Annotated in this window: 48 protein-coding genes and 1 pseudogene; 13 read left to right on the top strand and 36 right to left on the bottom strand. The window is 70.9% G+C overall.

Features of this window, described 5'->3' with window-relative positions; translation table 11 throughout:
• Window positions 1-169 precede the first annotated feature (169 nt).
• The 5 genes from PV682_RS15985 to PV682_RS15965 form a co-directional block, all read right to left on the bottom strand.
• Entirely contained in the window at window positions 170-1,000 is an 831-nt protein-coding gene (locus PV682_RS15985) for a helix-turn-helix domain-containing protein (protein ID WP_319730194.1), read from the bottom strand.
• Window positions 997-1,518 (bottom strand): DUF6879 family protein, encoded by a 522-nt coding sequence (locus tag PV682_RS15980; RefSeq protein WP_319730192.1) that lies wholly within the window; start codon window positions 1,516-1,518, stop codon window positions 997-999. Before PV682_RS15980 ends, PV682_RS15985 begins: the two co-directional genes overlap by 4 nt.
• The gene (locus PV682_RS15975; RefSeq protein WP_319730218.1) at window positions 1,502-1,711 is read right to left on the bottom strand and encodes a hypothetical protein; all 210 of its coding nucleotides are present in this window, start codon (window positions 1,709-1,711) and stop codon (window positions 1,502-1,504) included. The genes PV682_RS15980 and PV682_RS15975 overlap by 17 nt, the downstream gene beginning before the upstream one ends.
• Before the next feature lie 118 nt (window positions 1,712-1,829).
• Window positions 1,830-2,030: a DUF397 domain-containing protein gene (locus tag PV682_RS15970; protein WP_319730191.1), complete on the bottom strand. Its 201-nt coding sequence runs from the start codon at window positions 2,028-2,030 to the stop codon at window positions 1,830-1,832.
• A gap of 7 nt (window positions 2,031-2,037) precedes the next feature.
• Window positions 2,038-2,889 (bottom strand): helix-turn-helix domain-containing protein, encoded by an 852-nt coding sequence (locus tag PV682_RS15965; RefSeq protein ID WP_319730189.1) that lies wholly within the window; start codon window positions 2,887-2,889, stop codon window positions 2,038-2,040.
• Between the two features lie 198 nt (window positions 2,890-3,087).
• Between PV682_RS15965 and PV682_RS15960 the strand changes: the two genes are divergently transcribed.
• Complete coding sequence (locus tag PV682_RS15960) at window positions 3,088-3,519, top strand: ATP-binding protein (RefSeq protein WP_319730187.1); 432 nt, start codon at window positions 3,088-3,090, stop codon at window positions 3,517-3,519.
• A gap of 92 nt (window positions 3,520-3,611) precedes the next feature.
• Here PV682_RS15960 and PV682_RS15955 read toward each other — a convergent pair whose 3' ends face one another.
• The 18 genes from PV682_RS15955 to PV682_RS15870 form a co-directional block, all read right to left on the bottom strand.
• Entirely contained in the window at window positions 3,612-4,283 is a 672-nt protein-coding gene (locus PV682_RS15955) for a response regulator (RefSeq protein WP_055722029.1), read from the bottom strand.
• A 17-nt stretch (window positions 4,284-4,300) separates the two neighbouring features.
• Window positions 4,301-5,677, bottom strand: coding sequence for a sensor histidine kinase (locus PV682_RS15950; RefSeq protein ID WP_407705677.1), 1,377 nt, complete (start codon window positions 5,675-5,677; stop codon window positions 4,301-4,303).
• 121 nt (window positions 5,678-5,798) lie between these two features.
• Window positions 5,799-6,476: a response regulator transcription factor gene (locus PV682_RS15945; protein WP_319730186.1), complete on the bottom strand. Its 678-nt coding sequence runs from the start codon at window positions 6,474-6,476 to the stop codon at window positions 5,799-5,801.
• Entirely contained in the window at window positions 6,473-8,056 is a 1,584-nt protein-coding gene (locus PV682_RS15940; protein ID WP_319730185.1) for a sensor histidine kinase, read from the bottom strand. The genes PV682_RS15945 and PV682_RS15940 overlap by 4 nt, the downstream gene beginning before the upstream one ends.
• 4 nt (window positions 8,057-8,060) lie before the next feature.
• The gene (locus tag PV682_RS15935; RefSeq protein ID WP_319730183.1) at window positions 8,061-9,401 is read right to left on the bottom strand and encodes an acyltransferase family protein; all 1,341 of its coding nucleotides are present in this window, start codon (window positions 9,399-9,401) and stop codon (window positions 8,061-8,063) included.
• Window positions 9,385-10,383 (bottom strand): alpha/beta hydrolase, encoded by a 999-nt coding sequence (locus PV682_RS15930; protein ID WP_319730182.1) that lies wholly within the window; start codon window positions 10,381-10,383, stop codon window positions 9,385-9,387. Before PV682_RS15930 ends, PV682_RS15935 begins: the two co-directional genes overlap by 17 nt.
• Window positions 10,384-10,673: 290 nt before the next feature.
• Complete coding sequence (locus PV682_RS15925; protein WP_319730181.1) at window positions 10,674-11,582, bottom strand: alpha/beta hydrolase; 909 nt, start codon at window positions 11,580-11,582, stop codon at window positions 10,674-10,676.
• A gap of 247 nt (window positions 11,583-11,829) precedes the next feature.
• Entirely contained in the window at window positions 11,830-13,017 is a 1,188-nt protein-coding gene (kynU, locus tag PV682_RS15920; protein WP_319730180.1) for a kynureninase, read from the bottom strand.
• The gene (locus PV682_RS15915; protein ID WP_319730179.1) at window positions 13,010-13,849 is read right to left on the bottom strand and encodes a tryptophan 2,3-dioxygenase family protein; all 840 of its coding nucleotides are present in this window, start codon (window positions 13,847-13,849) and stop codon (window positions 13,010-13,012) included. The genes kynU and PV682_RS15915 overlap by 8 nt, the downstream gene beginning before the upstream one ends.
• Window positions 13,850-14,031: 182 nt before the next feature.
• The gene (locus tag PV682_RS15910) at window positions 14,032-14,445 is read right to left on the bottom strand and encodes a DUF3151 domain-containing protein (protein WP_319730177.1); all 414 of its coding nucleotides are present in this window, start codon (window positions 14,443-14,445) and stop codon (window positions 14,032-14,034) included.
• A 179-nt stretch (window positions 14,446-14,624) separates the two neighbouring features.
• Window positions 14,625-16,610 carry a WD40 repeat domain-containing protein gene (locus tag PV682_RS15905; RefSeq protein ID WP_319730176.1) on the bottom strand — a complete coding sequence of 662 codons (1,986 nt, stop codon included), beginning with the start codon at window positions 16,608-16,610 and terminating at the stop codon, window positions 14,625-14,627.
• Between the two features lie 233 nt (window positions 16,611-16,843).
• Entirely contained in the window at window positions 16,844-17,875 is a 1,032-nt protein-coding gene (fbaA, locus tag PV682_RS15900) for a class II fructose-bisphosphate aldolase (protein WP_319730174.1), read from the bottom strand.
• A 141-nt stretch (window positions 17,876-18,016) separates the two neighbouring features.
• A complete protein-coding gene (gene pyrE / locus PV682_RS15895) occupies window positions 18,017-18,565 on the bottom strand; it encodes an orotate phosphoribosyltransferase (RefSeq protein WP_055725143.1) in 549 nt (182 codons plus the stop codon).
• Between the two features lie 97 nt (window positions 18,566-18,662).
• A complete protein-coding gene (locus PV682_RS15890) occupies window positions 18,663-19,451 on the bottom strand; it encodes an aldose epimerase family protein (protein WP_055725142.1) in 789 nt (262 codons plus the stop codon).
• Between the two features lie 165 nt (window positions 19,452-19,616).
• A complete protein-coding gene (locus tag PV682_RS15885; protein ID WP_319730169.1) occupies window positions 19,617-20,612 on the bottom strand; it encodes an SRPBCC family protein in 996 nt (331 codons plus the stop codon).
• A 236-nt stretch (window positions 20,613-20,848) separates the two neighbouring features.
• Window positions 20,849-22,489: a polyamine aminopropyltransferase gene (locus PV682_RS15880; RefSeq protein ID WP_319730167.1), complete on the bottom strand. Its 1,641-nt coding sequence runs from the start codon at window positions 22,487-22,489 to the stop codon at window positions 20,849-20,851.
• A gap of 220 nt (window positions 22,490-22,709) precedes the next feature.
• Window positions 22,710-23,225, bottom strand: coding sequence for a DUF2617 family protein (locus PV682_RS15875; RefSeq protein WP_319730165.1), 516 nt, complete (start codon window positions 23,223-23,225; stop codon window positions 22,710-22,712).
• 459 nt (window positions 23,226-23,684) lie between these two features.
• Window positions 23,685-24,035 carry a hypothetical protein gene (locus PV682_RS15870; RefSeq protein WP_319730163.1) on the bottom strand — a complete coding sequence of 117 codons (351 nt, stop codon included), beginning with the start codon at window positions 24,033-24,035 and terminating at the stop codon, window positions 23,685-23,687.
• A gap of 150 nt (window positions 24,036-24,185) precedes the next feature.
• Between PV682_RS15870 and PV682_RS15865 the strand changes: the two genes are divergently transcribed.
• Both PV682_RS15865 and PV682_RS15860 read left to right on the top strand, forming a co-directional pair.
• Window positions 24,186-25,382 carry a pyridoxal phosphate-dependent aminotransferase gene (locus tag PV682_RS15865; RefSeq protein ID WP_319730161.1) on the top strand — a complete coding sequence of 399 codons (1,197 nt, stop codon included), beginning with the start codon at window positions 24,186-24,188 and terminating at the stop codon, window positions 25,380-25,382.
• A gap of 89 nt (window positions 25,383-25,471) precedes the next feature.
• On the top strand, window positions 25,472-26,857 hold the full coding sequence (locus PV682_RS15860) for a mannosyltransferase family protein (RefSeq protein WP_407705675.1): 1,386 nt from the start codon (window positions 25,472-25,474) through the stop codon (window positions 26,855-26,857).
• 98 nt (window positions 26,858-26,955) lie between these two features.
• Here PV682_RS15860 and PV682_RS15855 read toward each other — a convergent pair whose 3' ends face one another.
• A complete protein-coding gene (locus tag PV682_RS15855; RefSeq protein ID WP_319730159.1) occupies window positions 26,956-27,486 on the bottom strand; it encodes a YbjN domain-containing protein in 531 nt (176 codons plus the stop codon).
• Window positions 27,487-27,826: 340 nt separating this feature from the next.
• Window positions 27,827-30,424 (bottom strand): ATP-dependent chaperone ClpB, encoded by a 2,598-nt coding sequence (gene clpB / locus PV682_RS15850; protein WP_319730157.1) that lies wholly within the window; start codon window positions 30,422-30,424, stop codon window positions 27,827-27,829.
• 208 nt (window positions 30,425-30,632) lie between these two features.
• On the opposite strand from clpB, the gene PV682_RS15845 reads away from it, so the two are divergent.
• Window positions 30,633-31,046, top strand: a complete 414-nt coding sequence (locus PV682_RS15845) for a pyridoxamine 5'-phosphate oxidase family protein (RefSeq protein WP_319730155.1) — start codon at window positions 30,633-30,635, stop codon at window positions 31,044-31,046.
• A 156-nt stretch (window positions 31,047-31,202) separates the two neighbouring features.
• Here the strand turns inward: PV682_RS15845 and PV682_RS15840 are convergent, their stop codons facing one another.
• Window positions 31,203-31,538, bottom strand: a complete 336-nt coding sequence (locus PV682_RS15840; RefSeq protein WP_319730153.1) for a hypothetical protein — start codon at window positions 31,536-31,538, stop codon at window positions 31,203-31,205.
• A gap of 4 nt (window positions 31,539-31,542) precedes the next feature.
• Window positions 31,543-31,731 carry a hypothetical protein gene (locus PV682_RS15835; protein ID WP_319730151.1) on the bottom strand — a complete coding sequence of 63 codons (189 nt, stop codon included), beginning with the start codon at window positions 31,729-31,731 and terminating at the stop codon, window positions 31,543-31,545.
• 105 nt (window positions 31,732-31,836) lie between these two features.
• Here PV682_RS15835 and PV682_RS15830 point away from each other — a divergent pair, with 105 nt between their 5' ends.
• From PV682_RS15830 to PV682_RS15810, 5 genes and pseudogenes are all read left to right on the top strand, one after another.
• Window positions 31,837-32,850: a helix-turn-helix transcriptional regulator gene (locus PV682_RS15830; RefSeq protein ID WP_319730149.1), complete on the top strand. Its 1,014-nt coding sequence runs from the start codon at window positions 31,837-31,839 to the stop codon at window positions 32,848-32,850.
• Window position 32,851: 1 nt separating this feature from the next.
• The gene (locus PV682_RS15825) at window positions 32,852-33,331 is read left to right on the top strand and encodes a hypothetical protein (RefSeq protein WP_319730147.1); all 480 of its coding nucleotides are present in this window, start codon (window positions 32,852-32,854) and stop codon (window positions 33,329-33,331) included.
• Window positions 33,328-34,314: a helix-turn-helix transcriptional regulator gene (locus PV682_RS15820; protein ID WP_319730144.1), complete on the top strand. Its 987-nt coding sequence runs from the start codon at window positions 33,328-33,330 to the stop codon at window positions 34,312-34,314. Before PV682_RS15825 ends, PV682_RS15820 begins: the two co-directional genes overlap by 4 nt.
• A complete protein-coding gene (locus PV682_RS15815) occupies window positions 34,311-35,306 on the top strand; it encodes a helix-turn-helix transcriptional regulator (protein ID WP_319730140.1) in 996 nt (331 codons plus the stop codon). The genes PV682_RS15820 and PV682_RS15815 overlap by 4 nt, the downstream gene beginning before the upstream one ends.
• A 47-nt stretch (window positions 35,307-35,353) precedes the next feature.
• Window positions 35,354-36,051 (top strand): annotated as a pseudogene (locus tag PV682_RS15810) (helix-turn-helix transcriptional regulator).
• Here the strand turns inward: PV682_RS15810 and PV682_RS15805 are convergent.
• Window positions 36,014-37,054 (bottom strand): helix-turn-helix transcriptional regulator, encoded by a 1,041-nt coding sequence (locus tag PV682_RS15805; RefSeq protein WP_319730138.1) that lies wholly within the window; start codon window positions 37,052-37,054, stop codon window positions 36,014-36,016. The pseudogene PV682_RS15810 and the gene PV682_RS15805 overlap by 38 nt on opposite strands.
• Before the next feature lie 477 nt (window positions 37,055-37,531).
• On the opposite strand from PV682_RS15805, the gene PV682_RS15800 reads away from it, so the two are divergent.
• On the top strand, window positions 37,532-38,149 hold the full coding sequence (locus PV682_RS15800) for a hypothetical protein (RefSeq protein ID WP_319730136.1): 618 nt from the start codon (window positions 37,532-37,534) through the stop codon (window positions 38,147-38,149).
• Between the two features lie 25 nt (window positions 38,150-38,174).
• Here PV682_RS15800 and PV682_RS15795 read toward each other — a convergent pair whose 3' ends face one another.
• The 6 genes from PV682_RS15795 to PV682_RS15770 form a co-directional block, all read right to left on the bottom strand.
• On the bottom strand, window positions 38,175-39,278 hold the full coding sequence (locus tag PV682_RS15795; protein WP_319730133.1) for a sugar ABC transporter substrate-binding protein: 1,104 nt from the start codon (window positions 39,276-39,278) through the stop codon (window positions 38,175-38,177).
• A gap of 273 nt (window positions 39,279-39,551) precedes the next feature.
• Window positions 39,552-39,998 carry a heat shock protein transcriptional repressor HspR gene (locus PV682_RS15790; protein ID WP_055722792.1) on the bottom strand — a complete coding sequence of 149 codons (447 nt, stop codon included), beginning with the start codon at window positions 39,996-39,998 and terminating at the stop codon, window positions 39,552-39,554.
• 5 nt (window positions 39,999-40,003) lie between these two features.
• The gene (gene dnaJ, locus PV682_RS15785; protein ID WP_319730131.1) at window positions 40,004-41,179 is read right to left on the bottom strand and encodes a molecular chaperone DnaJ; all 1,176 of its coding nucleotides are present in this window, start codon (window positions 41,177-41,179) and stop codon (window positions 40,004-40,006) included.
• 33 nt (window positions 41,180-41,212) lie between these two features.
• Window positions 41,213-41,845 (bottom strand): nucleotide exchange factor GrpE, encoded by a 633-nt coding sequence (gene grpE, locus PV682_RS15780; RefSeq protein WP_055722780.1) that lies wholly within the window; start codon window positions 41,843-41,845, stop codon window positions 41,213-41,215.
• On the bottom strand, window positions 41,842-43,680 hold the full coding sequence (gene dnaK, locus PV682_RS15775; protein WP_055722781.1) for a molecular chaperone DnaK: 1,839 nt from the start codon (window positions 43,678-43,680) through the stop codon (window positions 41,842-41,844). The genes grpE and dnaK overlap by 4 nt, the downstream gene beginning before the upstream one ends.
• Window positions 43,681-43,775: 95 nt before the next feature.
• Window positions 43,776-44,990, bottom strand: a complete 1,215-nt coding sequence (locus PV682_RS15770; RefSeq protein ID WP_319730128.1) for an MraY family glycosyltransferase — start codon at window positions 44,988-44,990, stop codon at window positions 43,776-43,778.
• A 227-nt stretch (window positions 44,991-45,217) separates the two neighbouring features.
• Between PV682_RS15770 and PV682_RS15765 the strand changes: the two genes are divergently transcribed.
• On the top strand, window positions 45,218-47,500 hold the full coding sequence (locus PV682_RS15765; protein WP_319730126.1) for a (Fe-S)-binding protein: 2,283 nt from the start codon (window positions 45,218-45,220) through the stop codon (window positions 47,498-47,500).
• A gap of 128 nt (window positions 47,501-47,628) precedes the next feature.
• Window positions 47,629-48,720: a Yip1 family protein gene (locus PV682_RS15760; protein WP_319730123.1), complete on the top strand. Its 1,092-nt coding sequence runs from the start codon at window positions 47,629-47,631 to the stop codon at window positions 48,718-48,720.
• Between the two features lie 85 nt (window positions 48,721-48,805).
• Here PV682_RS15760 and PV682_RS15755 read toward each other — a convergent pair whose 3' ends face one another.
• Window positions 48,806-49,765: a helix-turn-helix domain-containing protein gene (locus tag PV682_RS15755; protein WP_319730121.1), complete on the bottom strand. Its 960-nt coding sequence runs from the start codon at window positions 49,763-49,765 to the stop codon at window positions 48,806-48,808.
• Window positions 49,766-49,864: 99 nt separating this feature from the next.
• On the opposite strand from PV682_RS15755, the gene PV682_RS15750 reads away from it, so the two are divergent.
• A complete protein-coding gene (locus tag PV682_RS15750; protein ID WP_319730119.1) occupies window positions 49,865-50,911 on the top strand; it encodes a saccharopine dehydrogenase family protein in 1,047 nt (348 codons plus the stop codon).
• Between the two features lie 27 nt (window positions 50,912-50,938).
• Here the strand turns inward: PV682_RS15750 and PV682_RS15745 are convergent, their stop codons facing one another.
• Window positions 50,939-51,289, bottom strand: coding sequence for a helix-turn-helix domain-containing protein (locus PV682_RS15745; RefSeq protein ID WP_055722787.1), 351 nt, complete (start codon window positions 51,287-51,289; stop codon window positions 50,939-50,941).
• Window positions 51,290-51,560: the final 271 nt, after the last annotated feature.

Below are 51,560 nucleotides of genomic sequence, written 5' to 3'. Positions count from 1 at the left end.
AGTGCGTAGAGATCGGTTCCGTCCAGCATCGTCGTACACCTTCCAGCTCGACTGGGACACGGCCGTGAGGTGGGCCGCCGCCGTCCGAATGCGTGGGCACCGGGCGGGACCTCAAGATTAGGCAATTCACAGGGGGAGAGCTGACCTTATTTCCGTTCCGGAATAAAGATCACCGGTAGGCTTCCGACCATTCCCGAAGTAGATTTCTCGCCTCGTCGCCGAAGCGTGCTTGGCGTTCGAACTCGGCGAAGACAGCCAGATGTTCGGAAATATCTCGCGCGTCTCGAAAAACCATTCGGCCGGTGAAGTTCTCCACGGTGACGAGCCGCTCATCGTAGATCGTGAAGGTGTTCATGGGACCTCGGGGCATGAGCGTCCCGATGGGGATTACTCCCAGGTTGACATTCGGGAGGCGGGACAGGGAAGTCAGATGGTCGATCTGCACGGTCATGGCCAATGCCGGAACAATCGCCCACCGAGCAGCCTGCTCGGTCAAGAGGAAGGTGAACCGCTTCGAGTTGTTGTATAGGGCTGATTGCCGTTCCAGTTTCTTGGCCACAACCTTCGACACGTCACCCGGCACATGAGTCAGGCTGGCTCGGACAAAGTCAGGTGTGGCCAGGAGCCCCGTGATCATCGCAGGCAAGAAATACCTGAGCTCCGTAGCTTCCGACTCCAGGGCGGCCAGCTCGACCTGCCGCTTCTCTACTCCTCGACGCCGGGAGGATCGTTTTCCCTCCCACTCGGTGTTCGCGATGCGTGCGAGAGCCATGATCTCCGCGATGTCCTCGGGTGAGGCGTCGAGGGCCCGGAGGATGCGCTCGACGTCGACGAGCGTCGGCGTCTTCTTCCCGGTTTCGAACTTGCTGATCTGACTCTGAGACATGTTGCAACGCCGAGCGAGCCGGTCCCCAGTGAGGCCGGCTCGCTTGCGCAGATCTCGGAGCTTTCCCGCGAGGTCGTTCCTCGACGGGCCCAACTCCTCGGGTTCAAGGGTCACTCAAGGTCTTTCACGTACTCGGCGAACGGAACGGCGTTCTCCAAGGCGATTCGCCGCCACTCCAGATAGGGGGTGACGTCACCCTCGAACAACTCTCGGTTGATCCGCGTACCGTCCGGACGGTAGTTCAGATGGACGATCCGAGTTTCGTCGAACATCCACCAGTCGGTGCCCGAGAGAGGGAGTCCGTAGTCGTTCCGCGTCACGTCCAGGACGCGAATGTCCTCGCCCGCCCGAATGTTTCCAGGAATTCCCCAGGAGAACTGGTAGCGCTGGTAGTCCGTGAGCGGCTGGCGTACGACCCGGACTCGCCCGATGGTGCGTCCGGAATCGATGAATCCCCGGACCCGCTCATGCCACTTCTCGTTGTGCCCGTCAGGCTTCGGCTCTCCACGGAGAAATCGGGCGAAGCTTTCCGTCTCGTTGGGCATGGTGTACGTGGGCTGCGCCTCGAACCGCCACACCGAACGCTCGTAGGAGTCGAAAAAGCTCTGCCATTCTTCACCATCCAAGAGCACGTACAGCCTCCCTCAGTACCGATTCTGGAATCTCCACGAGAGCCTCACCGGCGGGCGGCTGGAAAGCGGTTGACACGTTCCCCTGGACGACGATCGAGCCGTCGGCTGTGCGGTACACATTCGGACAGTCGTTGCCGTCGCAGTTGGGTCCACCGGACTTCCCGGTGAGTCGCGTCAGTTCGCTGCACGCCATCACACCCCAAGTCTCGTCGGCTGCGCGCGGGAGCCACTGCCGAGTGACGCTACGCGGACTCAAGACCCCTGGTCCACGCCGACTCCGGAATATTCCGGAGCTGGCATAAACAGTCCGGTCAATCCCGTTGGAGATCACCCGTGTTGAGCGCTGTCACGAAGGCAGAGAAGGAGGCGATGGGGAAGGAGAGAGCAGCGCGGGCCGGGAGTTTCGAGTCCCGTACGGCTGTACGGAGAGGGAGTTCGGCTATTTCGACGCAGGTGTCACCTTCTCCGCCGTCGGAGTATGTGGACTTACGCCAGTGCAGGGCTTGGTTCATGACGTTCTCAGCACTCCTTGGAGAGGCGATGGACGAAGTCGCGCGACGCCACCGGGTCCAGCGCCGCCATCTCCACCCTACGGACCAGCGCACGCAGCCGGTCCAGTTGAGCTTCGGCATCGACGAAGGCGACGCCCGTCGGCGAGTCACGAAGCCCCGTGTCCAGACGTGGCAGCGGGCCTCCGACGTACATCACGGACGCCCCCGAGCCCGCGAAGCCGTCCTGGTCGGTGGGGATGACGCGCACCGTGACGTTGCCTTCGTCAACTCGGTCGAGAATCGCCTGGAGTTGGGATCGCGTAGCCCGTCGGTCGGAGACGCGCAGCCGCAGCGCCATCTCGTGGATGATCGCTTCGTACGGCGTCGGGGTGTCCCCCTCGATGATGGCGCGGCGCCTCATCCGGTACTCGACCTTGGTGTCCACCTCCCGCTCGGGCAGCCCCGGATTCATGTAGGCGAACACCGCCCGGGCGTAGTCCGGGGTCTGGAGAAGGCCGGGGATACGGGTGATGACGATGTCCCGCAGGTACGTCGCGTGGTGCTCGGCCTCCGCCACGTCCAGGTTCACCTGGGGCAGCACCCCTCGGTACGCCTCCCACCAACCGCGCGTCCGATCCGTAGCCATGGCGACAAGGGCGTCGATCAACTCCTCGTCCACACAGGCATAGTTGGCGGCAAGGCGCCGCACCCTCTCCTCGCTCACTCCGACGTTGCCCGCCTCCACCTGGCTCATCTGCGCCGAGGTCGAGTTCAGCAGCTGGGCCACATCACGAGCCTTCAGTCCAGCGGCCTCCCTCAGCCGGCGCAGCTCGGTGCCCAGCCGAACCTGTCGCGCCGTGGGCTGACTCCTCGGTGCCACGCACCCTCCCTGACCTCAACAGCCCTTGCCCCATTACCCACTTTCGGGTGCCAGGTTACGACATCCGCTTGCGGCAACAAAAATTTTTGCTCTACCGTCGGTGACGCGGAACAAGTCCCCCGCACCCGGGGACCGGAAACGCACCGCTCCGTCCTGCCACCCTCCCCCAACTCCCCTCCCACCACGAGGAGTTCACCCATGCCCGAAACCCCCGCCACCCCCAGCCTCCCCCCGGACGACAAGACCTGGGAGTACGCCGTCGACATCCCCAACGACCCCCGCGCCGTATCCATCTGCCGCCGCACCCTCCGCATGACCCTCACCCTCTACGGCCTCATCCACCTCGTCGACACCGCCGAACTCCTCGCCACGGAACTCCTCGCCAACGCCCTGTGCCACACCAGCGGCCCCGCCGCCCTCAGGATCTGCCGGGACGCGGGCACCCTGCGGATCGGCACCTGGGACTCGGACCCTGAACCCCCTGACTTCACCAGGGAGTTCGAGGAGGCGAACGAGGGCGGGCGAGGGCTCGCGCTGGTCCGGTGCTGCTCCGACGTGTGGGGGTGGAAGCCGTCGACGAGGCAGGGCCTGAGGGGGAAGTACGTATGGTGTGAGCTGGGGACGGCGTAGAGGCCCCAACTCGCAAACTCCCTCACTTCACCGCGCCGCGACGCGTGAACAACGAACTCAAGGTGCGCCCCCCACGTTTGCGACTCGCCGCCCTATCCCGGCACCACCAGCCTCGTCTCGTACGCGAACACCGCCGCCTGCGTACGGTCCCGCAGCCCCAGCTTCACCAGGACCCGGCTGACGTGGGTCTTCACCGTCGACTCCGCCACCACCAGGTGCTCCGCCATCTCCGCGTTCGACAGGCCCTGCGCGATCAGCACCAGCACCTCCGTCTCCCGCTCGGTCAGGTCCCCGTACGCCGCCTGGGCGCTCGCCGGGATCCGGGGCCTCTCGTTCTCGGCGAGCCGTGAGAACTCCGTGATCAGCCGCTTCGTCACCGAGGGCGCGAGCAGCGACTCCCCGGACGCCACCACCCGTACGCCCTCCGCCAGTTGCCGCGCCGAGGCGTCCTTCAGCAGGAACCCGGAGGCGCCCGCCCGCAGCGCCTGGTACACGTACTCGTCCAGGTCGAACGTCGTCAGCACCAGCACCTTCGCCGCGCCGTCCGCCGCCACGATCTCCCGCGTCGCCTCGATCCCGTTCAGCTCCGGCATCCGGATGTCCATCAGGACCACGTCCGGCGCGAGTTCGCGCACCTTCGCCACGGCCTCCCGCCCGTCCACCGCCTCCCCGACGACCTCGATGTCGGGCATCGCGTTGAGCAGGACCGAGAATCCCTCCCGCACCATCATCTGGTCGTCGGCCACCAGCACCCTGATCGTCATGTCCCGCCTCCCCTCTCTCACTCCGCGCCCTGGGCCGCGACCGGCAGGAACACCGACACCTCGTAGCCCCCGTCGTCCGTGGCGCCCGTCGTCATCTCACCGTTCAGCATCGTCACCCGCTCCCGCATCCCCGTCAGGCCGTGCCCCTCTCCCGTCTGTGCCTTCGCCAGGGACGGGTGCTGCGCCGGGCCGTTCACCACCCGTATCCCGAGGCCCCCGAGCACGTACCCGAACTCCACTGTCGCCGTCGCCCCCGGCGCGTGCCGCAGGGTGTTGCTGAGGGCCTCCTGCACGATGCGGTACGCCGACAGCTCCACCCCCTGGGGAAGCTCCCGCACCGCTCCTGTCGTCACCTTCTCCACCGCCAGGCCGGCCTCCCGCACGTTCGCCAGCAGGCCGTCCAGATCCGCCAGCGTCGGCTGCGGGGCGTCCGGCACCTCGTACTCCTCGGCGCGGACCACGCCCAGCACCCGGCGCAGTTCGGTGAGCGCCGCGACCGCGTTCTCCCTGATCGTCGCGAACGCCTTCGCCAGCTCCGGCGGGGTGTTCTCCACCCGGTAGGGGGCCGCCTCCGCCTGGATGGCCACCACCGACATGTGGTGCGCCACCACGTCGTGCAGTTCCCTGGCTATCGTCGTCCGTTCCTCCAGCAGCGTCCGCCGGGAGCGCTCGTGCTCGGTCACCGTCTGCTGCGCCGTGACCTCCCGCTCCGCCTGCCGGCGGGTGTGCCAGACGGTGACGGCGAGCAGGACGAACGCGGAGAGCACCAGCATCGGGCCCGTGTCCGTGCCGTACCCCTCGTGGCTCCAGCGGAAGAACGACTCGGCGGTGAAGCCGTAGGCGGCCGTCAGCAGCCACATCCAGGCCGCCGTGCGCGGGCGGGTGCGGACCGCCACCACCGTCAGCACCAGCAGGTGGGAGATGAAGGAACCCGGCTCCCAGGGCCACAGGGTGTACGACGTGCCGACCGTGGCGACCACCGTCGTCGACGCGAACGAGAGCCAGAACGCGCCCACCGGCCGGACCAGCGTCAGCAGCACCGGCGCCAGGACCAGGAGGCCGCACACCATGTTCAGGGCGCCGCCCCGGGCGTCCGTCCACGCGTTCATCATCGCCAGGACGCCGCCCGCCGCGACCAGGCCGTGCCTCGCCCAGGCCGCGTACTCCCGGCGCCGGCCCTTCATCCGGCGGACCAGGCGGCTGTCGTCGCCCAGGCGGGGCAGCGGACGGTAGGCGAAGGCGTCGTCGATCAGGTCCTTGCGCAGCCCGCGCAGGGCGTCCAGGGCCGCCTTGGCCTCCGGACTGCGCGGGGTGTATCCGCCGTCGTCCGAATCGCCGTACGGGCTCTGCGGATCCATGATCCGCGTCCGGGTGGTCTGCGTAGTCTCGGTCACATTCACCACCGTAGGTCGGAGCCCGGATCGTCGTCGTCACCACTGAGAGGGGTTCCGCCGGGTCCATCTCAAGTACTACGGGGTCTCCCCCCATACCCGGCCGGACCCGGCGAAGCACCGCTCAGCGGGCGGCCGGGCGCACGAGCCCCACCTCGTACGCGAACACCGCCGCCTGCGTCCGGTCCCGCAGCCCCAGCTTCACCAGGATCCGGCCCACATGGGTCTTCACCGTCTGCTCGGCCACGCACAGGTGCCGGGCGATCTCCCCGTTCGACAGGCCCTGCGCGATCAGCGCCAGCACCTCCGTCTCCCGCTCGGTGATCTCCTCCAGGCGCACCTTCTCGGGCGCGCGCGGGCCGCTGTCGATGCGGGCGAACTCGGTGATCAGCTTGCGGGTGATGCCGGGCGCGAGCATGGCGTCACCCGCCGCGACGATCCTGACGGCCTCGGCGAGCTGTTCGGCGGAGGCGTCCTTCAGCAGGAACCCGGAGGCACCGGCGCGCAGTGCCTCGTACACGTACTCGTCGAGGTCGAAGGTCGTCAGCACCAGCACCTTCATGCCCGGCAGCAGACCGGTGATGCGGCGCGTCGCCTCGATGCCGTTCAGATCGGGCATCCGGATGTCCATCAGGACGACGTCCGGGGTGAGTTCGGCCGCCTTCTCCACCGCGTCCAGGCCGTCGACCGCCTGGCCGATCACCTCGATCCCGGGCTGCCTGTTCAGCAGGGCCGTGAAGCCCTGCCGGATCATCTGCTGGTCGTCCGCGATGAGTACGCGGATCTTCGTGTCGTTCGTCATCTCTTCTCGTCTCCTGTCACATCGTCGGGAGGAGGCTGCGGCAGGGACGGGTCGTCGCCCCGTCCCTTCGTCCGGAACGCCTCCGGAAGGATCAATCGGACTTTCGGAACCTCGGACATCTCCTGCACCAGCCCCGGCAGGGCCACGTACGCCTCGTCGCTCGCGGGGCCGTCCGCGCGGACGCCGTCACGCGGCAGGAACGCCGAGACGACGAAGCCGCCGTGCAGAGTCGGGTGAGCCATCAGATGGCCGCCCAGCATCGCCGCGCGCTCGCGCATCCCCAGCAGTCCGTGCCCCGCCCCGGGGGACGGCTCGACCTGGCGGCTCGGGGCGGAGTTCGTGACGCTCAGGTGCACGCCGTCCCGCTGCTGCCCGATCTCCACGGTCACGCCGGCTCCCGGCGCGTGCCGCAGCACGTTGCTGAGCGCCTCCTGCACTATTCGGTACGCCGAGAGCTGGACGCCCGGCGGGTACGGCGGCACCGGCGGTTCGCCGGTCATCACCTTGACGACGTCCAGCCCCGCCGCGCGGGTGTTGTCCAGCAGCGCGTCCAGCCGGTCCAGGGTGGGCTGCGGGGCGTCCGGCGCGGTGCCGGTCGCCGCGCCGAGCCCGTACGGCCCGTCGGGGTCCTCGGGGCTCTCCGAACGCAACACCCCCAGCACCCGGCGCAGTTCGGCCAGCGCCTCCAGCGCGTTCTGCCGGATGCCCGCGAGGTTCTCCTTCAGTTCCTCGGGCGGGTCCGCGACCAGGTGCGGGGCCACCTGCGCCTGGATCGAGATCACCGACATGTGGTGCGCGACCACGTCGTGCAGCTCCCGCGCGATACGGCTGCGCTCCTCCAGCAGCGTGCGCCGCGCGCGCTCCTCGGCGGTGATGCCGGCCTGCTCGACGAGTTCGGTCCGGGCCTCGCGGCGGCCTCGCAGGGCGGCGCCGATGAGGACGACGCCCAGGAAGACGGCCATCGCCAGCGCACCGCTCGGCGAGTAGTACATGCCGCCGATCACGCCCTCGACGATCCAGGTGGCCAGCGCGGTCAGGGCGAGCACTTCGGCGGAGACCCGCGCGCGGACCCGCAGGGCGACCAGGAGGAGGACCAGCGCGTGGACGGCCACACCGGGGGCTCCCCAGGGCCAGGGGACGTCGCTGCTCCAGACGGCGTGGTTCGGTCCCTGGATGGTGCCCGTCATCATCCGGTTGCGCGCTCCCAGGGCCGCCACGACCGTGGCCACCAGCGACAGCCACCAGCCGTGCAGCGGCCACCACAGCGCCACGACCAGCGCCACGCCCTGCGCCGCCGCGCACAGCAGGCCGAACTCGACGCCCAGTTGGTAGCGGGTGTCGAACTGGTCGACGTTCGCCAGCGTCGCCACGAGCGCCGCCAGACACACCAGCCCGTGCGGCAGCCACCGCAGCCACACCGACGGCGGCAACGGCATCGCGGCGGTCGGCCACAGATCTCGCCGCAGCGCCGTGAACACCCGCCCCGGCCATGTCTCCCGCAGTGCGCGGCCCCGACGGCTATCGCCCGACGACCGGCGCAGTGCACGCTCCAGGTGCTTCTCCAGCTGTGTCACCCTCATCACCCTATGCACCGCCGACCTTCTTCGAAGTGGTCGATTCCGGGCGCGGAAGCGGATGCTTCCGCCCTGTGGCCAAGCGCGCCAACGGCCGCGCCCCGCCTGGCAGTTCGCCGACGGACAGCGTCGTCCTGTTGACGGCCCCGCCGCCCTGCGCACGCCTGCCCGGCCTCGTCTCCCAGCCGTGGAACGCCGCCCAGCACACCGCGAGCGCCAGCACGAACGCCGGGAGCCACAGGAGCCGGTACGGGACCCAGGCCAGCGTGTCGGGGCGGCTGTGCAGGCCGGGGAGGTGGCCGGCGGGCAGCGCGAGGGCCGTCGTCGCCATCAGGGCCGTCTGGTGCCAGAGGAACACCGTCATCGCCGAGAGGTTGAGCAGCGCCACCGCCGCCCACGCACGGGGTCGGCGCATCGCCCTCCGCAGCCGGCCCCGCAGCAGCAGTGCCGCTCCGCACTGGGCCAGCCCGAAGGTGACCACCGCCAGCGTCGGCGGGTTCAGGTTGGAGATGCCCTCCCCGGGCACCCCCACCATCGACGCCGGGTACCCGCCCCACCGGACCAGCACCGCCGTCACCACCGCCCCGCCGACCAGCAGGATCCACCCGGCGCGCGGGCGCTCCAGCTCGCGCCGCGTCCATGCCGCGCCCAGCGTGTACGGCACCGCCCAGCCCGCCGCCAGGTTGACCCAGCCCAGCCAGGCCGGGCCGCCGAGCCCGAAGCGGACCAGGTCCACGTGGAGCACCACCACCAGCGGCCACAGCGGGTTGAGCCGCGCCAGCAGCGGTGTCGCCACCGTCAGCAGCGCGAAGACCAGGAGGAACCACAGCGGGGACAGTGCCAGCTTCACCAGCGTGTGCACCGTCACGAACGAGGCGCCGCCCAGCAGGAGGCAGACCGCCACCGTCAGCCATACGCCCACGAGCGCGGCCACCGGCAGGAACAGCCGCGCGAGGCGCGCCCGCAGCCAGCCGGCGTAGACGCCGCGCGACGGCTCCCGCCCGGTGCCGGCCCCTGCCCCGGCGGCCCGGCCCCTGTCCCGTGCCCTCTCCCGCACCGCCGCGTAACTCCTCGTCGCCACATGCCCGCCCACCATGAAGAACACCGCGAGCGTCTGGAACGTCCACGACACGGGCGCCAGCCACGGCATCGACGCCAGCGGGCTCGCCGCGCGCAGGGTGTCGCCGTCGGCGACCAGGGCGGTCACCAGCCAGTGGCCGAGGACGACGCCGAGGATGGCCAGCGCGCGCAGGGCGTCCACGGCGCGGTCGCGGTGCGGGGGTGTGGCGGCGTCGATGCGGGCCGCCGTGCGGGCGAGGTGAGTGCCGCGCGGATCACGTGTGGTGGACACGGGTGACCTCCGTCGACTCGCCGAGGACGATCCGGGTCAGGTTGGCCAGCGAGACCGAGCCCGGGGTGAAGTAGTCGCTGTGCCCGCCGTCCCCGGCGGCGAAGACGCGGGCACCGAAGGCCGGGGAGACCGGGTCCGTGCCGAAGCCGATCGTCGTGCCGAAGAGGCGCGCGCTGGTGTGCGGGACGTCCGCGACCCAGTCGTCCGCTCCGCGCGCCGCCCATACGCGGGCGCGGGTGTCCAGGTCGGCGGCCGAGTCCGCGCCGGTGCCGGGGCTGGCGAGGAGGACCATGTCGTCGGCGTCCAGGCCGTCGGCCGCCCGGGCGCACACCACCGTGCCGTAGGAGTGGCACAGGACGCTGACCTCGGCGCCCGGGCCCGTGAGGGCGCGCAGCCCGGCGACGAGGTCGCGCAGGTCCGGCGCCGCCTCCTGCGCCCGGTCCGGCGTCAGGACCGTCGTACTGATCGTGCCCGGCGTCGTGTACCCGAGCCAGGCGATCACCGCCGCCCCCGAACCGGCCGGGCCCTCCCGGGTGAGCCGGCGGTACAGGGCGTCGGCTCCCGCGCGGAAGCGTTCGTACGTGTCCAGCGTGGTGTCGGAGCCGGGGACCAGGACCGCGACGCGGTGCGCGTGTGCCAGGTCGCCGAAGACCTCCGTGGCCCGGCCCTCGCCGCGGCCGTCGAAGGAGAGGAGGCGCCTGTCGAGGGCGGCCAGTCTCCGGTCGGCCTCGGCCCTGTGCCGGTCGCCGTTGCCTTGGGCCATCCTCGACGCCAGTTCGGCGTTGGCCCGGTTCGCCGCGTACGTCTTCTCCAGCGTCGCGGCCGTCAGCGGAAGCGCCGGCGCGGGAACGGGGGCCGGGATGTCGGGTCGGGCCGCCGCGGTAAGGGGGACGACCACCGCCGCGACGACCAGGACGGCGAGCAGGGCCCGGAGCAGGCGCCCCGCCCTTCCGTCCGTCTTCTCCGCGTCACCGAGCCGCATCGCCGCGCCCCTCCCCGTCCAGGCCGCCCGACCGTCGGGCGAACTGGTTGCGAAGTTACGGATCGGCGCTCGTCGTCCGCGTCCCGCCTGAGAGCTCTTCTTCGACGTAGCTCTCAGGTATTACGGGTATGACGCGGGTCCGGGATCGGAGGGTCTTTCTCAGGGAGTCGCAGCGGTCCTCGGACGTCCGCCCGGCAGGCTCGACCGGGGATACCCAGGAGTTGCCCGGGGACTACGACAGAGGTACCGAAAGCACCGGCACGGAAACTCAACGGAAGCCCACAGCCACCTCACCAAGCCAGCTGCGCGATCTCCTCCCCCACCACCGCGCACGCGTCCGCCACCGGGTCGATCAACGGGAAGTGCCCGACGTCCTCCAGGAGCGTCACCCCCACCATCTCCCCCGCCTTCGCCGCCGCGTCCGCGTACGCCTCCGCGACCGCCATCGGCACGACCTCGTCCGCCCGCCCCTGCACCAGCGTCGTCGCGATCCCCGTCGGCAGCAGCAGCGCCGGATCGGCGTACGGCCGCCGCTCGGCGAACTTACCTTCCCCGCCGAGGAGTTGAGTGGAGGCACCGGCGCACACGTCGAGCTTGCGCGCGATCTCGAAGTCGGCGATCGGCGCGAGCGCGACCACTCCCCGCAGGTTCGGCGGAGCGGCCGTGCGCCAGGGCGCGTCCGCCGGGAGGACGTGCCGGGCGGCGGCCCACAGCGCGAGGTGGCCGCCGGCCGAGTGCCCGGTGAGGACGGTACGGCGCGGGTCGGCCGTGGGGAGGACGTCCCGGACGAGGGCGGGGAGCGCGTCGAGCGCGGCGGCGACGTCGTCGAAGGTGTCCGGCCAGCGCCCCGCGACCGGCGGCGCATCCCCGTCGTCCGCCACGGGAGCGTCTGCGCCGTCGGCCCCCAACTCCCCGCGCCGGTACTCGACGTTGGCGACGGCGAATCCGCGCCGGGCCAGGAAGTCCGCGAACGGCGTCAGGTGCCGGCGGTCGTACCGCGCGCGCCAGGCTCCCCCGTGCAGCACGACGACCAGCGGCGCGAGTCCCCCCGTACCCCCTGTAGTCCTCGGGAGGTAGAAGTCGATCACCTGGTCGGGGTGGTCGCCGTAGGCGGCGGTCGCGTCGGGGTCGACGGGCGGATGCGAGAAGGCGGACTGCTCCTCGGCGGCGGTCCGGGCTGCGGCGACGTCGTCCGGCATGCTCCAACCTCTCAGCAACGAAATGGAATTGACGACCAGGTGGGTGAGGACGGCTGCGAATCCGTCCGCTGGCGGGGACGGTATCAGGCCCGTGACGTGCGCGGACACGCGGATGTCACGCTGGGTGAGGGGTAAACGGTTCTGCCCGGATATGACACCCCCCGCGCCTCGTACCGTACGTACCGAAGGGCACACCGCGCGTGGTCGTGCGGTGTGCCCTTCGTGTGAACGGGGTTGTCGTGCGGGACTACTTGAGAGCCAGCCGCAGTTCCCGCGCCGCGCGTTCCACGTCCGCGAACCCGAGGTACAGCGGCGTGAATCCGAACCGCAGGACGTCCGGGTACCGGAAGTCCCCCACGATGCCCCGCGCGATGAGCCGCTTCATGACGTCGCCCGCGTCGTCGCAGCGCAGCGCGATCTGGCTGCCCCGCTCCGCGTGGGCCGACGGCGTCACGCACTCGACCCGGCCCGCGGGGACGTACTCCCCGACGCATTCGAGGAAGAAGTCCGTCAGGGCAAGGGACTTGGCGCGCACCGCCTCGATGGACACGCCCTCCCACACCCCGAGGGCCGCCTCCAGCGCGAGCATGGACAGGATGTCCGGCGTCCCGACCCGGCCCCGTACGACGTCGCGGGCCGGCTCGTACGACGGGCTCATCCCGAACGGCTCGGCGTGCGAGTTCCAGCCGGGCAGCGGGGAGTCGAACTCCCCCTGGAGATCGCGGCGCACATACAGGTACGCGGGTGAACCCGGGCCGCCGTTCAGGTACTTGTAGGTGCAGCCGACCGCGAGGTCCACCCCGTGCTCGTGGAGCCCGACCGGCAGCGCGCCCGCGCTGTGGCACAGGTCCCACACCGCGAGGGCGCCCGCCGCGTGGATCGCGGACGTCAGCGCGGGCAGGTCGTGCAGTCGGCCGGAGCGGTAGTCGACATGGTTGAGCAGTACCGCGGCGGTACGGGGGGACAGCGCGCCGGCGACCTCCGAGGGCGGTACGGGGAGCAGCGTGCACCCTGTCATCCTCGCGGCGGACTCGGCGATGTAGCCGTCGGTGGGGAAGGTCGTGGCGTCGACGACGATCTCGTCCCGCCCTGCTCCCGCCATCCGGCGCGCGGCCACAAGTGCCTTGAAGACGTTGACACTTGTCGAGTCGCCGACGACGACCTGGCCGGGTCCGGCGCCGATCAGCGGGGCGATCCGGTCGCCGATCCGCTCCGGCGCCGTCCACCAGCCGCTCTCCTCCCAGGAACGGATGCGCAGCTCGCCCCACTGGCGGCGGACGACGTCCGCGACCGCGTCGGGGACGGCGGCGGGCAGGGCGCCCAGCGAGTTGCCGTCCAGGTAGACGCCCCCGTCGTCGAGGGCGAACTCGGCACGTTTCGCGGCGAGTTCGTCCCTGGCGTCCAACTCCTGCGCTTTGACGTCCAGTTCAGACATGGGACCTCGCCGTCCACAGCTCGGGGAAGACGTTCTTGCGGGCCCGCTTCTCCAGCCAGGCCACGCCCGCGGAGCCGCCGGTGCCGGCCTTGGCGCCCATCGCGCGCCGGGTGGCGACCAGGTGGTCGTTGCGCCAGCGCCAGACGAGCTCGGCAACATCGGTCAACGCCTCGCCGAGCCGGGCGAGTTCGGCGTTCTGGTCGCCCTGGTAGAGGGCCGTCCAGACCGCCTCCACCTCGGGCGATGGCTCGTAGCGCAGGGACACGTCGCGGCTCAGCACCTCGTCCGGGATCGCGTGTCCGCGGCGGGCCAGCAGCCTCAACACCTCGTCGTACAGGCTGGGTTCGTGCAGCGCCTTCTCCAACTCGGCGTGCACGCGCGGCGCTCCGCGGTGCGGGACGAGCATGGACGCGGACTTCTCGCCGAGCAGGAACTCCATCCGCCGGTACATGGCGGACTGGAAGCCGGAGCCCTCGCCGAGGGCCGAGCGGTAGGAGTTGAACTGGGCCGGCGTGAGCTGGGCGAGCGGACGCCAGGAGGCGTTGAGCGCCTCCAGCTCCCGTACGGAGCGCTTCAGCGCGTCGACCGCGACCGGTATGCCGTCCGAGCGCAGGGCCTTCGTGGCCGTCTCCCACTCGTGGACGATCACCGTGAACCACAGCTCCATGACCTGGGTGGTGACCAGGAAGACCATCTCTCCGGGGTCCTCGGAGAGGGGGTGCTGGAGGTGGGTGAGCACATCCGCCCGGACGTAGTCCTCGTACGGCGTCGTACCCGCGAAGTCGAGATGAGGGGTCTCGGGCTCGTGAGCCTCGTGAGCCTCCTGGGACATCGCTGTCTCCTGTTGTTGCTCCGGGTAGCGGTCCGCCCCTGCCGTTCTCGACACGGGGGCCCCGGTCCCCGCCGGGCATCCTCTTCGATCGTCCGCCGAAAAGGCAAGGCCCGCCTGATCACACGTCCAGACGGGCCACCCCTGGTACCCGGGTACTACACGGGTACGCCTCGGGTACTGCCTCAGCCCAGCGTCTGCGCCGCCGTCGCCGAGGAGTCCTTCAGGAACTGCGTGCACCGCTCGTACTCGTCCTGCTCCCCGATCGCCCCGGCGGCGCGCGCGAGGGCGTGCAGGGCGCGCAGGAAGCCGCGGTTGGGCTCGTGCTCCCACGGCACCGGGCCGTGGCCCTTCCAGCCGCTGCGGCGCAGGGCGTCGAGACCCCGGTGGTAGCCGGTACGGGCGTACGCGTACGACTCCACCACGCTCCCCCGCTCGAACGCCTCGTCGGCGAGGAGCGCCCAGGCCAGCGAGGACTTCGGGTACTTCGCGGCGACGTCGGCCGCCGCGGTGCCGCCCGCGAGCAGCTCGCGCGGCTCGGGGTCGTCGGGGAGGTGGGTCGGGGGCGGGCCCCCGAGGAGGTTCTCGTGAATCGTCATGGCCTCCAGTCTGTCACCCCGGCAGGGACCCGGCACCGGCCCTCCCCGCGCCGCCCGCCTCCTCCCGCACCCGGTCACCGGCGCCCGGGACGGCACCGGGCCCGGCACCCCGGGAAGGGGTACCGGGCCCGATGGGAGCGCACGGCCGGACGTAGCTCCGCGGAGCTACCTCGCGGGTATCACCTCGTGAAGTTGAAGTACTTCCACGGCCCGTACGACGTCGTGTTCGCGATGTCGCCGTTGTAGCCGTCGACGTACACCGACCGCAGCCGGAACCGGTATCCGGCCGCGCCGTCGCCGTCCAGCGACACGTACGACTTGCCGGCGCTGTCCAGCGGGAAGTACTCGGACTCGCCCGAGACCCAGCGGCCCTGGACGTACGCCTGGAGGTCGAGACGGGTGTACCGGCCGGGGTAGGCGTTGATCCACGTGGTGATCAGCACGTCGGCCGTCTGGTGGAAGGTCTGGTAGTTGGTGTTCCCGAACTTCGTCCACCGGTAGTGGCCCGAGAGCGAGGTCGTCACACCCGCGCGGGTGCGCACGCCGGACTTGGCCTCGGCCTTGACGTTGCGGGCGTCCCCGGTGAAGACCGCGCTGACCGTGGTGTCACGGGTCATCCGCAGCGCCACCGCGAGCTGCCCCTTGGCGTTGACCTTGCCGCGCTTGAGCAGCCGCTTCGGCTCGGGACCCCACGGGTCGGCCCAGATCTCGACGGTGCGGTTCTTGTACGTCGGGCCGAGCGTCGCCGTGTACGTCACGTTGGTGCCGTAGTTGACGGTCAGGTTGTTGCGGTCGATCTTCAGGGCCGTCCTGTCGTAGGCGACCTTGACGACCGAGGACCCGGACGCGGCCGAGTGCGTAGTACTTCCGGCGTACGCCACCTTGTAGGTGACGTTCCCGGCGACGGCCGGGGTGTCCGTGAAGGAGAACGCCCCCTTCGCGGCCAGCTTCTTCGTCCCCAGGGACTTGCCCTTGGGGGACTCGGAGTCGTACCGCGTGACTACCAGCGGGGTACCCACCGGCAGCGCGACCGTGCCCGTGACCGTGCCGGAGACGGTGAGCGCCTTGCGGAGGGCGGCCGTGGCCGGGGCCTTGACGGCGACCGTCGGCGCGGACTTGGTCGGCTCGTCCAGGACGTGCAGCCGGACGTTGCTGTCCCAGTTGTCGGTGACGGCGAACAGGCGGCTGCCGCCGGGCTCCCAGGCGAGCCCGCCGTTGACGAGGCCGTCGCCGGCGGACGTCGTACCCGTCACCGGGAAGTCGTACTGCCGTACGGCCGTGGTCTGACCCGGCCGGTAGACGAAGACGTCCTTGCCGTACGGGGCGTCGGAGCCGGCCGCGACGGTGCCGTCGGGGGCGATCGCGACCGACGTGCCGTGCTCGGCGCTGGTGTAGGTGCCGGCCGCGGTGAGGTCGGAGGCCTGCCAGACGTGGTGCGCCTTGCCGGAGTTGGCGGTGACGACGCGCTTGCCGTCCGGGGTGTAGGTGAGGTCGTTGGTCTGCCCGGTGAGTCCTGAGGTATTACGCGAGGTACGGGCCGCGGTGCCCGTCGTCACGTCGTACGTCGCCAGGGCGAACCGCTGCGAGGACGACCCGGCCGCCGCGATGGTGTTCGGCTCGGTCGGCGAGACGGCCAGGCGCGGGGCGCCGGAGTAGTCCGTCTCGGCGTCCTGGTCGAGGGCGACGACGGGCTCGGCGCCGGAGACGTCCAGCGAGCCGATCGAGCCGTCGGCCTCGGTGCCGTAGCCGAACCAGATCTTGCCGCCCGCGAGAGCCAGGAACTGCGGGTCGGTGCCCTCGCCGGTGGCGTACCGGGCCTGCTCGGCCATCGTCGAGGTGTCGAAGGCGACGATCGCGTCGACGCTCGGGACGGCCGCGTACAGCCGGCCGGAGTCGGCCGAGAGAGCCAGGCCGGTGACGCCGTACAGCTCGTGCTCGGTGGCGAGCACGTTGCCGGAGTAGTCCGTCGCGACGACCCGTCCGGTGACGGGGTCGCTGACGAAGACCTTGCGGTGGACGCCGTCCACCACGATGTCGCCCGCGGACTTCAGCGGGAGCACCTTGCTGCTGTCCGCCGCGGCCGAACCGGCCGTCCCCACGACCAGCGCGGCGGAGCTGACGAGTACCGCGAGCGCGGTCGCGGTCGAGAGAGTGCGCTTACGCACGAACACGATGAAAAGACCCCCCAATGGTCTTCGCTGCCCCGTGAGTTGGGGCGTGCCCCGAGAACCGGGGTGCGGTGTTCGCAGCCTATTGCATGCCTATGACAACGTGTCCACGGGATTCACACATATGGCGTGGCGTGGGTCACTGGCTCTCAGGTAGGGGGTACCCCGGGTGGACAAAAGACCCGGCGCCGTCCCCCTGAGGGAAGCGCCGGGTCTCTCACTCCCCGGTACTACTTGATCCGCGTACCCGCCGACCGCAGGTTCTGCGTGGCCTCGACGACCCGCGCCGCCATGCCCGCCTCGGCGAGCTTGCCCCAGGTACGGGGGTCGTACGTCTTCTTCGAGCCGACCTCGCCGTCGACCTTCAGGACGCCGTCGTAGTTCTGGAACATGTGCGCCGCGACCGGCCGCGTGAACGCGTACTGCGTGTCCGTGTCGAGGTTCATCTTGATGACGCCGTTCTCCAGCGCGGTCGCGATCTCCTCCTCGGAGGAGCCGGAACCGCCGTGGAAGACGAAGTCGAACGGCTGCGAACCGGCCGGCTTGCCGAACTTGGCGGCGACGCCCTCGTTCAGCTCCTTCAGCAGGTCGGGGCGGAGCACGACGTTGCCCGGCTTGTACACGCCGTGCACGTTGCCGAACGACGCGGCCAGCAGGTAGCGGCCCTTCTCGCCGAGGCCGAGCGCCTCGACCGTGCGGATCGCGTCGTCGACCGTCGTGTAGAGGGAGTCGTTGATCTCGTGCGAGACGCCGTCCTCCTCGCCGCCGGTCGGGGTGATCTCCACCTCAAGGATGATCTTCGCGGCGACCGCGCGGGCCAGCAGCTCCTGGCCGATGGCCAGGTTGTCGGCGAGCGTCTCGGCCGAGCCGTCCCACATGTGCGACTGGAAGAGCGGGTTGCGGCCGGCCTTCACGCGCTCCTCGGAGACGGCGAGCAGCGGCCGTACGTACCCGTCGAGCTTGTCCTTGGGACAGTGGTCGGTGTGCAGCGCGACCGTGACCGGGTACTTCTCGGCGACGATGTGCGCGAACTCGGCGAGCGCGACCGCGCCCGTCACCATGTCCTTGCTGTACTGGCCGCCCAGGAACTCCGCGCCGCCCGTGGAGATCTGGATGATGCCGTCGCTCTCCGCCTCCGCGAAACCGCGCAGCGCCGCGTGCAGGGTCTGGGTCGAGGTGACGTTGATGGCCGGGTAGGCGAACTTGCCTGCCTTCGCCCGGTCGAGCATCTCGTTGTAGACCTCGGGGGTTGCGATGGGCATCTGTCCGCTCCTTGGGTGTGCGGGTTGGCGATCTCGTACTACGGCCCTGACCTAGACCTTGGTGTCTGACGTCGTCGTCATCCCCATCTTTCCAGACATGGCCCGCTGCTCCGGAAGGTGTAACCGTCTACATCTCAGGTATCAGTCCAGGCCCAGCTCGTCCTTGGAGAAGGCGAAGAGGTACGGCACACCCGCGCCCTCCCGGATCTTCTCGTCGGCGCCGGTCGCCCGGTCGACGATCGTCGCGACGGCCACGACCTCGGCGCCCGCCGCGCGCACCGCCTCCACCGCCGTCAGCGGGGAACCGCCGGTCGTGGAGGTGTCCTCGACGACCAGCACGCGCCGCCCGCGGATCTCCGGGCCCTCGACCTGCCGCTGCATGCCGTGCGCCTTGGCGGCCTTGCGGACGACGAAGGCGTCCAGCTTCTGTCCGCGCGCGGCGGCGGCGTGCAGCATCGACGTGGCGACCGGGTCGGCGCCCATGGTCAGCCCGCCGACCGCGTCGAACTCCAGCTCCGCCGTCAGGTCCAGCAGCACCTGCCCGACCAGCGGGGCGGCCTCACCGTCGAGGGTGACGCGGCGCAGGTCGATGTAGTAGTCCGCCTCCAGCCCCGAGGAGAGCGTCACCCTGCCGTGCACCACGGCCTTGTCCTTGATCTGTTGCAGCAGCTCAGCACGTACGTCCGTCATGGCGAACAGCTTAGATGCGGGGCGTACGGAGGTACGGCGGGGCATACGGAGGACCTGGGGGGGTACGGCTGGCCGTGGCTCTCGGGTCGTACGGGTACTACAGGCGCCGCCAGGTCCACGTCGTCGACGCCTCCAGCGGGTCGACCGGGGTGACCAGACGGGGATGCGTGTTCAGGCCGTTGGGCGGGCCGGTCTGCGGTTCCACGCACACGGCGGGCTCCTGCTCGTCGTACACCACGACCCACCGCTCGCGGCTGGCGACCTTCAGCTCCAGCTGCCCCGGCCAGGTCAGCGTCACGTCGACGCCGTCCGGCATGCCGAAGCAGTCGTCCCACGGGCCGGGCTTGCGCTCGATCCGGTTGCCGGTGGGGAGGTGGTCGTCGCCGCGCTCCTCCTGCCAGGCGGGGTCGAACGCGAGGTGTACGTCACTACCTCCCAGGTTCCTGTTGAACCAGGGGTGCCAGCCGATCTGCGCCGGGAAGGAGTCGTCGTACGTCTCCACCGCCATGGTGAGGGTCAGGGTGTCCTCGGTGAGGGCGAACACCTGGGTGATACGTCCGGGGTAGGGCCAGGGAGCCACGAGGTCGTACGTGAGGACCGCTTCGTCGGGCGCGACGCGGGCGACGTTCCAGGCACTGCCGCGCGCCGTGCCGTGGATGGCGTTCGGCGGGGCGTTGAGCGGCATCTGGTGCGTCGTACCGCCGTTGCGGAACTGTCCGTCCCTGATCCGGCCGCACCACGGGACCATCGGGAAGCAGCCGAACTTCTCGCCCTGGCGCAGCAGTTCGACACCGTCGACCTGGAGGGAGGCCACGCGGGCGCCGTTGGCGGGGTGCACGGTCGCCTGTGCGGAGCCGGCGGTCAGTGTGATCTCTTCGTTGCTCACAAGGGATGACAGTACTGGGGGACCACGGGGTCGACCGGGCGGCGGGGGTGGCTGCGTCGGGGGCGCGGCGCGGGGGCCTCGTACCGAGGGACGTCTACCTCCTGAGAGGTACGCCGATTACGGTTCGTCCCTTGTCGCGGCGTCCCGTATCCGCCGCGGCCCCGCTCAGCGGCGTCTGCGCAGTGCGCGGCCCACCACCACCGCCGACACCACCGCGAGGGCCGCCGCCGGGGCCGCCCAGCGGAGGGTGCTCGCCGGGGTGAACGACTGGGGGGCGGGGACCGGGGCGTAGCGGCCACGCGGTGGGGCGTGGTCGACCTCCTCCGCGCTCCTGCCGATCATCGTGCGGCGGGCGTGGGCGGCTTCCGCCGGGGGGTCGGAGGGGTTCAGGGAGGCCAGCGGGTCCAGGGCGGACGAGGGGACCTCGGTCTCGAAGACCGTTGGGGGGAAGGGGAGTTCGGGGTTCAGGTCCGGGGTGGGGTCGGGGTCCGGGGACTGCTCGGAGTCCGGGGACCGCTTCGGGGGCGTCGGCCGCTCCGGCTCCGCGTCGCGGGCGGTTCCGAGATCCCGCTCGGCTCCGGAGTCCCGCTCGGCTTCAGGGTTCCGGCCGGCTTCAGGGGCCCGGCCGGCTTCAGGGGCCCGGCCGGCTTCAGGGGCCCGGCCGGTTCCCAAGTCCCGCTCGGTCTCCGAGCCCTGCCCGGCTTCCCGGCCCTGCTCCACCGCCCGCGCATCCGGCCCCCTACCCGTAGTCCCCAGGTTCCCCCCGAAGCGGTTGACGAGGCGGGCCACCGCCGCCGCGACCGTCTCCGGCGGGAGTTCCGCGATCCGCCCGTCCGCGCGGGCGGTGCCGGTGAACCTGAGGGTCGTACCCGTGGCGGTCTCCGCGAGGGCGAGGGTGAGGGCGAGGTGGACCTTGCCGGCGCCCCTGGCCTCCGCCGCGTCCGCCCGGACGGTGTACGTCCCGTCGGCGCCGGGTGATACCTGGGCGTTACCCCGATAGGTGATCGTGTGGCTGCCGACACGGATCTTCAGCCGGCCCGCGACCGGGGGCGTCCCCGCGTCCTGCTGGAGGCCGGGGACCGCGCGGGCCACCTGCGCGGGGTCGGCGAGGGCCGCTCGCAGCCGCTCCGCCGGAACCGGAACGAACACCTCTTGCTCCATGTCGGTGGAGCCTACCCACCGGTCGGGGAAAAGCACCCCCGGAGAGGGGGATTCGCTCCGCTGCACCCGGGGGTGGAGGGTGACGGCACCCAGAGGTGGACACCCCGGAGGTGGACGCCCCGCAGGTGGGCGTCACCCGGAGCCAGAGGGGCGCCACCCGCAGCCGGCCAAGCCCTGCGGCCAGCCGGCCCTCATACCCCCCATACCCCCTACCCCCAGTACCTGGGAGGGACCAGCTAGTACCGGGGATGAACCAGCGTCGATACCCGCACCCCCCTCACCCGCGTGGCCTCGGCCGCCCGCGCCCCCTCCGCCAGCGCCTCCGGTGTGAGTGTCTGCGGTCGCGGCGCCCTGGGGTCGAGCGCGAGAACGGGTCGCCGGGGCCCCGCCGAGGCCAGCAGGAACCCCCAGTCCTTCGGTGCCCGGGACCGCGCGGTCGTCCGGTCGGGCCCCGCCGCGAACCCGGAGTCGCGGCCGGTCACCCGGTAGGGGGTGGTGTGCAGCCCCGCCGCCCGCATGGTCGCGTCGACCGTCCAGAACACCTGCGACCGGGTGGCCAGCGGCCCGGCGTGGACGACGAGACGCCCCCCGGGCGCGAGGGAGCGGCGCGCGAGGCCGTAGAACTCCTCGGAGTACAGCTTGGTGCTGGCGGTGATCCCCGGATCGGGCAGGTCGGCGACGACGACGTCGTACGTGCCCGGCGCCGTCGTGCGCAGGACGTGGAACGCGTCCCCGATGGTGACGTGCACCCGGGGGTCGCCCAGCGCGTGCCCGCCGAGCCGGGAGAGCGCCGGGTCGCTGCGGGCGAGGCGGACGAGCCCGGCATCGAGGTCGACGATGTCGACCCGCCGTACGCCGGGATGGGTGAGGACCTCGCGCGCGGCGAGCCCGTCACCGCCCCCGAGGACCAGGACGCGGGTATGAGACCCGTACATCGCAGGGTGGACGAGGGCCTCGTGGTACCTCCGCTCGTCCCGCCCCCCGACCCGCAGCCGGCCGTCGAGGTACAGCCCCAGAGGGTGACCCGGCGTACCCCCCGTGAGGACTACCTCCTGCACGTCGGTCTGGAGAGCCACTCGGACGTCGTCCCCGTACACCGCCTGGCGGGCCGCGCGCTCGAAGTCGTCGACGAGTACGGCCGCCGCGGCGAGGACGCCGAGGACGGTCACGTTGGTCACGAGCAGCAGCCAGCGCGCCCGGCGGGTCAGGTCGCGCCGGAACAGGCCGAGGATCAGCGCGCTGCCCGCGACGACGTTGACCGCACCGGTGAGCAGCGAACTCGTCAACTGGCCCAGGAACGGCAGGAGGAGGAAGGGGAAGGCGAGGCCGCCGACGAGCGCGCCGACGTAGTCCGCGGCGAACAGGTCGGCGACCGCGCCGCCCGCGTCCTGGCGGCGGATGCGCTGGATCAGCTCCATCAGGAGGGGGACCTCGGCGCCGATCAGCAGGCCGATGGCGAGGGAGAACGCGACGAGCAGGACGCGTGGGCCGTTCGCCCACAGGCCGCCCCAGTCGCCGGTCCAGGCGAACACGGCGTACAGGGCCATCGCGCTGCATCCGCCGATCAGCGCGAGCGCCGCCTCGACCGCGCAGAACCCGGCGGCGGCCAGCGTGCGCAGGCGTTTGGCGGCGAGCGAGCCGACGCCCATGGCGAACACCATCACGGACAGCACGACGGACGCCTGGGTGACCGAGTCGCCCATCAAGTACGAGGCGAGCGCGACGAGTTCGAGTTCGTAGACCAGCCCGCACGCGGCGCACACGAACACGCAGGCCAGGACCAGGAACCGCCCCGTCGCCGGCCGGACGGGCAGCGGGGCCCGGCCTCCCCACGGAGGCGGGGCACCGGGGGGAGCGGGCGCGTGCGGTTCGATCACGACTGCGACGTTACGTCACGGCCTCAGTACGCCATGTCACCCACACGCGTGAAACCGGAGGCCGGAGTGGTCCCTTGGGTTTACCCGGGGATGCCGGGAGGGGTCCTGACGGGCTGCTCCACCCGTGTGAGGGAAAGGAGTCAGGGGAGTGTGGGGGTAGGGGGGTACTACCTCTTTCGGGGGACACGGCGGTCCGGCCCTCGTGAGGGGTACGCGGGGACTACCCCACGGGTACCCGCACCCCGACCCGGGTCCGGGTCGCCACCAGCTGCCCGTCCTGGGGGTAGGCGTGCCAGGTCCGCCAGTGCACGTACCCGTCGACTCGCTGGGCGAGCAGCGCCGTGAAGGCGTGCGGGCTGCCGGGGAAGACGCCCGCGAGGCCGTGCGGGTGGTCGGAGACGAGCGCGAGCAGTTCCTGCGCGCGGCCCGCGAACTGGCCCGGCGAGAGGACCTCGACGTGGGCCGCGAACTCGTACTCCCAGTCGCCGACGCGTTTGGCCACGCCGAGCGGGAGCGGGGTGCTGCTGCCGGGGATGCAGGCGACCGTCTCCGAACAGGAGGTCTCCGCCTCCTCCAGCAGCACCTGGTGGGAGGCGCCGAGGAGCCTCAACTGGAGTTTGGCACCGGACAGTTCGAGGTTGAGCGTGGCCAGGGCCGGCAGCGGCTCGCGCCCCAGGGCCCAGGCGAGATCGGCCGCGCGCGTGTCGGTGTAGGAGGTGGTCAGGGTCGTGAGCATGGATCGGCTCCGCAAGCACGCGAGAAAGAAGCGGGTAGGTCCGGCGCGCCCCGGTCGACTCCGGGGTCCGGCCCCGGTCGGCCCTGTGTGAGAGGACGTCCGCGCGGGACGTCCGAGGGGTCCGAGGGGCTGCGTTGGTATTTTAGAGGGAATCATGGAGTGCGGTCCCGCCACAGCGTTTTTACCCAACTTCGTGCGGTTTCCATCCCTCAGAGGGCTCCACAGCTCAACTGTTCAACTACGGCGTACGCCGGGCGGCCCTGGCGTACGCGGGGCGTATGTCACATACGAGGACGCCCGCCGCGTGTCGCCGCGCGGCGGGCGTCCCTCTGCGGTAGTCCCCCCGGACCCCGTCGGTGCTCCCTCACGGGAAGCCCCGCCCCCCCCGTCCCCCTACTTCAGGGGTACCCGGGTACCCCTGAAGGCCCCCCGGCCCGGACGGAGCTCAGCTGCCCCGTGTCAGCTGCCTCCGCCGCACCCGCCGCCACCCCCTCCGCCCCCGCAGGAGCTGCCCCCGCCGCAGGAGTGGCCGCCCCCGCAGGAGTGGCCGCCGTGGTGTCCCCCGTGTCCCCCTCCGGAGTCACCCCCCGAGTCACCCCCGAAGATCCACCAGCCGCCGCTCCCGGTGCCGGAGCTGTTCATGCTGTCGCTGCTCCCGCTGCCGTTGCCGCTGCCGCTCCCGCTGTACGACCGCCGCCGGGCGGCGCGCGCCCGCCGCTCGGCCCGCTCCCGGCGCCGGCTGCCGATCAGCGCCGCCGTGAGCAGGATCACGAACAGGACGAGCAGGATGACGCCGATTGCCATGAGCATGACGATCACCCTCCTTCCGCTTCTCACAAGTCCCCCGAAGCGGCCCCCCGCGGGCGCCTCGCGCACCGTACGAGCGGTGCGTGACCTGGGGATGCCCGGCCGTCTCAGCAGCCAAAGCACACTTGAGGAACTCCAGAGCTTGAGCGCAGGATGGCGGGCATGACCAGCAGCGCACGCCCCTTCCTCAACCGCAGCCTCGCCGAGTTCGGGACGACGATCTTCGCGGAGATGTCGGCCCTCGCGGTGCGCACGGGCGCCATCAACCTCGGCCAGGGCTTCCCCGACACGGACGGCCCCGAGGAGGTCCGCGAGGCGGCGGTGCGCGCGCTGCGCGAGGGGCGCGGCAACCAGTACCCGCCGGGCCCGGGCGTGCCGGAGCTGCGTACGGCGATCACCGCGCACCAGCGCGCGCGGTACGGCCTGTCGTACGACCCCGACACCGAGGTCCTGGTGACGGCCGGCGCCACGGAGGCCATCGCGGCCACCCTGCTGGCCCTCCTGGAGCCCGGGGACGAGGTGGTGGCCCTGGAGCCCTACTACGACTCGTACGCCGCCTCCATCGCCATGGCGGGCGCCCGCCGGGTCCCCGTGACCCTGCGCCCCGACCCCGAGGCGGCCCGCTTCCGCCTCGACCTGGACGAGCTGCGCGACGCGGTCACCGACGCGACGCGACTGCTTCTGATCAACACGCCGCACAATCCGACCGGAACGGTCCTCACGCGCGCGGAGCTCACCGCGATCGCCGAACTGGCGGTGGAACGGGACCTGCTCGTCGTCACGGACGAGGTCTACGAGCACCTCGTGTACGACGACGCCGAGCACATCCCGCTGGCTTCCCTCCCGGGCATGCGCGAGCGGACGGTGACCATCGGGTCGGCCGGCAAGACGTTCTCGTTCACCGGCTGGAAGGTCGGCTGGGTGACGGCGTCCCCGGGGTTGACGAGCGCCGTCCGCTCGGCGAAGCAGTTCCTCACATACGTCGCCTCCGGGCCGTTCCAGTACGCGGTCGCCGAGGCGCTCGCCCTCCCGGAGTCGTACTTCGAGGAGTTCCGCGCGGACATGCGGGCGAAGCGGGATCTGCTCGCCACCGGGCTCACGCAGGCGGGCTTCGAGGTGTTCCGGCCGGCGGGCACGTACTTCATCACCACCGACATCCGGCCCCTCGGCGAGAGCGACGGTTTCGCCTTCTGCCGTTCGCTGCCCGCGCGCGCGGGTGTCGTCGCGATCCCCAACGCGGTCTTCTACGACCACCGCGACCAGGGAGCGCCGTTCGTACGGTTCGCGTTCTGCAAGCGGACGGGCGTCCTCGAAGAGGCCGTGTCGCGTCTGAAGGCGCTCGCCGGCTGACCCGGGGGCCCTTCCGACGCTCCGTCAAAGTCCCCCGCCCGGCCCCGTCCTGCTCGCGCGCGGGCGCGTCGGCCTGCATGGTGCCGAGTGTGACTCACGCCACCACCGCCCTCGCCCCGCCGCCGTCAGCCGTCGCGCGCCGTCCCGCCGTACGGCGCCACCGGGGCCTGCTCGGCGCCCTCGGCCTGTTCGTCCTGGCGCGGCTCGCCGGGGCCGGGGTGCTCGCGGGGGTCGCCTGGGCGGCCGGCGAGCGGCCTCTGCGGCTCCTGGGGCACTCCTGGGACTCCCGGTGGTACCTGGGCATCGCCGAGCACGGCTACGGCCGCACGCTGCGCTTCGGCCCGGACGTCGTCCACAGCGACCTGGCGTTCTTCCCGCTGTACCCGGCCCTGGTCCGCGCGGTGACCGCCGTGACGCCCCTCAGCGGCGGCTCCGCGGGCCTCCTGGTGTCCTGGACGGCCGCCGCGGTCGCCGCCTGCGGGATCTACGCCGTGGCCCGCCTCCTGCGCGGTCCCGCCGTGGCCGCCGCGACGGTCCTCCTGTGGGGCCTGCTCCCCCACTCCGTCGTCCTGTCGATGGCCTACACCGAGCCCGTCCTGACGGCGTTCGCCGCGTGGGCGCTGTACGCCGTGCTGACGGGGCGGTGGGTGTGGGCGGGCGCGCTGGCCGCCGCGGCGGGGGTGTCGCGCCCCAACGGGTTCGCGGTGGCGGCGGCCGTGGTGGCGGCGGGGGTCTGCGAGGCGGTACGCGCGCGGGGGCGCGCCGGAGCCGCGGTGGCTGCACGCGTGGCGGCGGTACGCGCGCGGCGTGCCCCGGTCGGCGCCGAGCACTTCGCGGCCCCGTCCGAGGCGGTACGCGCGCGGGGGCGCGGTACGGCGGTGCCGGTGCGGGCCGAGGGCTCGGCGCGAGCTGCACGCGGGCGCGGGGCGCGAGGGCCGGCTCCGTACGGAGGCTCCCGCGCGCGGGTTGCCCACAGGCTGTGGACGGGGATCGCGCTCGCGCCCCTGGGGTGGCTCGCGTACGTCCTGTGGGTCGGCGTCCACCAGGGCGACCCCCTGGGGGGTTACTTCGCCGTGCAGCGCCTGTGGGGGTCGCGGTTCGACTTCGGGGAAGGGTCCCTGCGGTTCGCGCGGCATCTGCTGCTGGAGGGGGACCGGTTCGTCTTCCCCGTGGCCCTCGTCATCGTCGGCGCCGCGGTCGTCCTGTACGCCCTGCTGCTCGCCGAGCGCGTACCGCTGCCCCTGCTGGTGTACACCGGCGTACTGCTGCTGATCGCGCTCGGCGGGTCGGGGTTCTTCGAGTCGAAGCCGCGGTTCCTGCTGCCGGCGTTCCCGCTGCTGCTGCCGCTCGCGGCGGCCCTGGCCCGGACGGCGAGAGCCCGGCCGTGGCACGCGGCCGTGGTGGTCGCGGCCCTGGCCGGGCTCTCGTTCGCGTACGGGGCGTACCTGGTGGTGCTCGCGGACACGCCGTTGTAGACGCGCCCCGTGGCTCCACGGAGGTAGGTACCTCAACCCACGGAGCCACTCGCCCCGTAGCTCTCAGGACCTACGCGCGGCCCCGGTGGGACAACGCCCTACTGCTCGTCGTCCGACGGCTTCTCCAGCTCCACGCCCTCGTCCTCGAGACCGAGCTGCTCCACGAGCCACTTGTCGAACTCGATCGCGGCACGGACCCAGCTGACCGTGGAGGAGACGAAGAACTCGATGTTCACGCCCGCGCCGATCAGCATCTGCGTCTCGCCGATGAGGCGGACCGAGCCGTCGTCGTGGGTGTGCGTGTAGACCTTGGGCCACAGGGTGCGGCGGTTCCAGTCGTCGATCGCCTCAAGGAGCTGGGGCTTGTCGTCGATCTGGTGGGGACGGTCGAAGAAGGTCCGCACCGAGTAGACCTGCTGCTCGCCCTCGCCGCGGAACATGAAGTACGTACGGAACTGCTCCCACGGCGCCGCGAGGTCACCCTCGTCGTCGACGACGTACTTCAGCTCCATCTGGTCGAGGAGCTGCTTCACGAGATCCTGGTCAGGGACGACGGGGCCCGCCGGTCCTTGGGGCTGCGGCTCGGGCTGGCCCCCGAAATTCGGAATCGAGGACGGGTCGATGCTCACCGTGTTTTTCCCTTCGTACGGATGCCGCCATCCTCTCCCATGCGGGGCGGGGACTGGCAACCCCCGCAGGACCCTGTCAGCCGTCGGCTGACAGGAACTGACCGGGGCTTGAACATCGAGGGTGACGAGGGCCCGGGGAGACGGCCGTCTCCGGTCCGCTCGGGCCGCGGAGGTGTGACGGGTATGACGGGTACTACACCCCTCCCGCCGCCCGCGCGGGTACTACGGGGCTTCCCGTAGTACCCGTCATACCCGCGTACCCGTCATACCCGCGCCGAACCCCCGCCCCGCCCGGACCCCGGCCGCCTCGCCACCCCCACCGCACCCCCGGCGCGGCGCCCTACAGCGTCTTGCCCGTGGCCGGCCCCACGATCAGCCCGTCCCCGAACACGTCCACCCGGACCGTGTCCCCGTCCTTGACCTCCCCGGAGAGGATCTCCTTGGCGAGCCGGTCCCCGATCGCGGTCTGGACGAGCCGCCGCAGCGGACGCGCGCCGTACGCCGGGTCGTTCCCCTCCGTCGCGAGCCAGGACAGCGCCGCCTCGGAGACGTCCAGCGTGAGCCGCCGGTCGGCGAGGCGCCGGGCGAGCCGGTCGATCTGGAGGCGCGCGATGTGCGACAGCTCGTCCTGCGAGAGCGCCGAGAAGACCACGAGGTCGTCCAGCCGGTTGAGGAACTCCGGCTTGAAGGACGTCCGTACGACCTCCAGGACCTGCTCGCGCTTCTCGTGCTCGCTGGTGAGCGGGTCGACGAGGAACTGGCTGCCCAGGTTGGACGTCAGCACGAGGATCGTGTTCCGGAAGTCGACCGTACGGCCCTGACCGTCCGTCAGACGCCCGTCGTCCAGCACCTGGAGGAGCACGTCGAAGACCTCGGGGTGCGCCTTCTCGACCTCGTCGAGGAGCACGACGGTGTACGGCCGCCGGCGCACCGCCTCGGTGAGCTGGCCGCCCTCCTCGTACCCGACGTAGCCGGGCGGCGCGCCGACCAGCCGGGCCACGCTGTGCTTCTCGCCGTACTCCGACATGTCGATGCGGACCATCGCCCGCTCGTCGTCGAAGAGGAAGTCGGCGAGGGCCTTGGCGAGTTCGGTCTTGCCGACGCCGGTCGGGCCGAGGAACAGGAAGGACCCGGTGGGCCGGTCGGGGTCGGCGATGCCGGCGCGGGAGCGGCGTACGGCGTCGGAGACGGCCTGGACGGCCTCGGTCTGGCCGATCAGGCGGCGGCCCAACTCCTCCTCCATGCGCAGGAGTTTCTGGGTCTCGCCCTCCAGGAGCCGCCCCGCGGGGATGCCGGTCCAGGAGCCGACGACGTCCGCGATGTCGTCGGGGCCGACCTCGTCCTTGACCATCGTGTCGCGGGCGGCCTGCTCCTCGGCGGCGGACGCCTCCTCCAAGTCCCGTTCCAGCGTGGGGATCTCGCCGTACAGCAGCTTGGAGGCGGTGTCGAAGTCGCCGTCGCGCTGGGCGCGTTCGGCCTGGCCCCTCAACTCGTCGAGCTTCTCCTTGAGTTCACCGACCCGGTTGAGGGACTGCTTCTCCTTCTCCCAGCGGGCGTTGAGGCCGCGCAGCTCCTCCTCCTTGTCGGCGAGGTCGCGGCGCAGCCGCTCCAGGCGCTCGCGGGAGGCGGCGTCGGTCTCCTTCTCCAGGGCCAGCTCCTCCATCCTCAACCGGTCGACGGCACGCTGGAGTTCGTCGATCTCGACGGGCGAGGAGTCGATCTCCATGCGCAGCCGGGAGGCCGCCTCGTCGACGAGGTCGATGGCCTTGTCGGGCAGGAAGCGGGAGGTGATGTACCGGTCGGAGAGGGTCGCGGCGGCGACCAGCGCGCTGTCGGCGATCTGCACCTTGTGGTGCGCCTCGTAACGGCCCTTCAGGCCACGGAGGATGGCGATCGTGTCCTCCACCGACGGTTCGGCGACCAGGACTTGCTGGAAGCGGCGCTCCAACGCCGGGTCCTTCTCGATGCGTTCGCGGTACTCGTCGAGCGTCGTCGCGCCGACCATGCGCAGTTCGCCGCGCGCCAGCATCGGCTTGAGCATGTTACCGGCGTCCATCGCGGAGTCGCCGCCCGCGCCGGCGCCGACGACGGTGTGCAACTCGTCGATGAACGTGATGATCTGGCCGTCCGAGTCCTTGATCTCGGCGAGGACGGTCTTGAGGCGTTCCTCGAACTCGCCGCGGTACTTGGCGCCCGCGACCATCGCGCCGAGGTCGAGCGAGACGAGCCGCTTGTTCTTCAGGGACTCGGGGACGTCGCCCTTCACGATGCGCTGCGCGAGCCCCTCCACGACGGCCGTCTTGCCGACGCCGGGCTCGCCGATGAGGACCGGGTTGTTCTTCGTGCGCCGCGACAGCACCTGGACGACCCGGCGGATCTCCTGGTCCCGGCCGATGACCGGGTCGAGCTTGCCCTCGCGGGCGGCGGCGGTGAAGTCCGTGCCGAACTTCTCCAGCGCCTTGTACGAGCCCTCCGGGTCGGCGTTGGTGACGCGCCGGCCGCCGCGCGCCTTGCGGAACGCCTCCAGCAGTTTCTTCGGCGTCGCGCCCTGCCGCGCGAGCACGTCACCCGTCTGGCCGCCCTTCTCGGCGATGCCGATCAGGAGGTGCTCGGTGGAGAGGTAGTCGTCCCCGAGGTCGGCGGCGCGGGCCTGCGCGTCCGCGATCACGGCGAGCAGCTCACGGTTGGGCTGCGGCGGGGCCACCGTGGACCCCGTCACCCTGGGGAGGGAGGCGAGCACCTGCTCCGCGCCTTGGCGTACGGCGGCCTGGTCGGCCTCGACGGCGACCAGCAGGTCGATGACGTTCTCGTTGTCCTGGCCCGCGAGCAGAGCCAGGAGCAGGTGTGCGGGGGTGAGGTCGGGGTGCCCCTCGGACACGGCGCGGCTGCTCGCCGCGTTGATCGCGTCCCGGCTCCGGTTGGTCAGCTCTGCGTCCACGGTCGGGGTCTCCTCCTTGCGTCGTCCTGGAGTACTACGGGTCCTACGGGCCGGCACCGCGGGTATGACGGGTACTACGCGTGCCGACGGCACGGGTACCACCCGGGTGCCACTTGTTGCTGACTTGAGCAACGTCCACAAAGTTGAGTCTATTCCACTCAAGGTTGACCCGGGAGGGGAAACGGCCACGAGCGGCTAGATTCACGCCATGGCCGCGTACCCCCAAGATCTGCACGCGCCGGACGCCGCGTACGTCGACTTCTGGCGCGAATACCACCTGTGCACCCTCACGACACCACGCCCCGACGGGACCCCGCACGTCGTACCCGTAGGCGTCACGTACGACCCCGAGCACCGGCTCGCCCGGGTGATCGCCAGCCGGACCAGCAGCAAGGTGCGCAACGTGCTCGCCGCCGGGGAGGAAGGGGCCCTGGTCGCCGTCTGCCAGGTCGACCGGGCGCGGTGGGCGACGCTCGAAGGGCGCGCCGTGATCCGTACCGAGCCGGAGCGGGTCGCCGACGCCGAGCGGCGGTACGCCGAGCGGTACGGGAGGACTCCGTCGCCGAACCCCGAGCGCGTAGTGATAGAGATCACACTCACGCGAGCCATGGGGCGAGGGTGAACCCTGGGGCCCCAGGGGCGGTTTCCGGCCAACCGGGGGATCGCCGCAAAGCGTGAAATGTCGCCGTAAAACACAGCGGCGTCACCGTGTTCAGGTCACGGTGACGCCGCTGCGGGGGGAAGCACCTGAGCGATCTTTTACGACGGGGGAATCGCGTCAGGCACTGCGGGGGGTGGCCGAAACGGTCCGCGAGGTGGGGGGCTCCGCGTCCGTCAGCCTGTGGTCTCGTCGATCGAGGTTCACAAAGATCATTCCGTACCGGATGGCACACTGCACCGGCTGCGGCGCGCCACGGGGCCGCCGCAGACACCGGTACGCCCGCACGTCGCCGTCCTCGTCCCGCGTGACCACCACCGGCGCACCGAACACCGTCACCATCAGCGAGTCACCGTTGTGGGGGATGGCGGTGACCAGGTCGATGAAGTGCCAGCCGGAGCGGTAGGCGGTGGCCATTTCGCGACGGAAGGAGCGGTCGTCGGGTGGGGTGGTCAACGGGTCACCACCTGCTGTCCAGCGGAGCAACGACGGTGTCGTCGTCACCGCCCGCGGCGAAAGAGGTGGACTGCGCGTGGCTGCCACCCACCCGGGCGTCGTCCTTCACGTCCGAGAGGATGTGCAACGCTCCGAAAGCGACGGTGACAGAGAGGGCAGCGACTACCACCGAACGGAGCATCCTCTTACTCATAGCCGGCTTCGTCCTCACTCGTAAGGTCCTGTAATTCCCCGTCGAGTACGACGATGGCTCATTCAGGCACGTCATGGCCACCCGGTCGGTGCATCATGTTCCTGCATGTTCAGGACCCTGGGGGGTGGAGATTTGGCAACGAATCGAACAAAAGAGACACATCCCCACGCCTTGACGGACCTGTGTGAAGACGGTGGCCGCCTCTACACCCACGCACTACGTACAGGTCGCATCTCGCGTGCGGAAGCGGAAGCGGCTCCTTGCCTGATGGAGTTCGCCCTCCTCCAGCCCGATCCGGACGATACGGACTGGCTGCGCCCTGTGCCTCCGTCGATCGCCCTGTCCCAGCGACTGAATCACATTGAACGCGAGATCACCGAGCGCAGACGACTGTCGACCGATCTGGCAGAAGCATTTGAGCCGTTCATGTCACTGAGTACCCAGGTGACGGCCTCGACTCACTCCATCACGGTCCTGGAAGGACTGGACAGGATCAACAGCGCCCTGGATCTGGCCACAGCCCAGTGCCAGAGCGAGATGCTCACGGTCCAGCCGAGTGTCCGGGAGCAACCGGAACGCCGTTTCATCAAGGGCCTCGACCGGGACAAACCCTTGATCGATCGCGGAGTGCGGATCCGGACCCTCTACCAGCACACCGCGCGGTTCAGCGCCGAGACCCTCGCCTACGCGAGCCGGTTCGCCGACGGCAAAGCGGAGTACCGCACCATCGACGAACTCGTCGAGCGCCTGATCATCTGCGACGAGACGGTCGCCTTCATCCCGATCCGCGACGACCGCCAGGTCGCCCTGGAGCTGCGCCACCCCGGTCTCGTCCGCTACCTGGTCAAGGTCTTCGAGTTCATGTGGGACCGGGCGGTCCCGCTCAACTCCACCGCCCCCTACGAGACGGACCTCGACGGCATCACCGAGATCCAGCACTCGATCGCGAAGCTCCTCGTCGAGGGCCACGTCGACGAGGCCATCGCCCGGCGTCTCGGCATGAACGTCCGGACCTGCCGCGCCCACATCGCCCGGCTTGCCACCGCCCTCGGCAGCGGCAGCCGCGCCCAGCTCGGCTACCGCATCGCCCAGTCCGGGATTCTGGACCGGGAGCAGTGATGTGAAGACCGCAGCACAGGGAGCCCACGAGGAGGGCCTCGCGCTCCGTACGGGCGGGACACGACGGCCGGAGGCCTCGCCGCCCCGCCCGACCGCCAGCGGACCGCTTCCGCGGATTCCGGGCGCCCCCGCGCTGCCGAGGTCCCCGCGCACCGTCGCGGACGGGACGACCGGACGACGCCGGCACGACGCGGAACCGCCCCCGGCCCACCGGCTGCCCGAGAGACACGGCCGTACACCCGCGCGGTACCGGCGTACGACCCGCCACGATCCCGTCCTGCTCGCGCGCCACGGCATTCCGGGCCGTAGGACACGGCGCCGCCCCGCAGCCGTCTGCGACCCTCCGGTGTTCGTCTCCGCGCAGCGGCCGACCGCGGGTTCCCCGCGCGTGGACGCGCGCACAGCCGGGATTCTCGCCTCGCGACCCGCCACCGGCCGCGCCCGCCCCAGATTCCCGGAACAGGAGGAGACCGACGTATGACGGCACCGCACTCACCTCACGGAGTGGAGGAGCCGTGCGAGGCGGGCCTTGCGCTCTACAGCCGCGCGCTGCGTGAGGGGTACGTACCGGCACGTGAGGCCGAGGCACTGCCCTGTCTCGTGGACGCCGGGCTGCTCCAGCCGGACAGCGAGGACGCACACCGGTTGCAGCCGGTGCCTCCCGCCGTCGCACTCTCCCGTCTGCAACGTTCCGCCGAGGACGACATCGCCCTGCGCCGCAGACGCAGCACACGGCTCGCGGAGACGTTCGAGCCGCTGCTGGCCCTGACCATGCCGGACGGCGCCGACGCGGGCTTCTCGGGGATACGGCCGTTGCACGGCTTCCCGCAGATCAACCTCGCCATATCCGAGGCCATGACCGGCGTGACCGGGGAGATCCTCACGATCCAGCCCGACACTCCCACGATGAGCGACGCGGCACGGGCCGCCTCCCTGGAACGCGACCAGGCCCTCCTGGACCGGGGCGGCCGGATCCGCACCCTCTACCAGCACACCCAGCGCCACAAGCCCGCGATCATCGCGCGGTACGAGCAGCTGCGGGGCGACACCGAGGCGCGCACCCTCGACGAGGTCACCGACCGGCTCATCGTCATCGACCGCCGGATCGCCTTCATCCCGGCGAACAAGGACCGCACGCACGCGCTGGAGGTCCGCAGCCCGGCGCTGATCGAGTACTTCACGACGACGTTCGACCGCTTCTGGCACCTGGCCACCCCCATGTACCCCCAAACCGCCCGGTACACCGGCCTCGGGGACATCACGCCTCGCCAGTACGCCATCGCCCGCCTCCTCGTCGAGGGCCACACGGACGCGATGATCGCCGACCGCCTCGGCCTCAATGTCCGCACGGCCCGCGTCCACATAGCCAAACTCGCCACCACCCTCGGCAGCGACAGCCGGGCCCAACTCGGCTACCTCATCGCCGAATCCGGGATTCTCAAGCAGAAGGAAGCCGAAGAATGACCGCGCCGCACGTGCCGCACGGAACGGAGGAACTCTGCGCACCGGGGGCGGAGTTGTACGAACGGGCGCTGGCGGAGGGGCACATACCGGCGGCGGACGCGGAGGCGGCCCCCTGTCTGGTGGACGCGGGTCTGCTGCACCCTTCCGTGGACGACCTGACCCGGCTGGAACCGCTCTCCCCCACCGTGGCCCTGCACCGCATGCTCCGCCGCTCGGCCCGCCGTATCGCGGACGAACGCCGACGGGAGGAACAACTCACCGAGATCTTCGGGAAGTTGGTGAGGCTCGACCCGGACTCGCCACCGGCACAGACACCGATGCTCACCATCCTCAGCAGCAAACCCCGCATCAACGAGGCCATCACCGAGGCAGTGGCGGAAGCCACCCAGGAAATCCTCACCATCCAGCCGAACATGAACCTGCACGGCGCCCCCATAGAGGCAGCGCGTGCCGTGTCCGTGCCCAGGGACCAGCAGGCACTGGACCGAGGCTGCCGCATCCGCACCCTCTACCAGCACACCATGCGCAACGCTCCCACGATCCGCGCGCTCCACGAACGCCTCCACGGCGACGCCTCCTGCCGGACGCTGGACCAGATCACGGACCGCCTCATCGCCGTGGACGGCGCCGTCGCCTTCATCCCGGCGAACGAGGACAACAGCCTGGCACTGGAGGTGAGGCACCCGGCGGTGGTGAAGTACTTCGTGACGACGTTCGACCGCCTGTGGCACCTGGCGACGCCCCTGTACCCCGAACCGGCCCGCGAGCACCCGGCGTTGAACACGGTCACCCCCCGCCAGCGCACGATCGCCGCCCTCCTGGTCGAGGGCCACACGGACGCCGTCATAGCCGACCGCCTCGGCATGAACGTCCGCACGGCCCGCGAACACATCGCCAAGCTCGCGACGACCCTCGGCAGCGACAGCCGAGCCCAACTCGGCTACCTGATAGCGCGATCCGGAATCCTGGACGGCGAGGCGACGGACCGGTGAGCCATCAGGAACACGGCGCGGAGAGGCTGTGCGAGGCGGGGAGCGAGCTGTACGGCCATGCGCTGCGCGACGGCTGGATCGCGGCCGGCGACGCCCAACTGGCCCCGCGCCTGGCGCAGTTCGGGTTCCTCCATCCAACTCCCCACGATCTGGCCCGACTTGAACCGGTCGCCCCGGCAGTCGCCCTGCACCGCCTCCTGGACTCCGTCGCGAACCGCATCGCGGAGGAACGCCGCCGAGAGGCCCAACTGGTCGACTCCTTCGAGCCGTTGCTGCGGATCGCCGGCCCGCAGCAGTCGTACGGCATCCCCGCCCTCCGCGTCCTGAGCGGCACCGAGCGGATCAACCAGGCGCTGGACAAGGCGCTCCTCGACCACGGCGGCCGTATCCGCACCCTCCACCAGCACACGCAGCGCCACTCGCCGGGCGTGCTCGGCTACACGGAACAGCTCAAGGGCGACGTGGAGTGCCGCTCCCTCGACGAGGTCACCGACCGGCTGCCGATCGTGGACCGGACCGTCGCCTTCATCCCGGCGGACGACGACGGCCGGCTCGCCCTGGAGATCCGCCACCCCGCGCTGGTCAAGAAGGCCACACAGACGCCGTCATAGCCGACCGCCTCGGCCTCGACATCCGCACCGCCCACGAGCACATCGCCAAACTCGCCGCCCCCCTCGGCAGCGACAGCCGAGCCCAACTCGGCTACCTCATAGGCCGGTCGGGAATCCTTGACCGGGAAGAATGACGCCCTTCCCGGCCTCGTACGTCCCCCCGCCCCCCACCAGCCCGACCTGAGCGATGCGCACCCCGAGCTGCGTACGGCTGGCCGCCCCCAGCGTCTCGGAGAGCCGGGCGATATGGGCCCGGCAGGTGCGGACGCTGATCCCGAGCCGCTCGGCGATCACGGCGTCCTGATGCCCCTCGGCGAGCAACGCGGCGATGGACTGCTCGCGATGGGACACGCCCTCGACGGCGGGCGCGGGGATGGCCGCGGCGAGCGGGATCGCGAGCCGCCACAAGCGCTCGAAGACCGTGACCAGGTACGTGATCAACGCGGGATGCCGCAGCTCAAGTGCCATGGTGCGGTCGGGGTTCGCGGGGATGAAGGCGACGACCCGGTCGAACACCATGAGCCGGTCGGTGACCTCGTCGAGGGTGCGCGCCTCGACGGCGTCGCCCATCAAGTCGAGGTAGGTGAGCAGCCCTTGGCCGTGCCGGGCGACGTGGTTGTAGAGGTCGCGCATCCGAACTCCCCGCGCCCGCAGGGACATCGCCCGGTGCAGCCCCTCGGAGAGCTCGTGCTCGCGCCGGATGCCACCGGGCTGGACGGTCAGCACCTCGGTCGTGCACGCGTCGGTCGCCTCGTCGAGCGCGGCCTGGATCCGGGACGCCCCGTCGAGGACGCGCAGCGCCATGCCCTCGCCGGAGACGCTGACGGGCCCGCCGAGCCCGGCGTACCACTCGAAGGCGGCGACCGCCGCGCCCATCCGGCGCCGGCTCGCGCTGACGTCGTCGTACAGGCCCCGCAGGAGCCGCGTCATGACCTCCTGCGGCGCGGTCGGGACGAGCCAGTCCATGTCGTCGGGATCGGGGTGCAGCAGGGCGAGTTCGAGGAGGCAGGGTACGGGTTCGGCGTCGGCGCGCGGGACTCGGCCGCGGCGCACGGCGCGGGAGTAGACCCGGTCACCGGCCTCGCACAGTCGGTCGGCACCGTGCGGGGGGTGATCCTCCGTCCCGTGCCCGGTCATCGTCCATCCCACCCCCGCAGTTTGCTCTTCCGCAGCGCAACTATGCGGGGCGTCCACCCGGCTCCGCAACACGGCGCCCCCGGTCACGCGACCTGAAATCCCCCGGTATGCGGCCGTTTCGACCCGCCTCCGCCCCTCGCACTGCAACAAGCTGACGGTGGTGCACCGTACCCACTCACGGCATGGTGGAACCGCTCCACCCGGGCTGCCGCTCGCCCGGGAGACCCGGCCGGACGCTCCCCGTCCGGCCGGGTCCACCACGCGCCCACGACAACACCGCCCAGCCCCCTACGCCGCCCGTACTACCCGTGTACGCCCGAGGTACGACGCCACCCGGGCGCCCTCCCCGCAGTACGACCGGTACGACGCCCCTGCGGCCCCCGCCCTCGCGGGTACGCCAACACCCCGGCCCCCCTCCCCCCTACGACGCCCCCAGCGCCTTCCCCACCCCCGCCCGGACGCCGCACAATCCCCGGTATGGCGAACCGAGGCACACCCGAACCGTCGTCCCACCCGACCACCCCTCCACGCCGCCCCCCGGCCGCGCTCGGCGTCCCCCTCGCCCTCGCCCTGGCTCTCCCCCTCCTGACCACCGCCTGCGACACAGGCTCCCCCTCCGGCACCGCACCGGACGCCACCCCCGGCGCCGCCACCCAGTCCCCGTCCCGCCCCCACCAGGACGGCCACCTCGTCTTCACCGTCCTCTCCCTGCGCTGCGGCATCCCCGGCGTCACCGGCAGCCACAGCGACGCCCTGCCCGACGGCCAGTTCTGCTCGGCCAGGCTCCGCGTGGACAACCCCAGCGCCGACTTCCACACCTACGCCGTGAAGGACCAGCGCCTGGAGGGCGTGACGGGCCGCGCCGCCCGCCCCGACAGCTTCGCCATGGCCGTACGCCGCCAGCACGAGTCGATCGCGCTCGGCGGCCACTCCCTCGTGGAGGTGGAGCTCTGGTACGACGTACCCCGCGACGCGAAGGTCACCGGCCTGCGGGTGACCGGCGACCGCGACCCGGCGAGCTGGATGGCGACGACCCCGGCGGCGCACGCCCCGGACGGCCTGCTGATCCCGATGAAGCCGCTGCTGGACGGCTAGCTCCGAAGTACCCCCGGCGAACCCCCTACTTGAGGTTGACCGCCTCGCAAGCCGCCTCGAACTTCGGCGTGCAGATCTGCGAGACCGTGTAGATCCCGTCCGCCACCACCGTCTGCTTCACGTTGCTCTTGGTCAGCGCGACCACGGTCACCAATTGCGCCGGGATCTTCTTGTTGGTGGGGCTGTCCACCCGGTCCCGGGTCAGCGAGTCGAACTTGATGTCCTTGCCCTGGATCTTGGCGACGGCCATCTCCGCGGCGGCGGCGGCCATCTGCGGGTAGGGCTTGTAGACGCTCATGAACTGCTTGCCGGTGATGATCCGCTGCACGGCGGGCAGTTCGGCGTCCTGTCCGGTGATCGGCGGCAGATCGGTGACCCCCGCCGCTTCGAGCGCCTTGAGCGCGCCCCCGGCCATCGCGTCGTTCGCGGAGTACACCCCGGCGATGTTGTTCTTGCCGATCTTCTCGATCGCCTGCGCCATCTCGGACTGCGCGAGGGTCGGGCTCCACGCGTCGGTGTCGTAGGTGGCCGCGACGGTCACCCGCCCGTCGATCTCGGAGAGCGCGCCCGCCTTGAACTGCGCGGCGTTGGGGTCGGTCGGCGAGCCGTTGATCATGACGATCTTGTCGGCGGTGCTCGCGTTGTTGATCGTCTCGACGAGGGTGCGCCCCTGCACCTGCCCGACGAGTTCGTTGTCGAAGGAGACGTACGCGTCGATGGGCCCCTCGGCGAGCCGGTCGTAGGCGATGACCGGGATGCCCGCGTCCTTGGCCTTCTCGACCGTGGCGGCGATGCCCTTGGAGTCGACCGCGTCGAGGAGGATCAGGTCCACCTTGTCGCTGATCATCTTCTCCATCTGCTGGACCTGCGTCGCCGCCTTGGCCGCCGCGTTCTCGTAGATCGTCTTGCCCTGCTTGTTCGTGAGCTCGGCGACCCGCTGCTTGATGATCGGGTAGTCGAACTGCTCGTACCGGGTGTTCGTCTTCTCCGGCATGAGCACGCCGACCGTGAGGTCGTTGCCCTTCGTCGGGGTCGCATCGGCCGTGTCCCCCGTCGCGTTCAGCATCCCGCATCCGGCGAGCGAGAGGGTCATCGTCGAAGCGACGACGGATATGGCGATACGACGCATGCGGGGGCTCACTTCAGGTGACGTTCCGGACATGGGTACGGCGACTGCTTGGACCCAGGTGCTGAAAGCCAACGCGGCCCGCTCCCGCAGAGTCAAGAAGAATCACTTAACGAGATGGCAACATCACACTGCGCTCAAGCAACGACAACACATGGAGACGGGTTCCCAGTCTTCCCCAACTCCCTTCACACACCCACCACTTGAAAAGCCCGAAAGGGCCCGGAGTCATGAACTCCGAGCCCTTTCACAGCGTTTCGCCCCAGATGACCGATCTCAGTCCTTGGGCTTCTTCGGCCGCCAGACCACCAACGCGCTGGTCTGCTGCACCTCCTGGTACGGCACGAGGTCGCGCCGGTACGACGCGTGCACCGCGGCCTCGCGCTGCTGCATCGCCGCGGCGGCGCCGTCCAGCGCCGACTCCAGCTCCGCGACCCGGGACTGGAGCGCGGCGACCTGGTTCTCCAGCTCGATGATCCGCTTGATGCCGGCCAGGTTGATGCCCTCGTCCTGCGACAACGCCTGCACGGTGCGCAGGAGTTCGATGTCACGGGCCGAGTAGCGGCGGCCCCGCCCGGCCGTGCGGTCCGGGGAGACCAGGCCGAGACGGTCGTACTGCCGCAGGGTCTGCGGGTGCAGACCGGAGAGCTGGGCCGCCACCGAGATGACGTAGACCGGGGTCTCCTCGGTCAGTTCGTACGGGTTGCGCCGGCGGCCGTCCATCACTCTCATGCTCCCTTCGCGGCCTCGAACAGCTCCGCCCGCGGGTCCTCGCCCGCGGTCGCCTCGCGATACGCCTCCAGTGCGTCACGAGCCTTCCCCGTCACGTCCTTCGGGACACTCACCTCGACGGTGACCAACAGGTCCCCGCGGGTGCCGTCCTTGCGGACCGCGCCCTTCCCGCGCGCACGCATGGTGCGCCCGTTGGGCGTGCCCGGAGGCAGCTTCAGGGTGAGCGCGGGCCCGCCCAGGGTGGGCACCTTGATCTCCCCGCCGAGCGCCGCCTCCGCGAACGTGACCGGCACGGTCACCGTCAGATTGTCGTCCTTGCGCCCGAAGACGGGATGACTTCCGACGTGGACGACGACGTAGAGGTCGCCGGCGGCGCCGCCCCGCTCGCCCGGGCCGCCCTTGCCGCGCAGCCGGATCCGCTGCCCGTCCGTCACCCCCGCGGGGATGCGGACCTGCATCGTGCGCGAGGACTTGGCCCGGCCGCTGCCGTGGCAGTCCTCGCAGGGCTGCTCGGCGATCAGGCCGCGCCCCTTGCAGTCGGGGCACGGGTCGGTGAGCGAGAAGCCGCCGCCCGAGCCGCGCGCGACCTGCCCGGTGCCGACGCAGGTCGGGCACACGCGCGGCGTGCCGTTCTTGTCGCCGGTGCCCGAGCACGCCTTGCAGGCGGCCTGGGAGGTCATGCGCAGCGGGACCGTCGCCCCCTCGATGGCCTCGGTGAAGCTGAGGGTCACCTCGGTGTCGATGTCCTGCCCGCGCCGGGGCTGGGTACGGCCCGCGGTCGTGCCGCCCCGGTTGAACAGGCCCCCGAAGACGTCCCCGATGCCGCCGCCGAAGCCGCCCTGGGAGCCGCCGCCCGCGCCGCCCCCGAAGAGGTCGCCGAGGTCGAAGTTGAACGAGCCGCCGCCCGCGCCCGGGCCCGGGCGGAAGCCGCCGCTGCCGAACAGGGCGCGCGCCTCGTCGTACTCCTTGCGCTTCTTGGGGTCGCCGAGGACGTCGTTCGCCTCGGAGATCTCCTTGAAGCGCTCCTCGGCCTTGGCGTTGCCCTTGTTGGCGTCCGGGTGGAACTCGCGCGCGAGCTTGCGGTACGCCTTCTTGATCTCGGCCTCGGTGGCGTCCTTGGGGACGCCGAGGACCTTGTAGAAGTCCTTCTCGATGAAGTCCTTGGTGCTCATCCCCGACGCACCCCCTTCCGCTCGTCGTCCGGGTCAGCCCTCCTCAGGGCCGTTGTCCTTCTCGTCGCCGGCCTCGTCCTCGGCCTTGACCGTCTGCGCGCCGGGCTGCGGTTCGGCGACGGCCACCCGCGCGGGGCGGATGGTGCGCTCGCCGATCCGATACCCCGGCTGGAGAATCGCCACGCACGTCGTCTCCGTGACGTCCGGCGCGTAGCTGTGCATCAGCGCCTCGTGGATCGTCGGGTCGAAGGGCTCGCCCTCCTTGCCGAACTGCGTGAGACCCATCTTGGCCGCGGTGGTCTCCAGCGACTCCGCGACGGACTTGAACCCGCCGAGCAGTTCGCCGTGCTCCCGCGCGCGGCCGATGTCGTCGAGGACCGGCAGCAGTTCGGTCAGGAGGTTCGCCACGGCGATCTCCTTGACCGCGACGCGGTCCCGCTCCACGCGGCGGCGGTAGTTCTGGTACTCGGCCTGGAGGCGCTGGAGGTCGGCGGTGCGCTCGCCGAGGGCGGTCCGCACCTGGTCCAGCTCTGCCACCAGACCGGCTGTCTGGTTCGCGTCCCCGGCCGGGGCCGCCTCCTTCTCGGGGGCGGCCTTCGGCTCGGCGTCGTCGGCGCCGGAGGGGACGTCGGGCTTCTCCTCGAAGCCCGGGGTCTCCTCCGTCACGCGGCACCACCCTTGGGCTTCTCGTCGTCGACGATCTCGGCGTCCACGACGTCGTCGTCGGCCTTGGCGTCACCGGCCGGGCCGGCTTCGCCCTGGGCGGCCTGCGCGTCCGCGTACATGGCCTGGCCGAGCTTCTGGGAGACCGCCGCGACCTTCTCGGTGGCGGTGCGGATCTCGGCGGTGTCGTCGCCCTTGAGCTTCTCCTTCAGCTCGGTGATCGACGCCTCGACCTCGGTCTTGATCTCGCCGGGGACCTTGTCCTCGTTGTCCTTGAGGAACTTCTCGGTCTGGTAGACGAGTTGCTCGCCCTGGTTGCGGGCCTCGGCGGCCTCGCGGCGCTTGTGGTCCTCGTCCGCGTACTGCTCGGCCTCCTGGCGCATGCGGTCGACCTCGTCCTTCGGCAGCGAGGAGCCGCCGGTGACGGTCATCTTCTGCTCCTTGCCCGTGCCGAGGTCCTTCGCGGTCACGTGCATGATGCCGTTGGCGTCGATGTCGAAGGAGACCTCGATCTGCGGGACACCGCGCGGCGCGGGCGGCAGGCCGGTCAGCTCGAACATCCCGAGCTTCTTGTTGTACGCCGCGATCTCGCGCTCGCCCTGGTAGACCTGGATCTGCACGGAGGGCTGGTTGTCCTCGGCGGTGGTGAAGATCTCGGAGCGCTTGGTCGGGATCGTGGTGTTGCGCTCGATGAGCTTCGTCATGATGCCGCCCTTGGTCTCGATGCCGAGGGACAGCGGGGTGACGTCGAGCAGCAGGACGTCCTTGACCTCGCCCTTGAGGACACCGGCCTGGAGGGAGGCGCCGATCGCGACGACCTCGTCCGGGTTGACGCCCTTGTTGGCGTCCTTGCCGCCGGTCAGCTCCTTGACGAGCTCGGCGACGGCCGGCATACGGGTGGAGCCACCGACCAGGACGACGTGGTCGATCTCGCTGAGCGAGATGCCGGCGTCCTTGATGACGTTGTGGAACGGCGTCTTGCAGCGCTCCAGGAGGTCCGCGGTGAGCTGCTGGAACTGCGCGCGGGTCAGCTTCTCGTCGAGGTGCAGGGGGCCCTCGGCGGAGGCGGTGATGTACGGCAGGTTGATCGACGTCTCGGAGGACGAGGACAGCTCGATCTTCGCCTTCTCGGCGGCCTCGCGCAGGCGCTGGAGGGCCATCTTGTCCTTGCCGAGGTCCACGCCGTGGCCCGACTTGAACTGCTGCACCAGGTAGTCGACGACGCGCTGGTCCCAGTCGTCACCACCGAGGTGGTTGTCGCCGTTGGTGGCCTTCACCTCGACGACGCCGTCGCCGATCTCCAGCAGCGAGACGTCGAACGTGCCGCCACCGAGGTCGAAGACCAGGATGACCTGCTCGTCCTTGTCGAGGCCGTACGCGAGCGCGGCGGCCGTCGGCTCGTTGACGATGCGCAGGACGTTCAGGCCCGCGATCTCGCCGGCCTCCTTGGTGGCCTGGCGCTCCGAGTCGTTGAAGTACGCCGGGACGGTGATGACCGCGTCGGTCACCTTCTCGCCCAGGTACGCCTCCGCGTCGCGCTTCAGCTTCTGGAGGATGAACGCGGAGATCTGCTGCGGGTTGAAGTCCTTGCCGTCGAGCTGGATCTTCCAGTCCGTGCCCATGTGGCGCTTCACGGAGCGGATGGTCCGGTCGACGTTGGTGACGGCCTGGCGCTTGGCCACCTCACCGACGAGGACCTCGCCGTTCTTCGCGAAGGCGACGACGGACGGCGTGGTCCTGGCGCCCTCTGCGTTGGTGATGACGGTGGGCTCGCCGCCTTCAAGAACGCTGACGACGGAGTTAGTCGTGCCCAGGTCGATGCCGACCGCACGTGCCATGGTGATCTTCCTCCAGCTGACTTGAGTGGAACAGGCTCAAGTGTGCATCACCCGCACAGCGGAGTCAACAGAGCTGAGTCACACCGACTCAACTCTTATCCGTTCCTTACACGCATGTCAGCCCTGACCTGCGACGACTCCGGCTTCCGGGGCGCCTGAACATGCGCTCCAGGAGTGACCCCCGGGGCCTGCGGGACCTTCCGACGGCGGTTCAGGAGCCGCCGTACGGGGGTGAGGCGGCGTACGAGGGCGAGGCGCCGCGCGTCCATGTCGCCGGGCGCGCTCCGGGCGCGCCGTACGCCGGGCCGCCTCCCCAGCGTCTCCCCCGTACGCCTCGGCCGCACCCCGTACACGCGCACGCGCAGCAGCCCCGCCACAGCCGCCGCCACGACGGCCGCCACCCACAGCACCGCCGAGGCACCCGTCCAGCCCGCGTGCACGAGCGCCCCGACCAGGACCCCGCCGAAGGCCGCCGCGCCGATCAGGACGAGCGCCCCCCGGTCGGTGACGCCGATACGGCGCAGCCGGTGCGCGAGGTGGTCCGGCGCCGGTCGCAGCAGCGGCCGTCCCGCGCGCCTGCGCGAGAGGGCGACGAGGACGACGTCCAGGGTCGCGACCGCCGTCAGCGCGAACAGCACGCCCGCGCCGGTGAGCGGCCCGCGTTCCGCGCACGCGCGCACGGCGACCGCGGCCGGCAGGAACCCGGCGAACAGCGCACCGGACGTACCGAGCCCCACGCGCGCGCGGGGCCAGTTGTGCGTCAGGAAGCCGGTCAGGGCCGCCGCGAGGACGCTCAGCAGGACGGCCGGCCCGTCCATCACCTCGGCGGCGGCGCACGCCCCGGCACCGAAGGCGGTGACGACGCCGACCGTCCCGGCGACGCCGTCCGCGTGGTCGAGGCCGCGGAAGGCGAGGGCGACGAGAACGACCCACCCGACCGAAACGACGCCCCCAGGGACGCCGATCACGTCATAAGGGATCACGAACGCCGCCGAAACGGTCGTACCGAGCACCAGGAAGCGGGTCTTGAGGCGCCACAGGTCGGCGGCGAGCCCGAGCAGGGCGAGGGCACCGGCCGCGACGAGCAGGACGCCCGTGCCGGGGCCGAGGGGGGCGAGGCCGGCGCGGTCGCCGAGGGCCGCGACCCCGCAGGTCGCCGCCGCCACCGCGGGCCCGCCGGACAGCGGCACCCTTCGCAGCCGCTGCCGCCGCTCGACCAGCCCCACGCGCAGCGCGGGGACACGGAGCAGGGCGGCCAGGACTGCGGCCAGCGCGAGCGCGGCGGTGGCGGCGGCGATTCCATAGAGCACGGTGACAAATTAGTCACAAAGGTAGCAATTCAGTACGAATGACATGAACTGAACGATCCGGTCATACCCGGAAGCCCTCTACCACCCGTCCTGAGGCAACCCTCAGCGATTCAGATCACTCCGCGCCCGGCTACAGTGCGACGGAGAATACGGGGTACCCTCAGACGGACTGAATAAGTTACCGCTTAGTAACTCCGATCTTCTTCTCGCAGGCCCGAGGAGCCCCCATGCAACTCGCCGCGATCATCGTGTCGCTGGTCCTGATCGTGGTCGGCGTGGCCCTGTTCGCGCGCGCGCTGCTCCAGATCTACAACTTCATGCGCCTCGGCCAGAACGTGCCGGCCGGCACCCGCACCGACGAGCCCGCGCAGCGCACCCTGACCGTCGTCAGGGAGTTCCTCGGCCACACGCGGATGAACCGCTGGGGCATCGTCGGCGTCGCGCACTGGTTCGTCGCCGTCGGCTTCTTCTCGCTGCTGCTGACGATCGTCAACGCCGTCGGCCAGCTCTTCCAGGCCGACTGGCTGCTGCCGGTGATCGGCGAGTGGGCGCCGTACAACGTCTTCGTCGAGTTCATCGGCACGATGACCGTGCTCGGCATCCTGGTCCTGATCGTCGTCCGCCAGCTGAGCCGGCCGGACAAGCCGGGCCGCAAGTCCCGCTTCGCCGGGTCCAACGCCGGCCAGGCGTACTTCGTCGAGACGGTCATCCTGATCGTCGGCGTCTGCATCTTCATGCTGCACGCACTGGAGGGCGCCCAGCACCACGTCGACAGCTACGAGGCGTCGTTCTTCATCTCGTACCCGGTGGTGTCGTGGCTGGCGGGGATGGACCTCTCCACCCTCCAGAACCTCACCTACTTCTTCGCCGGCCTGAAGATCGCGACGTCCTTCATCTGGATGATCACCGTAGCTCTCAAGACCGACATGGGTGTCGCCTGGCACCGCTTCCTCGCGTTCCCGAACATCTGGTTCAAGCGCGACGCGAAGGGCGGTACGGCGCTCGGCGCGCTGCTGCCGATGACGTCCGGCGGGAAGCCGATCGACTTCACCGACCCGGGCGACGACGACGTGTTCGGCGTCTCGCAGGTCGAGCAGTTCTCGTGGAAGGGCCTGCTGGACTTCTCCACCTGCACCGAGTGCGGTCGCTGCCAGTCGCAGTGCCCCGCCTGGAACACCGGCAAGCCGCTCTCCCCCAAGCTGCTGATCATGTCGCTGCGCGACCACGCGCACGCCAAGGCGCCGTACCTGCTCGCGGGCGGCGGCAAGACGGCGGAGGGCGAGGAGAAGGCGTCCGAGGAGCAGCTCGCGTCGGTGCCCGCCGCCGCGCTCGCGGAGGCCGAGCGCCCGCTGATCGGGACCGTTGAAGAGAACGGCGTCATCGACCCGGACGTCCTGTGGTCCTGCACCACCTGCGGTGCCTGTGTCGAGCAGTGCCCGGTGGACATCGAGCACGTCGACCACATCGTCGACATGCGCCGCTACCAGGTGATGATCGAGTCGGCCTTCCCCTCCGAGGCGGGCACGATGCTCAAGAACCTGGAGAAGAAGGGCAACCCCTGGGGGCTCGCCAAGAAGCAGCGCCTGGAGTGGCTGAAGGAGCTGGACTTCGAGGTCCCGGTCGTCGGCAAGGACATCGAGGACCTCTCCGAGGTCGAGTACCTGTACTGGGTCGGCTGCGCGGGCTCCCTGGAGGACCGCGCGAAGAAGACGACCAAGGCCTTCGCCGAGCTGCTGCACATCGCGGGCGTCAAGTTCGCGATCATGGGCGGCGACGAGAAGTGCACGGGCGACTCGGCGCGGCGCCTCGGCAACGAGCCGCTGTTCCAGGAGCTCGGCATGGAGAACGTCATGGCGCTCAACATGGCGTTCGGCGAGGAGATGGACGACGACGGCAAGGTCACGCCGGAGTCGAAGAAGCCGAAGTCCGCGAAGAAGATCGTCGCGACCTGCCCGCACTGCCTCAACACCATCGGCAACGAGTACCCGCAGCTCGGCGGCGACTACGAGGTCGTCCACCACACGCAGCTGCTGCAACTCCTCGTCGACGAGGGCAAGTTGGTGCCGGTGACGCCGGTCGAGGGGATCATCACGTACCACGACCCCTGCTACCTCGGGCGGCACAACAAGATCTACACGCCGCCGCGCGAGATCATCGCGAACGTCCCCGGGCTGCGCAACGAGGAGATGCACCGGCACAAGGAACGCGGCTTCTGCTGCGGTGCCGGTGGCGCGCGGATGTGGATGGAGGAGCGGATCGGCAAGCGCATCAACAACGAGCGCGTCGACGAGGCTCTTTCCCTGAACCCCGACATCGTCTCGACCGCCTGCCCCTTCTGCCTCGTCATGCTGACCGACTCGGTCAACGGCAAGAAGAACGAGGGCAAGGCGAAGGAGTCCATCACGGTCGTGGACGTCGCCCAGCTGCTCCTCGAATCCGTGAAGACGCCGGTCGATCCGGCGGGGGACGCGGAGACGGAGAACGCGCCGGAGCCGGAGCCGGTGAAGTAGCTCTGAAGCAGTAGTACGGGTACGGGGTCGCCCCTCGCCTCCTTGAGTGGAGGTGGGGGGCGTTCCTGTGCGGTCGAGCGCGCCTCGTACTTGAGGCGTACGGGTACTAGGGGTATGCCCCCTACGGGATGTCACAGGTCGGCCGCAATGGGGTCCGGTATCCGTCCGCTCACCCTCCTCACTCTCCGGGACCAGGTACGTTCGAAGGCGTGGCTGGATTCAGGATCGGACGCGGCGGCCGGGACGACCGCGCCCCGCAAGCGCGACCGCAACACCCCCCGCACGGGCAGCAGGGACCGTCGTACGGCACCCAGGGCCCCACGTACGGGCAGGGTGCACCCTCCTACGGCCAGGGCGGCCCGTCCTACGGGTATCCGCCGCAGCCGTCGTACCCGCAGCAGCGGCCGTACGGCGGGCCCGGTGGCGGCGGGCAGGGCGGCGGGAGAGGCGGCTCGGAGGAGCCGGAGTACTTCGGCGGCGGGGCCGGCGGGGGGTACCCCCAGGGTCCCGGACAGGGGCCGGGGCAGGCGCCGGGGCACGGTCAGCCGCAGGGCGCCCCGTACGACCCGTACGCCGCGAACAACCCCGGGCACACGCAGGCGTTCTCGGTCGACGAGCACCAGCAGTACAACCAGGGCGGGACGTACCACGCGGGCTCCGCGCCGGCCGGTCCGGTCGGGCCCCGGCTGCCCTGGAAGGAACTGCTGAAGGGCATCGTCACCGCCCCGAACCAGACCTTCCTCGTCATGCGGGACTACACGATGTGGGTCCCGGCCCTCATCGTCACCTTCCTCTACGGCCTGCTCGCCGTCTTCGGCTTCGACGGGGCGCGCAAGGACGCGATCGACGCGACGCTCGCGAACGCGATCCCGATCGTCCTGACGACGGCCGTCGCCATGGTGATCTCGTCCTTCGTCCTCGGCGTCGTCACCCATACGCTGGCCCGCCAGCTCGGCGGCGACGGTGCCTGGCAGCCGACGGTCGGCCTCTCCATGCTGATCATGTCCCTCACGGACGCGCCCCGCCTGATCGTCGCGATGTTCTTCGGCGGCGACGCGTCCTTCGTCCAACTCCTCGGCTGGGCGACCTGGATCGCCGCGGGCGCGCTGCTCACCCTGATGGTGAGCAAGTCCCACGACCTGCCGTGGCCGAAGGCGCTGGGCGCGTCGGCGATCCAGCTGGTGGCGCTGCTGTCGATCGTGAAGCTGGGCACGTTCTGAGGGATGCCCCCGAGGTACTAGGGGTATGACAGGGCCCGGCGTCGTCGCGACGCCGGGCCCTTCGTGGTCGTACCCGGGTAGTACCTCAGGCGTCCGCGTCGGTGCGGTGTGAGCGGAAGGTGCGGCGGTAGGTGTCCGGGGGTACGCCGACCGTGCGGTTGAAGTGCCGGCGCAGCGTCGTGGCGGTGCCCATGCCGGTGGCCGTCGCGATGACGTCGACGACGTCGTCGGTGGTCTCCAGCAACTCCTGGGCGCGGCGGATCCGTTGGGTCAGCAGCCACTGCAACGGGGTGGTGCCGGTCGCCGCCCTGAACCGGCGGCCCAGCTGGCGCGAGCTCATCCCGGCCTGCCGGGCCAGGTCCTCCACGGTGAGGGGTTCGCCGAGGCGTTCGATCGCCCAGGGGATCAGCGCGCCGAGCGGATGGTCGTCCCGTGCGGGCACCGGAGCGGCCACGAACTGCGCCTGGCCGCCCGCCCGGTGCGGCGGCACGACCAGGCGGCGGGCGACGGCGTTGGCGACGGACGCGCCGTGGTCGAGCCGGACCAGGTGCAGGCACAGGTCCAGCGCGGCGGCCTTGCCCGCGGAGGTGAGCACGCTGCCGTTGTCCACGTAGAGCACGTCCGGATCGACCTCCACCCGTGGGTGGAGAGCGGCCAGGGCGTCCGTGTGCGCCCAGTGCGTGGTCGCCCGTCTGCCGTCGAGCAGGCCGGCGGCGGCCAGCACGAAGGCGCCCGTGCACAGGGAGGCCACGCGCGCGCCCGCCTCGTGGGCCGTACGCACCGCGCGGACGAGTTCGGCGGGCGGCTCCTCCTCGGTGTCCGCCCAGCCGGGGACGATCACGGTGTCGGCGTACCGGAGCCGGTCGAGCCCCTGGTCGGGCTCCAGCCGGAACCGGCCGAGCCGCACGGCGTCCGACCCGCACACCTCGACGTCGTACCAGGGCACGGTCACGCCGGCCGGGGCGGCGCCGAACACCTCGTACGCCAGGGACAGTTCGAAGTGCAGCATCCCCTTGGTGACGGCCAGCGCGACGACGGTACCCATGTCCGAAAGTGTACGGGGCACGTCGTTCCGGACACTCACGCGGAGGCCGCCCGCCTCGCCAGGATGGTCGTACCAGATCGAGCGAGCACGAGGGGAACCATGGGACCGGGACAGACGGTGACGGTGTTCGGCGCGTACGGGCACACCGGACGCTTCGTGGTGGCGCGGCTGCGGGAGCGCGGGTTCGTCCCGGTCCTCTCCGGCCGCGACGCCGGCAAGCTGCGGGCGCTGGCGGCGTCCGGCCCGGGCCTTGAGGTCCGGCCCGCGTCGGTCGACGACCCCGCCTCGCTCGACCGCGCCCTGGCCGGCGCCGACGCCGTGATCAACTGCGCCGGGCCCTTCGCGGTGACCGCCGCGCCGGTGATCGAGGCGGCCCTGCGCGCCGGGATCCCGTACGTCGACGTGGCGGCCGAGATCGAGGCGAACCTCGACACGTTCACCCACTTCGCGGACCGCGCCCGCGCGGCGGGCGTCGCGGTCGTCCCCGCGATGGCCTTCTACGGCGGCCTCGGCGACCTGCTGGCCACCGCCGCGATGGGCGACTGGACGGCGGCCGACGAGGCGGACATCGCGTACGGGCTGAGCAGTTGGCACCCCACCCCCGGGACGCGCGCCGCGGGCGCGGTCTCCGGCGAGCGCCGGGGCGGCCGGCGGGTCCGCTACACAGGCGGGCGCCTGGAGTACCACGACGACGCGCCGACCCTCCTGAAGTGGCCCTTCCCCGACCCGATGGGCCCCCGGGAGGTCGTCGCGGAGTTCACGATGGCCGACGTGGTCACCGTCCCCCGTCACCTCGCCATCCCCGAGGTGCGCACCCACATGGCGAGCGAAGCGGCCAGGGACCTCTCCGCCCCGGACACCCCGGCGCCGACCGCGGCCGACGCGGAGGGGCGGTCCGGCCAAACCTTCCTCGTCGACGCCGTCGTACGCTCCGGCAGCACCGAACGGCGCGCCGTGGCGAGCGGCAGGGACATCTACGCGGTCAGCGCGCCGCTCGCGGTGGAGGCGGTCCACCGCATCCTCACCGGCCGGACCCGCACGGTCGGTGTCGCCTCCGCCGGCGAAGCCTTCGACGCGCCCGACTTCCTGCGCGCGCTGTCCCCGCACATCACCTTCGAACCGCACCGGGAGCAGACCGCGCGGTGAGCGGTCGTACGGCGGGGTCGTACGCGGTCAGCCCGGACCGGGACCGGAGGTGTCGGACGCCGCGTTCGCGGCACGGCGGTACTCGGCGTTGATCCGTTGGGCTTCCTCCAGCTGGTCCTCAAGGATGACGATGCGGCAAGCGGCGTCGATCGGGGTTCCTCTGTCGACCAGTTCGCGGGCGCGAGCGGCGATCCGCAGCTGGTAGCGGGAGTACCGGCGATGTCCGCCCTCCGAGCGCAGCGGAGTGATCAGCCGGGCCTCACCGATGGCCCGGAGGAACGCGGGGGTGGTGCCGAGCATTTCGGCGGCCCGGCCCATGGTGTACGCGGGGTAGTCGTCGTCGTCCAGACGATCGCCGAGCGGATTATCTGCTGCCATGTCACCTCGTTGTGCAACGCGTCGAGGGGCCCTGGTGCCGTACGGCACCAGGGCCCCGAGGGGAATTCAACACCATCTGCCGGCCCTCGTACCGCGCCGGCCTTCTGTTTCCGCTTCCCGGCCCGGCAAGGGGAGGGGTGCGGGGATCGCGACTCCGGGCGATCCTGATGGCGTCTGCTCCTCCGTTCTTCCTCTGAACCAATTACTGGGTGAAGGGGTACTGCTACCCGGCAGTTCATGTCTGCCGGGTCTCTCTCGACCGTGTCTACGA

The organism is Streptomyces niveiscabiei, assembly GCF_033794345.1.
GTDB classification, from domain to species: domain Bacteria; phylum Actinomycetota; class Actinomycetes; order Streptomycetales; family Streptomycetaceae; genus Streptomyces; species Streptomyces niveiscabiei.
Note: the sequence above shows the minus strand (reverse complement) of the source record. Positions and strands in the feature narration are given on the sequence as shown.

Coding starts and splice junctions, on each gene's coding strand:
- PV682_RS15755 (WP_319730121.1), bottom strand. CDS start 49,765: ATGGGTACCGTCGTCGCGCTGGCCGTCACCAAGGGGATGCTGCACTTC.
- PV682_RS15930 (WP_319730182.1), bottom strand. CDS start 10,383: ATGCGGCTCGGTGACGCGGAGAAGACGGACGGAAGGGCGGGGCGCCTG.
- PV682_RS15760 (WP_319730123.1), top strand. CDS start 47,629: ATGTCACAGGTCGGCCGCAATGGGGTCCGGTATCCGTCCGCTCACCCT.
- PV682_RS15955 (WP_055722029.1), bottom strand. CDS start 4,283: ATGACGATCAGGGTGCTGGTGGCCGACGACCAGATGATGGTGCGGGAG.
- PV682_RS15975 (WP_319730218.1), bottom strand. CDS start 1,711: ATGGCGTGCAGCGAACTGACGCGACTCACCGGGAAGTCCGGTGGACCC.
- dnaK (WP_055722781.1), bottom strand. CDS start 43,680: ATGGCACGTGCGGTCGGCATCGACCTGGGCACGACTAACTCCGTCGTC.
- PV682_RS15945 (WP_319730186.1), bottom strand. CDS start 6,476: ATGACGAACGACACGAAGATCCGCGTACTCATCGCGGACGACCAGCAG.
- pyrE (WP_055725143.1), bottom strand. CDS start 18,565: ATGACGGACGTACGTGCTGAGCTGCTGCAACAGATCAAGGACAAGGCC.
- PV682_RS15790 (WP_055722792.1), bottom strand. CDS start 39,998: ATGGACGGCCGCCGGCGCAACCCGTACGAACTGACCGAGGAGACCCCG.
- PV682_RS15820 (WP_319730144.1), top strand. CDS start 33,328: ATGACGGCACCGCACTCACCTCACGGAGTGGAGGAGCCGTGCGAGGCG.
- PV682_RS15910 (WP_319730177.1), bottom strand. CDS start 14,445: ATGACGATTCACGAGAACCTCCTCGGGGGCCCGCCCCCGACCCACCTC.
- kynU (WP_319730180.1), bottom strand. CDS start 13,017: ATGTCTGAACTGGACGTCAAAGCGCAGGAGTTGGACGCCAGGGACGAA.
- PV682_RS15830 (WP_319730149.1), top strand. CDS start 31,837: ATGTTCAGGACCCTGGGGGGTGGAGATTTGGCAACGAATCGAACAAAA.
- PV682_RS15970 (WP_319730191.1), bottom strand. CDS start 2,030: ATGAACCAAGCCCTGCACTGGCGTAAGTCCACATACTCCGACGGCGGA.
- PV682_RS15800 (WP_319730136.1), top strand. CDS start 37,532: ATGGCGAACCGAGGCACACCCGAACCGTCGTCCCACCCGACCACCCCT.
- PV682_RS15925 (WP_319730181.1), bottom strand. CDS start 11,582: ATGCCGGACGACGTCGCCGCAGCCCGGACCGCCGCCGAGGAGCAGTCC.
- PV682_RS15750 (WP_319730119.1), top strand. CDS start 49,865: ATGGGACCGGGACAGACGGTGACGGTGTTCGGCGCGTACGGGCACACC.
- PV682_RS15915 (WP_319730179.1), bottom strand. CDS start 13,849: ATGTCCCAGGAGGCTCACGAGGCTCACGAGCCCGAGACCCCTCATCTC.
- PV682_RS15875 (WP_319730165.1), bottom strand. CDS start 23,225: ATGCTCACGACCCTGACCACCTCCTACACCGACACGCGCGCGGCCGAT.
- PV682_RS15835 (WP_319730151.1), bottom strand. CDS start 31,731: ATGAGTAAGAGGATGCTCCGTTCGGTGGTAGTCGCTGCCCTCTCTGTC.
- fbaA (WP_319730174.1), bottom strand. CDS start 17,875: ATGCCCATCGCAACCCCCGAGGTCTACAACGAGATGCTCGACCGGGCG.
- PV682_RS15765 (WP_319730126.1), top strand. CDS start 45,218: ATGCAACTCGCCGCGATCATCGTGTCGCTGGTCCTGATCGTGGTCGGC.
- PV682_RS15940 (WP_319730185.1), bottom strand. CDS start 8,056: ATGAGGGTGACACAGCTGGAGAAGCACCTGGAGCGTGCACTGCGCCGG.
- PV682_RS15805 (WP_319730138.1), bottom strand. CDS start 37,054: ATGACCGGGCACGGGACGGAGGATCACCCCCCGCACGGTGCCGACCGA.
- PV682_RS15870 (WP_319730163.1), bottom strand. CDS start 24,035: ATGCTCATGGCAATCGGCGTCATCCTGCTCGTCCTGTTCGTGATCCTG.
- PV682_RS15960 (WP_319730187.1), top strand. CDS start 3,088: ATGCCCGAAACCCCCGCCACCCCCAGCCTCCCCCCGGACGACAAGACC.
- PV682_RS15745 (WP_055722787.1), bottom strand. CDS start 51,289: ATGGCAGCAGATAATCCGCTCGGCGATCGTCTGGACGACGACGACTAC.
- PV682_RS15795 (WP_319730133.1), bottom strand. CDS start 39,278: ATGCGTCGTATCGCCATATCCGTCGTCGCTTCGACGATGACCCTCTCG.
- PV682_RS15815 (WP_319730140.1), top strand. CDS start 34,311: ATGACCGCGCCGCACGTGCCGCACGGAACGGAGGAACTCTGCGCACCG.
- PV682_RS15865 (WP_319730161.1), top strand. CDS start 24,186: ATGGCGGGCATGACCAGCAGCGCACGCCCCTTCCTCAACCGCAGCCTC.
- PV682_RS15885 (WP_319730169.1), bottom strand. CDS start 20,612: ATGGAGCAAGAGGTGTTCGTTCCGGTTCCGGCGGAGCGGCTGCGAGCG.
- PV682_RS15845 (WP_319730155.1), top strand. CDS start 30,633: ATGGCCGCGTACCCCCAAGATCTGCACGCGCCGGACGCCGCGTACGTC.
- dnaJ (WP_319730131.1), bottom strand. CDS start 41,179: ATGAGCACCAAGGACTTCATCGAGAAGGACTTCTACAAGGTCCTCGGC.